At 69.8% G+C, this 57524-nt stretch carries 51 protein-coding genes and 1 pseudogene (2 of these 52 only partly in view); 33 read left to right on the forward strand and 19 right to left on the reverse strand.

Going from position 1 to position 57524, the window contains the following annotated elements:
- Nucleotides 1-359 carry the 3' portion of a thioredoxin gene (gene trxA / locus JOD52_RS06355; protein WP_017823694.1) on the forward strand. The gene continues 13 nt to the left of window position 1, outside the view, so only the last 359 of its 372 coding nucleotides appear in the window; the start codon falls outside the window, past its left edge; it ends in the stop codon at nucleotides 357-359.
- Between the two features lie 95 nt (nucleotides 360-454).
- Here trxA and JOD52_RS06360 read toward each other — a convergent pair whose 3' ends face one another.
- On the reverse strand, nucleotides 455-2416 hold the full coding sequence (locus tag JOD52_RS06360; RefSeq protein WP_204409110.1) for a DEAD/DEAH box helicase: 1962 nt from the start codon (nucleotides 2414-2416) through the stop codon (nucleotides 455-457).
- A 288-nt stretch (nucleotides 2417-2704) separates the two neighbouring features.
- Here JOD52_RS06360 and aspS point away from each other — a divergent pair, with 288 nt between their 5' ends.
- Nucleotides 2705-4543: an aspartate--tRNA ligase gene (gene aspS, locus JOD52_RS06365; RefSeq protein WP_204409111.1), complete on the forward strand. Its 1839-nt coding sequence runs from the start codon at nucleotides 2705-2707 to the stop codon at nucleotides 4541-4543.
- Between the two features lie 122 nt (nucleotides 4544-4665).
- On the opposite strand, the gene JOD52_RS06370 is transcribed toward aspS, so the two are convergent.
- On the reverse strand, nucleotides 4666-5262 hold the full coding sequence (locus JOD52_RS06370; protein ID WP_204409112.1) for a DUF3043 domain-containing protein: 597 nt from the start codon (nucleotides 5260-5262) through the stop codon (nucleotides 4666-4668).
- Between the two features lie 55 nt (nucleotides 5263-5317).
- On the opposite strand from JOD52_RS06370, the gene JOD52_RS06375 reads away from it, so the two are divergent.
- From JOD52_RS06375 to JOD52_RS17460, 10 genes are all read left to right on the forward strand, one after another.
- Entirely contained in the window at nucleotides 5318-6757 is a 1440-nt protein-coding gene (locus JOD52_RS06375) for a dipeptidase (RefSeq protein WP_150108406.1), read from the forward strand.
- A complete protein-coding gene (locus JOD52_RS06380; RefSeq protein WP_017823689.1) occupies nucleotides 6754-7053 on the forward strand; it encodes a hypothetical protein in 300 nt (99 codons plus the stop codon). Before JOD52_RS06375 ends, JOD52_RS06380 begins: the two co-directional genes overlap by 4 nt.
- A gap of 117 nt (nucleotides 7054-7170) precedes the next feature.
- Nucleotides 7171-7527, forward strand: a complete 357-nt coding sequence (gene erpA, locus JOD52_RS06385) for an iron-sulfur cluster insertion protein ErpA (RefSeq protein ID WP_204409113.1) — start codon at nucleotides 7171-7173, stop codon at nucleotides 7525-7527.
- 230 nt (nucleotides 7528-7757) lie between these two features.
- A complete protein-coding gene (gene ctaC, locus JOD52_RS06390; protein WP_204409114.1) occupies nucleotides 7758-8693 on the forward strand; it encodes an aa3-type cytochrome oxidase subunit II in 936 nt (311 codons plus the stop codon).
- Nucleotides 8690-10396: an aa3-type cytochrome oxidase subunit I gene (gene ctaD / locus JOD52_RS06395; RefSeq protein ID WP_204409115.1), complete on the forward strand. Its 1707-nt coding sequence runs from the start codon at nucleotides 8690-8692 to the stop codon at nucleotides 10394-10396. The genes ctaC and ctaD overlap by 4 nt, the downstream gene beginning before the upstream one ends.
- Before the next feature lies 1 nt (nucleotide 10397).
- Entirely contained in the window at nucleotides 10398-10814 is a 417-nt protein-coding gene (ctaF, locus tag JOD52_RS06400) for an aa3-type cytochrome oxidase subunit IV (protein WP_204409116.1), read from the forward strand.
- A 148-nt stretch (nucleotides 10815-10962) separates the two neighbouring features.
- Entirely contained in the window at nucleotides 10963-11091 is a 129-nt protein-coding gene (locus JOD52_RS17455; RefSeq protein ID WP_275579093.1) for a hypothetical protein, read from the forward strand.
- Between the two features lie 133 nt (nucleotides 11092-11224).
- The gene (gene istA, locus JOD52_RS06405; protein ID WP_204408388.1) at nucleotides 11225-12787 is read left to right on the forward strand and encodes an IS21 family transposase; all 1563 of its coding nucleotides are present in this window, start codon (nucleotides 11225-11227) and stop codon (nucleotides 12785-12787) included.
- Complete coding sequence (locus JOD52_RS06410; RefSeq protein WP_338124028.1) at nucleotides 12784-13530, forward strand: ATP-binding protein; 747 nt, start codon at nucleotides 12784-12786, stop codon at nucleotides 13528-13530. Before istA (JOD52_RS06405) ends, JOD52_RS06410 begins: the two co-directional genes overlap by 4 nt.
- Before the next feature lie 4 nt (nucleotides 13531-13534).
- Nucleotides 13535-13663, forward strand: coding sequence for a hypothetical protein (locus JOD52_RS17460; protein WP_275579094.1), 129 nt, complete (start codon nucleotides 13535-13537; stop codon nucleotides 13661-13663).
- A 351-nt stretch (nucleotides 13664-14014) separates the two neighbouring features.
- On the opposite strand, the gene qcrB is transcribed toward JOD52_RS17460, so the two are convergent.
- From qcrB to ctaE, 4 genes are all read right to left on the reverse strand, one after another.
- A complete protein-coding gene (gene qcrB / locus JOD52_RS06415) occupies nucleotides 14015-15685 on the reverse strand; it encodes a cytochrome bc1 complex cytochrome b subunit (RefSeq protein ID WP_204409117.1) in 1671 nt (556 codons plus the stop codon).
- A 4-nt stretch (nucleotides 15686-15689) separates the two neighbouring features.
- Nucleotides 15690-16748: a cytochrome bc1 complex Rieske iron-sulfur subunit gene (qcrA, locus tag JOD52_RS06420; RefSeq protein ID WP_204411552.1), complete on the reverse strand. Its 1059-nt coding sequence runs from the start codon at nucleotides 16746-16748 to the stop codon at nucleotides 15690-15692.
- Between the two features lie 8 nt (nucleotides 16749-16756).
- Nucleotides 16757-17557, reverse strand: a complete 801-nt coding sequence (gene qcrC / locus JOD52_RS06425; RefSeq protein ID WP_204409118.1) for a cytochrome bc1 complex diheme cytochrome c subunit — start codon at nucleotides 17555-17557, stop codon at nucleotides 16757-16759.
- 70 nt (nucleotides 17558-17627) lie between these two features.
- Nucleotides 17628-18356, reverse strand: coding sequence for an aa3-type cytochrome oxidase subunit III (ctaE, locus tag JOD52_RS06430; RefSeq protein WP_259804964.1), 729 nt, complete (start codon nucleotides 18354-18356; stop codon nucleotides 17628-17630).
- Between the two features lie 283 nt (nucleotides 18357-18639).
- On the opposite strand from ctaE, the gene trpD reads away from it, so the two are divergent.
- Nucleotides 18640-19719, forward strand: coding sequence for an anthranilate phosphoribosyltransferase (trpD, locus tag JOD52_RS06435; protein ID WP_204409119.1), 1080 nt, complete (start codon nucleotides 18640-18642; stop codon nucleotides 19717-19719).
- A 61-nt stretch (nucleotides 19720-19780) separates the two neighbouring features.
- Here the strand turns inward: trpD and JOD52_RS06440 are convergent, their stop codons facing one another.
- From JOD52_RS06440 to JOD52_RS06450, 3 genes are all read right to left on the reverse strand, one after another.
- Entirely contained in the window at nucleotides 19781-20062 is a 282-nt protein-coding gene (locus tag JOD52_RS06440; protein WP_017823678.1) for an Lrp/AsnC family transcriptional regulator, read from the reverse strand.
- Between the two features lie 41 nt (nucleotides 20063-20103).
- Entirely contained in the window at nucleotides 20104-21777 is a 1674-nt protein-coding gene (locus JOD52_RS06445; protein ID WP_204409120.1) for a DEDD exonuclease domain-containing protein, read from the reverse strand.
- 98 nt (nucleotides 21778-21875) lie between these two features.
- A complete protein-coding gene (locus JOD52_RS06450) occupies nucleotides 21876-23684 on the reverse strand; it encodes an AMP-dependent synthetase/ligase (protein ID WP_204409121.1) in 1809 nt (602 codons plus the stop codon).
- A 169-nt stretch (nucleotides 23685-23853) separates the two neighbouring features.
- On the opposite strand from JOD52_RS06450, the gene JOD52_RS06455 reads away from it, so the two are divergent.
- Nucleotides 23854-24789: an ROK family protein gene (locus JOD52_RS06455; RefSeq protein WP_204409122.1), complete on the forward strand. Its 936-nt coding sequence runs from the start codon at nucleotides 23854-23856 to the stop codon at nucleotides 24787-24789.
- Nucleotides 24790-24820: 31 nt separating this feature from the next.
- Here JOD52_RS06455 and JOD52_RS06460 read toward each other — a convergent pair whose 3' ends face one another.
- Both JOD52_RS06460 and JOD52_RS06465 read right to left on the reverse strand, forming a co-directional pair.
- A complete protein-coding gene (locus tag JOD52_RS06460) occupies nucleotides 24821-25342 on the reverse strand; it encodes a hypothetical protein (RefSeq protein WP_204409123.1) in 522 nt (173 codons plus the stop codon).
- A gap of 27 nt (nucleotides 25343-25369) precedes the next feature.
- Nucleotides 25370-26146: an alpha/beta hydrolase gene (locus JOD52_RS06465; RefSeq protein ID WP_204409124.1), complete on the reverse strand. Its 777-nt coding sequence runs from the start codon at nucleotides 26144-26146 to the stop codon at nucleotides 25370-25372.
- A gap of 6 nt (nucleotides 26147-26152) precedes the next feature.
- Between JOD52_RS06465 and JOD52_RS06470 the strand changes: the two genes are divergently transcribed.
- The 6 genes and pseudogenes from JOD52_RS06470 to JOD52_RS06495 all read left to right on the forward strand — a co-directional run bounded on the left by JOD52_RS06470 (nucleotide 26153) and on the right by JOD52_RS06495 (nucleotide 33337).
- Nucleotides 26153-26965: a lysophospholipid acyltransferase family protein gene (locus JOD52_RS06470; RefSeq protein WP_204409125.1), complete on the forward strand. Its 813-nt coding sequence runs from the start codon at nucleotides 26153-26155 to the stop codon at nucleotides 26963-26965.
- 133 nt (nucleotides 26966-27098) lie between these two features.
- Entirely contained in the window at nucleotides 27099-28661 is a 1563-nt protein-coding gene (gene istA, locus JOD52_RS06475; RefSeq protein ID WP_204408388.1) for an IS21 family transposase, read from the forward strand.
- Nucleotides 28658-29230: pseudogene (locus JOD52_RS06480) on the forward strand (ATP-binding protein); the annotation flags it as partial. The gene istA (JOD52_RS06475) and the pseudogene JOD52_RS06480, both read left to right, overlap by 4 nt.
- A 162-nt stretch (nucleotides 29231-29392) precedes the next feature.
- Complete coding sequence (gene istA / locus JOD52_RS06485) at nucleotides 29393-30955, forward strand: IS21 family transposase (protein ID WP_204408388.1); 1563 nt, start codon at nucleotides 29393-29395, stop codon at nucleotides 30953-30955.
- Nucleotides 30952-31698, forward strand: a complete 747-nt coding sequence (locus tag JOD52_RS06490) for an ATP-binding protein (RefSeq protein WP_338124028.1) — start codon at nucleotides 30952-30954, stop codon at nucleotides 31696-31698. The genes istA (JOD52_RS06485) and JOD52_RS06490 overlap by 4 nt, the downstream gene beginning before the upstream one ends.
- Nucleotides 31699-31942: 244 nt before the next feature.
- On the forward strand, nucleotides 31943-33337 hold the full coding sequence (locus tag JOD52_RS06495; protein WP_031307143.1) for a class II 3-deoxy-7-phosphoheptulonate synthase: 1395 nt from the start codon (nucleotides 31943-31945) through the stop codon (nucleotides 33335-33337).
- A gap of 4 nt (nucleotides 33338-33341) precedes the next feature.
- On the opposite strand, the gene pknB is transcribed toward JOD52_RS06495, so the two are convergent.
- Entirely contained in the window at nucleotides 33342-35438 is a 2097-nt protein-coding gene (gene pknB, locus JOD52_RS06500; protein ID WP_338124055.1) for a Stk1 family PASTA domain-containing Ser/Thr kinase, read from the reverse strand.
- A gap of 153 nt (nucleotides 35439-35591) precedes the next feature.
- Between pknB and JOD52_RS06505 the strand changes: the two genes are divergently transcribed.
- Nucleotides 35592-35945: an Rv2175c family DNA-binding protein gene (locus tag JOD52_RS06505; protein ID WP_237738703.1), complete on the forward strand. Its 354-nt coding sequence runs from the start codon at nucleotides 35592-35594 to the stop codon at nucleotides 35943-35945.
- Between the two features lie 13 nt (nucleotides 35946-35958).
- Here JOD52_RS06505 and JOD52_RS06510 read toward each other — a convergent pair whose 3' ends face one another.
- Nucleotides 35959-37134, reverse strand: coding sequence for a polyprenyl synthetase family protein (locus tag JOD52_RS06510; protein WP_204409128.1), 1176 nt, complete (start codon nucleotides 37132-37134; stop codon nucleotides 35959-35961).
- Between the two features lie 140 nt (nucleotides 37135-37274).
- Between JOD52_RS06510 and JOD52_RS06515 the strand changes: the two genes are divergently transcribed.
- From JOD52_RS06515 to JOD52_RS06535, 5 genes are all read left to right on the forward strand, one after another.
- Nucleotides 37275-38441 (forward strand): hypothetical protein, encoded by a 1167-nt coding sequence (locus JOD52_RS06515; RefSeq protein ID WP_017823667.1) that lies wholly within the window; start codon nucleotides 37275-37277, stop codon nucleotides 38439-38441.
- Nucleotides 38442-38466: 25 nt separating this feature from the next.
- Nucleotides 38467-39663, forward strand: coding sequence for a homoserine O-acetyltransferase MetX (gene metX, locus JOD52_RS06520; protein WP_204409129.1), 1197 nt, complete (start codon nucleotides 38467-38469; stop codon nucleotides 39661-39663).
- A 57-nt stretch (nucleotides 39664-39720) separates the two neighbouring features.
- Nucleotides 39721-40113 (forward strand): universal stress protein, encoded by a 393-nt coding sequence (locus tag JOD52_RS06525; RefSeq protein WP_017823665.1) that lies wholly within the window; start codon nucleotides 39721-39723, stop codon nucleotides 40111-40113.
- Nucleotides 40114-40316: 203 nt separating this feature from the next.
- Complete coding sequence (locus tag JOD52_RS06530) at nucleotides 40317-41744, forward strand: RNA polymerase sigma factor (protein WP_017823664.1); 1428 nt, start codon at nucleotides 40317-40319, stop codon at nucleotides 41742-41744.
- 71 nt (nucleotides 41745-41815) lie between these two features.
- Nucleotides 41816-42319: a GNAT family N-acetyltransferase gene (locus JOD52_RS06535; RefSeq protein WP_259886308.1), complete on the forward strand. Its 504-nt coding sequence runs from the start codon at nucleotides 41816-41818 to the stop codon at nucleotides 42317-42319.
- Nucleotides 42320-42415: 96 nt separating this feature from the next.
- On the opposite strand, the gene JOD52_RS06540 is transcribed toward JOD52_RS06535, so the two are convergent.
- A complete protein-coding gene (locus JOD52_RS06540) occupies nucleotides 42416-42634 on the reverse strand; it encodes a DUF7455 domain-containing protein (RefSeq protein WP_017823662.1) in 219 nt (72 codons plus the stop codon).
- A 128-nt stretch (nucleotides 42635-42762) separates the two neighbouring features.
- Between JOD52_RS06540 and JOD52_RS06545 the strand changes: the two genes are divergently transcribed.
- The 3 genes from JOD52_RS06545 to JOD52_RS06555 are packed head-to-tail and all read left to right on the forward strand — an operon-like array spanning nucleotide 42763 to nucleotide 46647.
- Complete coding sequence (locus tag JOD52_RS06545) at nucleotides 42763-44892, forward strand: DNA gyrase subunit B (protein WP_204409130.1); 2130 nt, start codon at nucleotides 42763-42765, stop codon at nucleotides 44890-44892.
- Nucleotides 44893-44902: 10 nt separating this feature from the next.
- A complete protein-coding gene (gene hisF / locus JOD52_RS06550; protein ID WP_204409131.1) occupies nucleotides 44903-45688 on the forward strand; it encodes an imidazole glycerol phosphate synthase subunit HisF in 786 nt (261 codons plus the stop codon).
- The gene (locus JOD52_RS06555) at nucleotides 45685-46647 is read left to right on the forward strand and encodes a metallophosphoesterase (RefSeq protein ID WP_204409132.1); all 963 of its coding nucleotides are present in this window, start codon (nucleotides 45685-45687) and stop codon (nucleotides 46645-46647) included. Before hisF ends, JOD52_RS06555 begins: the two co-directional genes overlap by 4 nt.
- 13 nt (nucleotides 46648-46660) lie before the next feature.
- On the opposite strand, the gene JOD52_RS06560 is transcribed toward JOD52_RS06555, so the two are convergent.
- A complete protein-coding gene (locus JOD52_RS06560; RefSeq protein ID WP_239551821.1) occupies nucleotides 46661-47539 on the reverse strand; it encodes a D-hexose-6-phosphate mutarotase in 879 nt (292 codons plus the stop codon).
- Between the two features lie 82 nt (nucleotides 47540-47621).
- Nucleotides 47622-50078 (reverse strand): DNA gyrase/topoisomerase IV subunit A, encoded by a 2457-nt coding sequence (locus JOD52_RS06565; protein WP_204409133.1) that lies wholly within the window; start codon nucleotides 50076-50078, stop codon nucleotides 47622-47624.
- 91 nt (nucleotides 50079-50169) lie between these two features.
- Between JOD52_RS06565 and JOD52_RS06570 the strand changes: the two genes are divergently transcribed.
- Genes JOD52_RS06570 through JOD52_RS06580 form a run of 3 tightly spaced genes read left to right on the forward strand, consistent with a single transcriptional unit; the run spans nucleotide 50170 to nucleotide 54624 of the window.
- Nucleotides 50170-52911, forward strand: a complete 2742-nt coding sequence (locus JOD52_RS06570) for a bifunctional acetate--CoA ligase family protein/GNAT family N-acetyltransferase (RefSeq protein ID WP_204409134.1) — start codon at nucleotides 50170-50172, stop codon at nucleotides 52909-52911.
- Complete coding sequence (locus tag JOD52_RS06575; protein ID WP_204409135.1) at nucleotides 52889-53473, forward strand: DUF5998 family protein; 585 nt, start codon at nucleotides 52889-52891, stop codon at nucleotides 53471-53473. Before JOD52_RS06570 ends, JOD52_RS06575 begins: the two co-directional genes overlap by 23 nt.
- Before the next feature lie 11 nt (nucleotides 53474-53484).
- Nucleotides 53485-54624 (forward strand): alkaline phosphatase family protein, encoded by a 1140-nt coding sequence (locus JOD52_RS06580; RefSeq protein WP_204409136.1) that lies wholly within the window; start codon nucleotides 53485-53487, stop codon nucleotides 54622-54624.
- Nucleotides 54625-54642: 18 nt separating this feature from the next.
- Here JOD52_RS06580 and JOD52_RS06585 read toward each other — a convergent pair whose 3' ends face one another.
- Together JOD52_RS06585 and JOD52_RS06590 are read right to left on the reverse strand one after the other, a co-directional pair.
- Entirely contained in the window at nucleotides 54643-54807 is a 165-nt protein-coding gene (locus JOD52_RS06585; RefSeq protein ID WP_204409137.1) for a hypothetical protein, read from the reverse strand.
- Between the two features lie 102 nt (nucleotides 54808-54909).
- Nucleotides 54910-55212, reverse strand: a complete 303-nt coding sequence (locus JOD52_RS06590; RefSeq protein ID WP_204409138.1) for a TetR/AcrR family transcriptional regulator — start codon at nucleotides 55210-55212, stop codon at nucleotides 54910-54912.
- A 38-nt stretch (nucleotides 55213-55250) separates the two neighbouring features.
- On the opposite strand from JOD52_RS06590, the gene JOD52_RS06595 reads away from it, so the two are divergent.
- Nucleotides 55251-56618: an NAD(P)/FAD-dependent oxidoreductase gene (locus JOD52_RS06595; RefSeq protein WP_259886315.1), complete on the forward strand. Its 1368-nt coding sequence runs from the start codon at nucleotides 55251-55253 to the stop codon at nucleotides 56616-56618.
- A gap of 39 nt (nucleotides 56619-56657) precedes the next feature.
- On the opposite strand, the gene sepH is transcribed toward JOD52_RS06595, so the two are convergent.
- On the reverse strand, nucleotides 56658-57524 hold the 3' portion of the coding sequence (sepH, locus tag JOD52_RS06600) for a septation protein SepH (RefSeq protein ID WP_204409139.1). It continues 411 nt past the right edge of the window; the window shows 867 of its 1278 coding nt (coding positions 412-1278); its start codon lies off the right edge, out of view — the gene reads right to left on this strand; the stop codon is at nucleotides 56658-56660.

Here is a 57524-nt window from a genome sequence, read left to right on the forward strand (position 1 = left end):
CCCTGACCGCTGAGAACCACGACGAGACCGTCGAGGACGGCATCGTCCTGATCGACTTCTGGGCAGGCTGGTGCGTGCCGTGCCAGCGCTTCGCTCCCATCTTCGAGAAGGCCGCGGAGGAGCACCCCGACGTCACCTTCGCGAAGGTCGACACCGAGGACCAGCAGCAGCTGGCCATGCGCTACGGCGTCACCTCCATCCCCACCCTCGTGGCCTACCGCGAGGGCATCCCGGTCTTCTCCCAGGCCGGCGCCCTGCCGCAGTCGGCCCTGGAGGAGCTCATCGGCCAGGTGAAGAACCTGGACATGGACGAGGTCCGCAAGGCCTACGCCGACGCACAGGCACAGCAGCAGAACTGATCCCGCAGCGGCGTCGACCACGACGCCGCAGCACCCAGGACCACGCGAGGCCCGCATCCGGATCGGATGCGGGCCTCGCGCTCGGTCAGGGAGGATCAGCCGTCATGGTCCTCATGGCGCCGGTTGGAGCCGGCGCGCCGCTTGGAGTCGAACCGTGAGCCACCGCCCTCGCGGCGCCACGGCTTCGCACCGTCCCGCTTGAAGCCATGGTCGCCGTCGCGCTTGAAGCCACGGTCGTTGTCGCGGCGGAAGGGACGCTCACCGTCACGACGGAAGGGCCGATCCCCGGAGGGGCGACGGGGCCCGGTGTCCTCGGCGATGCGCAGCTCACGGCCGCCCACGCGGGCGGAACCGATCGCGGAGAGCTGCTCGCCGTTGAGCCCGCCACGGATCTCCACCAGCGAGAAGTTCCCGAAGATCGAGATCTTGCCGACGTCCTTGCCGTTGACGTTGCCCTCACCGGTGATCGCACCGACGATGCCCGGCGGGCGAGCACCGTGGGTGTGGCCCACGCCGATCCGGTATGCGGTGTACCCGGCCTCGGTGCGGGGCGCGGGGCGGGACTCGCCGTCGCGGTGACGGTCGCGCCCGCGGCGGTCACCGCGGTCGTTGTCGCGACCGGTCAGCGTGGCACCGGTGAACTCCTCCTCCTCGGTGACCGTGCCGGGGCCGTCGTCGCCCACGCCCATGGCGGCCAGCGCCACGGCCAGGTCCGTCGGCTCCATCTCCTTCTCGGCCAGGAACTCCGCGATCAGCTCGCGGTACAGGTCCAGTCGTCCGCGCTCCAGGCGCTCCGGCGCCTTGCCCAGGAGGCTGCGCAGACGGTGCTTGGAGACATCACGCGGGGAGGGGACGTGTGCTTCCTCGAGGGTCTGACGGGTGGCCTTCTCGATCGCACGCAGGTTGCGTCGCTCATGGGTTCCGATGAAGGTGATCGCCTGGCCGGTACGACCGGCGCGGCCGGTGCGGCCGATGCGGTGCACGTACGCCTCGGGCTCACGGGGCACATCGAAGTTGACCACCAGGCCGATCTTGTCCACGTCGAGACCGCGAGCGGCGACGTCGGTGGCGACCAGCACCTTCAGGGAGCCGTCGCGGAGACGCTCCACGATCTTCTCGCGCTCCTTCTGGGGCACGTCACCGCTGATGGAGGAGGCGACCAGGCCGCGGGCCACCAGCTCGGAGCCCACCTCCTCGGCGGCGGCGCGGGTGCGCACGAAAACGATCGCGGCCTCCGCGTCGGTGGTGGCCAGCACGCGGGCCAGGGCACCGGTGCGGTGACGGAAGGGCACCACGGCGTAGCTCTGGTGCACGCTCTTGACGGTGGAGGACTGCGGGGACACGCTCACGCGCACCGGGTCGTCCATGTGCTCGGAGGCCACCCGCTGGATGGCCGGCGGCATGGTGGCGGAGAACAGTGCCACCTGCCGGGTGGCGGGGGAGTGGGAGAGGATCTCCTCCACGTCCTCCGCGAAGCCCATGCGCAGCATCTCGTCGGCCTCGTCGAGCACCGCGAAGCGCACGCCGTCCAGCCGCAGGGTGTTGCGACGCATGTGATCCATCACGCGGCCGGGGGTCCCCACGACCACCTGCACACCGCGGCGCAGGGCCTTCTCCTGCGGGCCATAGGGGGAGCCGCCGTACACCGCCACCACGTCCAGGCCGTCGATGGCGGTGGCGAAGGAGGTGATCGCGTCGGCCACCTGCATCGCCAGCTCACGGGTGGGGGTCAGCACGATCGCCTGGACCGACTTCTGCGCCGGGTCCATGGCCGAGAGCAGGGGGAGCCCGAAGGCGGCCGTCTTGCCGGTGCCGGTCTGCGCCACACCGATCACATCGCGGCCGCTGAGCAGGGCCGGGATGGTCTGCACCTGGATCGGGGAGGGGCGCTCGAAGCCGAGGTCGGCCACCGCGCGGCGCAGGGGGGCCGAGAGCCCGAGGTCGTCGAAGCTCGTCTCGGCGGGGGCGCTATCGGCCGGGGCGGCCTCGACGGTCGCATCATCGGCGGGTGCGGATGCGCCGTCGGTCGGCTCGTGGGCAGGGGCAACGTCGGTCATGAAGTCCTTCAGCGGTGGGGGTGGAGCCTTGCGAGTCGCGTAGGGCGGTGCCCGTGATGCGACGGGCGGGATGGACCCGCAGTTCCGCAGGTCGGACGAGGTGACAGTCTACGGGCGGGGGAGTGCTGCCGATAGTGGCGCGCCCGGCGAGATCGCTCACCCTGCGCGGTACGCTGGGCCCGGCGGCCCGTGCCGCCACGCGGATCTGCCTGGTCCTCCCGCGAATCCCGTCGGGACCGCCCAGGACAGTCGGGTCCGTGCCCGCCCCCTAGTGATGAAGGACATCCCGTGCTGCGCACCCACCACGCCGGCGAGCTCCGCCCGGAGCACATCGGACAGCAAGTCACCCTCACCGGTTGGATCGGCCGTCGCCGTGATCACGGCGGCGTGACGTTCCTGGACCTGCGCGACGCCTCGGGCGTGGCACAGGTGGTGGTGCGCGAGGACGAGGCGATGCACCTGCGCAACGAGTACGTGTTGAAGGTGACCGGCACCGTCGACCGCCGCCCTGAGGGCAACGAGAACCCGCAGCTGGCCACCGGCGACATCGAGGTCACCGCGAGCGAGGTGGAGGTGCTGAACGCCGCCGCCCCGCTGCCGTTCCAGCTGGACGAGCACACGGAGGTCGGTGAGGAGACCCGCCTGCGCTACCGCTACCTGGACATGCGCCGGCAGGGACCCGCCAAGATCCTCCGCCTGCGCTCGGACGCCAACCGCGCCGCCCGCGAGACCCTCCTGGACGACGGCTTCGTGGAGGTGGAGACCCCCACCCTGACCCGCTCCACCCCTGAGGGAGCCCGCGACTTCCTAGTGCCCGCTCGCCTGGCCCCCGGCTCCTGGTACGCCCTGCCCCAGTCCCCTCAGCTGTTCAAGCAGTTGCTGATGGTGGGCGGGGTGGAGAAGTACTTCCAGCTGGCCCGCTGCTACCGCGACGAGGACTTCCGCGCCGACCGTCAGCCCGAGTTCACCCAGCTCGACATCGAGATGAGCTTCGTGGACCAGGAGGACGTCATCACGATGGCCGAGGACGTCGTGAAGAACGTGTGGGCGCTGGCCGGCCACGAGATCTCCACCCCGATCCCGCGGATCACCTACGCCGAGGCCATGCGCCGCTACGGCTCCGACAAGCCGGACCTGCGCTTCGACCTCGAGATCACCGAGATGACGGAGTACTTCCAGGACACCCCGTTCCGGGTGTTCCAGTCGCCGTTCGTGGGTGCCATCGTGATGGCCGGCGGCGCCTCCCAGCCCCGTCGCCAGCTCGACGCCTGGCAGGAATGGGCCAAGCAGCGCGGTGCCAAGGGCCTCGCCTATGTGCTGATCCAGGAGGACGGCACGCTCGGCGGCCCCGTCGCCAAGAACCTCTCCGAGCAGGAGAAGGAGGGCCTGGCCGCGAAGGTGGGCGCGAAGCCCGGCGACTGCGTGTTCTTCGCCGCCGGTGAGGCCAAGCCCTCCCGCGCACTACTGGGAGCTGCCCGCAACGAGATCGCCGAGCGGCTGGGCCTGATCGACCACGACGCCTTCGCCTTCGTGTGGGTGGTCGATGCCCCCATGTTCGAACCGGCCGGTGACGCCGTCGCCGCCGGTGACGTGGCGGTGGGCTCCGGTGCCTGGACCGCGGTGCATCACGCCTTCACCGCCCCCAAGCCCGAGTACCTGGACACCTTCGACACCGATCCCGGCAGCGCCCTGACCGATGCCTACGACATCGTCTGCAACGGCAACGAGATCGGCGGCGGCTCTATCCGTATCCACCGTCGCGACGTGCAGGAGCGCGTGTTCGCGGTGATGGGGCTCAGCCCCGAGGAGTCCCAGGAGAAGTTCGGCTTCCTGCTGGACGCCTTCGCCTTCGGCGCCCCTCCCCACGGCGGCATCGCCTTCGGCTGGGACCGGGTGGTGGCACTGCTGGCAGGGGTGGAGTCCATCCGAGAGGTGATCGCCTACCCCAAGTCCGGCGGTGGCTTCGACCCGCTCACCCAGGCGCCCGCCCCGATCACGCCCCAGCAGCGCAAGGAGGCCGGTATCGACGCCAAGCCCGCCCCGGCCAAGAAGCAGGACAAGGACGGCGAGGACCCCGAGCAGCACGACGCCGCGCAGCCCGGTGCCGGCAAGAGCGCATCGGCCTGATGCGCCGGTGACCTGACCGGTCCCTCGGCACGTCCGAGGACGACGAAGCCCGCCCGGTTCGCCGGGCGGGCTTCGTCACGTCTCGATGGCCGTCGTCACTGCTTGGTGGCCGTCGTGGCAGGTCAGCGGCGCGGTGCCTCGCCGTGCTTGATCATCGGCCGCGGCAGGCGCCAGCGGCGGATCTGGATCGAGCGCATGATGCCGTAGCCCACCAGGCCGCGCTCCACCTCGCCGAACTCCTCGGTGATCTCCTTGCGCAGGCGCTTGCGCAGGAACACCGAGTCCACCACACACGCCAGGATGCCGCCCCACAGCACGATGATCATGCCGGTGCTCATCACCATGTACATCTCCGGCGCGAACAGCGGCACCACCAGCGCCACCAGCATGAACACCAGGGCAATGGGGAAGAACAGCTCCGCCAGGTTCCGGCGGGAGTCCACCACGTCGCGAACCAGGCGACGCTCCGGCCCGCGGTGCTGGACCGGCATGTTCTTCTCGTCGCCGGTCATCAGCGCCTGCTGCGCGTTCATCCGCTCGCGCTGGGAGCGTTCGCGGTCCCGGCGGCGGGCCTCCTTGCGGTCGGTCACCACCAGCGGCCGACGGCGGGCCGCCTCGGCCTCCTTGCGGCTGCGGGTGGGGCGGCCCTTGGAGCCGGGCCTGGTGGCCCGCGGCTCCGGCTCGGGCTGGGCGGGGGGCTGGGACTTGCGGAAGATCACCGGGGCAGTCTAGGCGAGGACTGCTGGGATGCGCCCGGACGGTACGGTGGCAGGCATGAGCGGAGTCGACGATCACACCACATCCACCAGTCCTGCCCCTGCCGCGAGCGGTCCCGCCCCCTGGGGGGAGCACGCCGATCCCGAGGCGTTGCAGGCGCGGCTCGACGAGCTGCTACCCCAGGCGATCGCCGATCTCGAGGATCTGGTGCGGATCCCGTCGATCGCCTTCCCCGGGTACGACCGTGAGCCCGTGCGGCGCAGTGCCGAGGCAGTGGCAGGTCTCCTGCGCGAGGCCGGCATGCCGGAGGTCACGATCGAGTCGGTGGGCGAGGGCGCCCCGGCGGTCATCGCCCGCAGGCCCGCCCGCGAGGGCATGCCCACCGTGATGCTGTACGCCCACCATGACGTCCAGCCCACCGGTGACGTCGATTCCTGGACCAGCGCCCCCTTCGAGCCCACCCGGCGCGGGGAGCGGATGTTCGGTCGCGGCGCCGCCGACGACAAGGCCGGGGTGATGGCCCACGTGACCGCCCTGCGACTGGTGGGGGAGCAGCTCGCAGAGCAGGGGATCGGGGTGACCGTGTTCGTCGAGGGCGAGGAGGAGTGCGGCTCGCCCACCTTCCGCCCCTTCATCGAGGCCTTCCGCGACCGCCTGGCCGCCGACCTCATCATCGTCGCCGACTCCGCCAACTGGGACGTGGGCACACCCGCCCTCACCACCAGCCTGCGGGGAGTGGTGGACCTGACCGTCGAGGTGCGGGTGCTGGAGCACGCCGTCCACTCCGGACTGTTCGGTGGCCCCGTGCTGGACGCACTGACTCAGCTCTCGCGCCTGATTGCCACGCTCCACGACAGCAACGGCGAGGTGGCGGTGCCCGGACTGGTGCGCGCAGAGGACCCTGCCGTCGAGATGCCCGAGGAGGACTACCGCCGCGACGCCGGTGTCCCCGAGGGCCTCGAGCTCTCCGGTACCGGCGGTATCGCCGCCCGCCTGTGGACCCGGCCTGCACTGTCCGTGATCGGCATCGACGCCCCCGCCGTGCAGCAGGCGTCCAACACCCTGATCCCCGCGGCCCGCGCCAAGCTCTCCCTGCGCATCCCCCCGGGCCAGGAGCCCGCCGCCGCGATGGACGCGCTGGTGTCCCACCTGGAGCAGAACACCCCGCCCACCGCGCAGGTCACCATCCGTCGCGGGGAGGAGGGCAAGCCCTACCAGGCCCATCAGGACACGCCCGCGACGAGCCTGGCCCGCGCGGCCCTGGGGGCCGCCTGGGGCAACGAGGCGGTGGACACCGGGCTCGGTGGCTCCATCCCCTTCATCGCCGACCTGCTCGAGGTGTTCCCCGAGGCCGAGGTGCTGGTGACCGGGGTGGAGGACCCCCAGTCCCGCGCCCACGGCATCGACGAGTCCCTGCACCTGGGCGAGTTCGCGAAGGTGTGCCTGGCCGAGGCGCTGCTGCTGAGCGGCGCCGGATCCCTGGGCAGGCGCGCATGAGCAGGCCCGATCAGCGCGCCGGGCGCACCCACGGCGACGACCGCAGCAGCGGGAGCAGCAGTCCCACGGTGTCGGTGCTCACCGTCCCGGCCCTGTTCGGCGGTCTGGTGCTCGGTTTCATGGTCGGGTACTGGCTGGTGTGGTGGGGTGCCCTGGTGGTGGTCGTCGTGGCGATGGCCGCCTTCGGCGCAGTGGTCGCCGGGCGTGAGCGCGACGCCGCGACAGCGCTGATCCTGGGCACCGTGCTCGGCTACGGGGGAGTGCTCCTGCTGGCGGCCTTCCGCGGGGCGCTCTGACCCCCGCGGGATCCGCTGACCCCCACGGCCGGGGTGAGCCTCATCGCCCTTGCCCATCGGCCGCGCGACCGTCGCGCGGCGTACGCTTGACCCACGTCTGTATCGAGGAGGACCTCCATGACCACCGCCACAGAGCGCACCACCGCCGCCCACGGCGTGACCCTCACCCCCGTCGCCGTCGCCAAGGTGAACACCCTGCTCGAGCAGGAGGGCCGTGACGACCTGCGCCTGCGGATCGCCGTGCAGCCCGGCGGCTGCTCCGGCCTGATCTACCAGCTGTACTTCGACGAGCGCCTCATGGACGGTGACCTCACCGTCGAGTTCGACGGCGTCGAGGTCGTCGTTGACAAGATGAGCAACCCCTACCTCGCCGGGGCCGTCATCGACTTCGCCGACAGCATCGAGAAGCAGGGCTTCACGATCGACAACCCCAACGCGCAGAGCTCCTGCGCCTGCGGCGACTCCTTCGGCTGAGACGCACCTCACAGGCCCTTCACAGCAGCCTCCGTCCAGCGTGCCTTTGGTCCCGGAACCTCGGAAAACGCGTATGATGACGGGGTGCCGTCACGTGTCGGGGCCGAGTCGAGGTCATAGAACGGCCAGGTCCCGACCCACTCGTCAGAGTGCGGCACCGCGGGCGGCAGCCCACCGAGCACCGGCTCCCCTCCCCAGGGGCCCACGGAACGAGCGGAAGGTCATCCTCAGTGATCCCCCAGGCCACACAGCGTCCGCGGCGTCGACGCCGCGCGACGGCAGCAGGCGCGGCCCTCGCGGCGCTGCTGCTGACCGGTTGCACCGACGAGCAGCTGCGCGGTTACTTGCCCGGCTACAACGACGGCCAGGTCACCAACCAGACCGAGCGCATCACCACCATGTGGGTGGGCTCGTGGTCCGTGCTGGTGATCGTCGGCCTCATCGTGTGGGCCCTGAGCATCTGGTGCGCCATCGCCTACCGCCGCCGCAAGGACGACACCGGCTACCCCATCCAGCTGCGCTACCACGTGCCGCTGGAGCTGATGTTCACCCTGCTGCCCGTGGTCATGGTCATGACCTTCTTCTACTTCACCCAGCGTGACGTGCGCGAGATCGAGCACCACGTGGCCGAGCCCGATCTCACGGTCAACGTGGTGGCCAAGCAGTGGAGCTGGGACTTCAACTACGTCGAGCCCGACGTCCACGAGCCCGCCGGCGTGCAGTCCTTCCAGACCGGCCAGGAGGGCGCGGCAGAGGCCTTGCCCGTGCTGTACCTCCCCGTGGGTCAGACGGTCGAGTTCCAGCTGGACTCCCGCGACGTGGCCCACTCCTTCTGGGTGGTGGACTTCCTGTACAAGAAGGACATGTTCCCGGGCCGCACCACGAGCTTCCAGATCACCCCCACCCGTGAGGGCGTCTACGCCGGCAAGTGCGCCGAGCTGTGCGGCGAGTACCACTCGGACATGCTCTTCAACGTGCACGTGGTCTCCCAGGAGGAGTTCGATGCCCGCATGCAGGAGCTCGCGGACCAGGGCAACACCGGTCAGCTCGGTGTGGACCTGAACCGCAACGAGGAGGACTGGTCGATGCGCGAGCGCTACGACGAGGCACACCCGCGCAACGCCGAGCGCACCACCACCCCGGCCGGCGAGGAGACTGACCAGTGAGCGCCCCCACCACCACGACCCATCAGTCGACCGGTCATGTCCGAGCCGATGGCGAGCACAGGCGTGGCAGCAGGATCTTCCAGCTGCTGACCACCACGGACCACAAGCTCATCGGCCTGATGTACATGGGTATGGCCTTCGCCTTCTTCTGCTTCGGCGGTGTGCTGGCGCTGATGATCCGCGCTGAGCTGTGGGAGCCCGGCCTGCAGGTCGTGGTCTCCAAGGACCAGTACAACCAGCTGTTCACCATGCACGGCACGATCATGCTGCTGATGTTCGGCACCCCGCTGTTCAACGGCTTCGCCAACTACCTGGTGCCCCTGCAGATCGGCGCCGTGGACATGGCGTTCCCGCGCCTGAACATGTTCGCCTTCTGGCTTACCCTGTTCGGCTCCCTGATCGCCGTGGCCGGCTTCCTCACCCCGCAGGGTGCGGCCTCCTTCGGCTGGTTCGCCTACGCCCCGCTGTCGGACACCACGTTCAGCCCCGGCCTGGGCGGTGATCTATGGGTCTTCGGCTTGGCCTTGCAGGGCTTCGGCACGATCCTGGGCTCGGTCAACTTCATCACCACCATCATCTGCATGCGCATGCCCGGCATGACCATGTTCCGCATGCCGATCTTCACCTGGAACATCCTGATCACCGGTGTCCTGGTGCTGATGGCCTTCCCGCCGCTGGCGTCGGCACTGCTGGCCCTGGGAGCGGACCGCCGCTTCGACGCGCAGATCTTCAACCCCGAGAACGGCGGACCGGTGCTGTGGCAGCACCTGTTCTGGTTCTTCGGCCACCCCGAGGTGTACGTGCTGGCGCTGCCGTTCTTCGGCATCGCCTCCGAGATCATCCCGGCCTTCAGCCGCAAGCCGATCTTCGGGTACAAGACCCTGGTGGGCGCCACCATCTCGATCGCGGCCCTGTCGGTCACCGTGTGGGCGCACCACATGTACACCACCGGCGCGATCATGCTGGACTTCTTCGCCTTCATGACAATGCTGATCGCCGTCCCCACCGGCGTGAAGTTCTTCAACTGGATCGGCACCATGTGGCGAGGCTCGATCACGTTCGAGACCCCGATGCTGTTCACCCTGGGCTTCCTCACCACCTTCCTGTTCGGTGGCCTGACCGGCGTGATCCTGTCCAGCCCGGTGCTCGACTTCCATCTCTCCGACACCTACTTCGTGGTGGCCCACTTCCACTACGTGCTCTTCGGGACCGTCACCTTCGAGATGTTCGCCGGCTTCTACTTCTGGTGGCCCAAGATGTTCGGGTTCAAGCTCAGCGAGACGATCGGCAAGATCCACTTCTGGCTGCTGATGATCGGCTTCCATCTGACGTTCCTGGTCCAGCACTGGCTGGGCGTCGCCGGCGCACCCCGCCGCTACGTCAACTACCTGGCCGAGGACGGCTTCGGGTGGATGAACCAGCTCTCCACCGTGGGTGCGTTCATCCTGGGCGCCTCGACCCTGCCGTTCATCCTGAACGTGGTCCTCACCCACATCAAGGGCGAGAAGATCCTGGTGGACGACCCCTGGGGCTACGGTGCCTCGCTCGAGTGGGCAACGTCCTGCCCGCCCCCGCGTCACAACTTCCACTCCCTGCCGCGAATCCGGTCTGAGCGCCCGGCCTTCGACCTGCATCACCCGGAGGTCGCAGCGCAGGACTACATGCTGCAGCAGGAGCCCGCCGTGAACAAGGACACCAACTGACATGAGAGCATCCGCGCGCATCTTCTGGATCCTCGCGATCTTCTTCCTGATCGTCGGGATCGCGTACGGTCTGCTGACCGGCCTGTATGAGCCACTGGGCATCGAGACCGTGGGCTTCCCCGCGATCCTGGCCCTGGCCGGCCTGGCAGCCATGATCGCCCTGTACCTGTCCCTGAACAACCGCAAGTTCGGCACGCGTCCCGAGGACCAGCTGGACGCCGAGGTCGAGGACGAGGCCGGTGTGCAGGGCAGCTTCGCCCCGTACAGCTGGTGGCCGCTGTGGGCCTCGCTCGGTGCCGCGCTGGTGTTCCTGGGCGTCGCGGCCGGCTGGTGGATCTTCGCGCTCGGCTCCATCGTCGCCATCCTTGGCGTGATCGGCTGGGTCATGGAGTTCTCCACCGGTCAGTACGAGCACTGACCCGCAGCAGTCCCTGAGCGGCCCCGCACCGGAATCCCGGTGCGGGGCCGCTCTCTCGTGCGTCCTCATCCGGGGCGGGTCCTGCTACCGTGTGGCCAGCACCGTGCCTGGTCACTCCAGGCACCTGGACACCCTCAGGAGGCCACGGATGATGATCGGTGGAGCGACGAACCCGGTGGGCCGCGCGGAGCAGGAGATCAAGTCCCTCTTCGCCGGCGACGACGTGATCGCCGGGGCGGTGGACTGGGTGAATATTCGCCTCGCTGGGGTCCGCTGATCGAGGGTTCGGGTGCCACGTCGCTGCCGTAGCGGTGGCGTCGTTCGGGACCACCAGTGGTGTCGTTGGGGCCGCTCTGTCTACGCTCCTTCCGCCGTGTGTATAGGGCACGCGGCGGAAGGAGCAATCTGGAATGGTACGGAAGATCAGGGCGAAGCTGGTGCTCCAGCTGCGCGCAGAAGGTCTGTCGGGGCGAGCGATTTCGTCCTCGCAGGGCATGTCCCGCAAGTCCGTGAGGGCGGTGTTCGAGGCCGCTGACGCTGCAGGGATCGGGTGGGGCGATATCGCGGACGTCGCCGATGAGCAGGTGTATGCCCGGTTGTTCCCGGGCCGGGGCGAGCACGAGAGCGTGTTCGCACAGCCGGACTGGGAACAGGTCCATCGAGAGATGGCCAGGGTCGGCGTGACGCTGAAGCTGTTGCACGGCGAGTACTTCGACGCGACCACGGCGGCTGGGGATCCGGCGATGGGGTATGACCGGTTTTGCCGCACCTACCAGCACCACGTCATGGTCACCGGTGCCGCTTCGAGAGTCGGTCACAAGGCCGGCCAGAGCGTGGAGGTCGACTGGTCCGGCCCCACGATGGAGCTGGCCGATCCGGTCACCGGCGAGGTCTCGAAGGTGTTCTTGTTCGTTGCCTGCCTGCCTTTTTCTCGTTACGCGTTCTGCTTCCCGGCGCTGGATATGCGCCAGGAGTCCTGGCTGCGAGCGCACGTAGCGATGTTCGAGGCGCTGGGCGGGACGGTCCCGAGGATCGTTCCGGACAACCTCAAGACCGGTGTGGTGAAGCACCCCCGCGAGGGCGAGATCGTCCTGAACGATGCGTATCGCGAGATGGCAGCGCATTACTCGGCGGCGGTGCTCCCGGGGAGGGTGCGGAAACCGAAAGACAAGGCGAGCGTGGAGAACACCGTCGCGCACGTCGCGACCTGGGTCATCGCCGGGCTGCGGGATCAGCGATTCACGTCCCTGCCCGAACTTGCAGCCGCCATCGGGCAGCGGATGGAGGCCTATAACGCGGAGCCGTTCCAGAAGCGGCCCGGATCCCGCGCCAGCGTGTTCGACGCGGAGGAGCGGCCGCTGCTGACGCCGCTGCCGGCGGTGCCCTACGAGATCTCGACATGGCACTACGGACGACGAGTGGGCAGGAACGGGCACGTCACGTTCGCGCGGAACTTCTACTCCGCGCCGTTCGCGCACATCGGCGCGAAGGTCGATCTGCGCATCACGGCCCGGACGCTGGAGATCTATCAGGGCAGCCAGCGACTGACCAGTCACCTGCTGCTCCCGGAGACCGCGAGCAATGAGTACCGCACCAACGACGCGGACCTACCTGCGGGCGAGCGTTTCCAGGCCTGGGACGCGCAGAGGGTGCGGGCGTGGGCAGATCGGGTCGGGCCGGCCACGGTGATCGTGATCCAGCGGATCTTCGAGTCCGTGCCGATCGTGGAACAGGGCCTGGATCCCGCGTTGGCGGTGCTACGGCTCTCTCGCCGCTTCTCCGTAGATCGGGTCGAGGCGGCCTGCGCACTCGCGCTGACGGGACGGGTCCGTTCACCGCGCTATGCGCATCTGCACCCGATCTTGGCCACCGGGCAGGACAAGGTCGCCGCCCTGCGTCCACCCCGCGAGGAACCCGCGGAAGACGGCGGATACGTCCGTGGCGCCGACTACTACGCCGGAGGTGTCCGGTGAGCGTGATCGATAACGACACGAAGCGGAAGCTGCGCGAGATGGGCGCGACCGCGCTGCTGGACGCGATCGATGCCCAGGATGAGGCTCACGTGCTGGGGATGTCGTTCCAGGAACGGCTCCAGCTGATCGTGGACGAGGCGCATTCCATCTTCAATCATGGAAAGGTCGAGGGTCTGATCCGCCGGGCGGGGCTGCGTTATCCCGGAGCGGACCTGCGGCGGCTGGATCTGGTCGAGGAACGGGGACTGAACCGGAACGTGATCGCGCAACTGGCAACCTGCTCCTTCATCCAGCGGCAACAGAACGTGGTCTTCCAGGGCTTCACCGGCTCAGGGAAGTCCTACCTCGGCTGCGCGCTGGCGAAGCAGGCCTGCCAGCACCGGCTCCGAGCCCACTACATCCGAATGCCCGACCTCGAAGAGGCCTGGGCCCTGGCAAAGGACAAGCCGCAGGGCCAGACGAAGTTCCTGCGGAAGTACTCCACGTTCTCGCTGCTGGTGATCGACGAGTGGCTGCTGGACCATCCTGACGAGGGAATGCGTTCGATGCTGCTGGAACTGCTCGAGCGCCGCTATGACACCGGCTCGACCGTGTTCTGCACCCAGTACCCGAAGAAGGACTGGCACGCCCGGCTCGGTGGAGCAGTCCACGCCGATGCGATCATGGACCGCATCGTGCACAACACAATCTGGATCGACACCGGCGACAGGAACATGCGAGAACACACCGCACTGCCCCAGTGACCCGATGCCGGCGGGAGCCAGTGGTCCCCACCGCGGCGGCTACTGGCCCCCGTCGGCACGATCGGCGGTCCCCAAGAGCAAGATTCGGTGGCTCCCACGACTACGAATACTCACTGGGCACGCGGCGTGCTGATGGAGCGAGGCATCGACCCCTCGGCGCACCCTGTGCGAGCACTCAGGGCTCTGCGGAAGGCCGACCGGCGCCTGAGCCTGGGCTCGGCCCGCTACCTGGCCGATGCCGCCGCGGGGCGCCCCCAGCGGCGCGGACACACCCGCAGTCCCTTCCTGGAGTGACGGGTGCGGCCCCGAGCCGCACAGGCACCCCGGATCGCAGACCGTTCCCAAATGAGTCGGACAGACGAATATATGCGTACTCGGTAGAACAGTCGAAGCGCACAGATCTACAGCGGAAGGGCCCCGCAGCGAACTTCGGGGCCCTTCAGCCTGTGGTGGGGGAGTGCGGACCCCCGCGATCATCAGGCGATCAGTGGGTGGCCTTCTCCGCAGGGGTGCGGTAGTCGCCGCCAGTGAGCTGATCGATCGTGTGCTTCTCGTGGCCGGCGTGCTCCAGGGCCTCCCGCAGCTCGGCGGGGCTGGCCGGAGTAATGCTGTCCTTGAAGAAGAACGATGTCGCCGCAGCGCGGAGCGATGAGACGCCGTTGCCGGCCTTGAGCGGACGGTAGTCATCGTGCTGGACCAGGACCCAGCGGTCGTACTCGTTCAGCGGCTCGTGAATCTCGATCATGTCGCCGGTCTCGGTGCGCACAATGCGGGAGGTCTCCACGCCGTGCAGCGCCTTCTGGTGGGCCTGACGCTGGAGTGACAGGCACAGGCGCTTTGTGATCCAGAACGCGAGCACCGGGGCCACGAAGAACAGGATCCGGTACAGCCACGTGAGGTCGTTGATCGACAGGTCCAACGCGATCGCCAGCAGGTCGTTCGCCGCGGCGAGCACGAGCACGATGTAAACGGTGATCCAGGCGACGCCGAGGCCGGTGCGGACCGGGGTGTTGTACGGCAGGTCCAGCAGGTGGTGCTCCCGGTCATCACCGGTCACCCATGCCTCGATGAACGGGTACAGGGCCAGGAAGCCCAGCATCGCGCCGTAGAACATCATCGGGATCAGCATGTTCCAGGAGAACACGTAGCCGAAGATCGTCGACTCCCAACCCGGGATCAGGCGCAGGCCACCGTCGGTGAACAGCATGTACCAGTCGGGCTGCGAACCGGCTGAGACAGGGGACGGATCGTACGGTCCGTACACCCACACAGCGTTGATGCTGGTGGTGGCGGAGATCAGGGCGATAACGCCGAACACCAGGAAGAAGAAGCCCCCGGCCTTCGCGGTGTACACCGGGAACAGCGGGAAGCCCACCACGTTGCGGTCGGTGCGCCCCGGGCCGGGGTACTGGGTGTGCTTGTGCAGCACCAGCAGCACCAGGTGGATCGCGATCAGTCCCAGGATGGCTGCGGGCACCAGCAGGATGTGGATGGTGAACAGGCGCGGGATGATGTAGGTCCCGGGGAACTCGCCTCCGAACAGCAGGAACGAGATGTAGGTGCCCACCACCGGCATCGACTTCGCCAGGCCGTCCGCGATGCGCAGTCCGTTCCCGGACAAGACGTCATCCGGGAGGGAGTAGCCGGAGAACCCGGCCACCATCCCGAGGATCATCAGGGTAAAGCCGATCAGCCAGTTCAGCTCACGCGGCTTGCGGAAGGCCCCGGTGAAGAACACGCGGAACATGTGCACGTAGATCGCGACCATGAACACCAGGGCCGCCCAGTGGTGCATCTGCCGGAACAGCAGACCACCGGTGACCTCGAAGGAGATCTCCAGCGTGGACTCGAAGGCGCGAGACATGTGCTCGCCCTGCAGCGCCTCGTACGGGCCGTTGTAGATAACCTCCTCCATGGAGGGGTCGAAGAACATGGTCAGGAAGGTGCCGGTGATCAGCAGGATGACGAAGCTGTACAGAGCCACCTCGCCGAACATGAACGACCAGTGGTCGGGGAAGATCTTCCGGGCGAAGAACTTGATGAAACCGCCGCCGGAGACGCGCTGGTCCAGCCAGTCACCGCCGACGGCACCGAGCTTCATCGCGCGCCCCTGCTTCGGGGCCTGCTTCTGGGATGCGGGAGTCGTGGTCGACACGTGATCACTTGTCCTTGTGGATGTCCCAGAAACTGGGACCGATCGGCTCGGGGAAGTCGCCGCGGGCCACCAGGTAGCCCTCGGCATCGACCTCGATCGGGAGCTGGGGGAGCGGTCGGTGGGCCGGGCCGAAGATGACCTTGGCGGCGTCGGTGACGTCGAAGGTGGACTGGTGGCAGGGGCACAGCATGTGGTGCGTCTGCTGCTCGTACAGCGCCACCGGGCATCCCACGTGGGTGCAGATCTTGGAGAAGGCGAGAATGCCCTCGTACCCGTTCGCCAGGCTCTCCTCGTTCTTGCCGAGCTTCGGGTCGATGCGCACGATGACCGTGGCCGCCTTGGCGCGCTCCTCCAGGAAGTGCGGGGTCTCGGAGGTGAGGTCCTCCGGCATCACGTGGAAGATCGAGTTCATCGCGACGTCCGAGGCCTTGATGGGGGTGCCGTCGTGGTCCCGGGCCAAGCGCATCCCCGACTTCCAGAAGGTGTGGTGCAGCTTGTTTCCCGGCATCGGACCCAGGGTGGACAGCGGGGCCAGCACAGCGATCGGCAGGGCCGCCAGCGCCGCCACCATCGAGGTGACGATCAGCGGACGGCGGCCGATACCGGATTCGTCCAGGCCACCCGTGATGATGTCGACCGCGGCCCCGCGGGACTCGTCGGTGCTGCGGATCGGGTGCCGCTCCTCGACCACCTCGTCATCGGGCATCAGGGTCTTGGCCCAGTGCACAGCAGCAGCGCCGATGAAGAACACGGCGATCGCCAGACCAAGGCCGGTCACCAGGTTGGACCACCACAGGGCCTCCCAGGTGCCCGACTCCGCGAAGAGGTTCTTGTGGTGCGGGGTGACCAGGAAGTACGAGGCGATGAAGAGCACGGTGCCCAGCACGGACACCAGGAAGAGCCCGGCGACGATGCGCTCGGCGCGCTTTTCGGCCCTGGGGTCCACGTCCGCGCGACGGTGCTGGTGCGGGGGCAGGCCGGGGTTGGGGAACCCGCCGTCCTCGCGCGGGGCGATGGCGCTGACACCGCGGGCAGGACGGGTTCCGTCGATGTTGTCGTTCACGTGCGTGCTCACTTCGCCTTCGCCCCCAGCCACACGGCACAGCCGGTCAGGAGGGTGAGGATGATGGTCCATGCGTACAGGCCCTCGGTCACCGGACCGAGTGAGCCCAGGGAGATGCCGCCGGGGGAGCCGACCTCCTCGAGCTGATCGAGGTAGGCGATCACGTCGCGCTTGTCCTCGGGGGTGAGGTTGTTGTCGTTGAACACCGGCATGTTCTGCGGGCCGGTCTCCATCGCCTCGTACACGTGCTTGGGCTCCAGGCCCAGCACCGGCGGGGCGTACTTGCCGCGAGTCAGCGCGCCGCCGGCACCGGCAGCGTTGTGGCACATGGCGCAGTTGATGCGGAAGATCTCACCGCCGTTGACGGGGTCACCGGCCTCGGCGTCGAGGTACTCGGCAACAGGCACGGCCGGACCGGGGCCCAGCGAGGCGACGTACGCGGCGAGCTGCCGGGTCTGCTCCTCGTTCATCTGCGGGGGCTTGCGAGCGGCCTGCGCACCGGAGCGCTGCATCGGCATGCGGCCGGTGCCCACCTGGAAGTCCACTGCCGCGGCTCCCACGCCGATCAGGGAGGGGCCGGTGGTCTGGCCGTCCGGGTCCATCTGACCCTCGGCGTTGCGGCCGTGGCAGGAGGCGCAGTTGGCCAGGAACAGTGCCTCGCCTTCGGCGATGTCCTCCTGGGTGTAGGTCTCGGCCTGGGCCACGCGCGGCTGGAAGGCGGCGTACAGCCCGCCTGTGGCGACCAGCGCGAGCAGCAGTATCACGAGCAATGCCATCGGGTGATGGCGACGTGCGGCGAGTGCCTTCACGGTTCGGACCTCGATTCGTGGAGGAGTCGGGCGGGGACGGGGGACGTACCGGGGAGCAGCGGGTGCTGGATCAGAAGATCGACCAGTTGAAGTCGACGGGGATGGCGTTGCCACCGCGCATGGTCATGATCGGATCCAGCAGGTAGACGATCGCGAACAGCACGATCCACACGATGTCCACGAAGTGCCAGTAGTAGGACACGCAGATTGCGGAGACCTGCTCGTGCTGGGTGAACTTGGAGGCCGCGAAGGCGCGGGCCAGCACCATCAGGAAGGCGATCAGACCGCCGATGACGTGGATGCCGTGGAAGCCGGTGGCCAGGTAGAAGATGGACCCGAAGGGGGAGGACGACATCGTTACCCCGTGGTGCACCAGCTCGGCGTACTCGAAGGCCTGCCCGGCCACGAAGATCGCGCCCATGATGTAGGTCAGGGTGAACCACTCGATCATTCCCCAGCCGGCGATGTTGAAGATCGAGCCCTCGCGGCGCTTGCGCGGTTCGAACACGCGGCCGCCGGGGAGGCGCCCCTCGGCCATGTAGACGCCGATCTGGCAGGTGACCGAGCTGGCCACCAGGATCGAGGTGTTCAGCAGCGCGAAGCCCTGCTTGAAGTTGGCCTGGCCGTCGGCGAAGACGTCCGGCACCATCGACCGCAGCGTGAAGTACATCGCGAAAAGGCCACCGAAGAACATCAGCTCGCTGGCGAGCCAGATGAACGTCCCGATCTGGGTCGGGTTGGGGCGGCCCACCGCCGGCGCGGCGGGGGCTGGGCGCTCAGTCAGGGTCGCAGTAGTCACGTCACCATTATGTCGTGTCGTCAGATTCAGCGGGACCAGTTCACGACCTCCGGACCCACCGCGGGGCACGGCGCCCGGGCGAACCATGTCAGCATAGCTCCCCTGACGCCGCGTCACGAACCTGGACACGCACTCGATGTGCAGGTGACGGCCAGGTGTGACCGTCGTGACCGATCCGTGATCCGGTCCGAGCGGCGCCGCGTGATCGTCAGGATGCGTGCTGCCCGATCCGCACTGTGGTCCCATCCGGCTCCCACCGGCGCGGCGGTGGGATGATCGATGCATGAACGAGAGCACCCCGACCTGGTCCCGGATCACCGCCCGCCTGGTGCGCGGCGACGAGCTCACCCATGCAGAGGCGAGCTGGGCGATGGACGAGGTCATGAGCGGCGAGGCCACCCCCGTGCAGCTGGCCGGGTTCCTGGTGGCCCTTCAGGCGAAGGGAGTGACCAGCACCGAGCTGGGCGCCCTCGCCGATGCCATGACCTCCCATGCCCGTCCCGTGGAGGCCCCCTCGCATTCCATCGACATCGTGGGCACCGGTGGGGATCTCGCGCAGACCGTGAACATCTCCACCATGGCCTCGATGGTCATCGCCTCCACCGGCCGCACCGTGGTCAAGCACGGCAACCGTGCCTCCACCTCCCGCTCCGGTTCCGCCGATGTGCTCGAGGCGCTCGGGGTGCGCCTGGACCTCCCCGTCCCCGTGGTCGAGGACCTGGTGGACAGGATCGGGATGACGTTCCTGTTCGCCCAGGTGTTCCATCCCTCCATGAGGTACACCGCCGAGGCTCGCAAGGGGCTGGGCATCCCCACGGTGATGAACATCCTGGGGCCGATCACCAATCCCGCACGGCCCAGGGCCAGTGCGGTGGGTGTGGCCGATGCCACGGTTGCGCCGACGGTGGCCGGGGTGTTCGCCTCTCGGGGCACCAGCGCCCTGGTGTTCCGCGGCCAGGACGGCCTGGACGAGCTCACCGTCACCGCCCCGTCGGACGTGTGGGAGGTGCGCGGCGGTCAGGTGCGCGAGCATGTGCTGGATGCCGAAGAGCTGCTGGGCGTGGGCCGCGCCGGCCACGACGCCCTGCGAGGCGGCACCGCCGAGGAGAACGCCCAGGTGGCCCGGGACCTGTTCGCAGGTTCCCGCGAAGGCCGCATGGGCCCGGTCCGCGACGCCGTTCTGCTGAACGCCGCCGCCGGCGTGCTCGCCTACGACGGGATCGACCAGGCTGCGGCCGACGGCTTCCACGAGCGCTTCGCAGCCTCCTTCGCCGAGGCGCGGGATGCGCTGGACTCCGGGCGCCCGGCCGAGCTCCTGGACCGCTGGGCGCGCGCCTCCCAGGCTGCCTCCGAGGGGCGCTGACCCGAGGACGGCTGGGCGCGTCGCCCCGCCCCTGCGGTGCAGGAGCCCGGGGCGACCGGTCTCAGCCGTCCATGCCGAGGTCGAACGCGGCGTCCAGGTCCTTCTTGGAGTAGGTCTTGAACGCGATGTTGGTGGTGGTGTCCAGGACGCCCTCGACCTTGCTGAGCTGGTCGGCGATGACCTCGGCGAGATCCTCGTGGCGACGCACACGCACCACGGCGATGAGATCCACATCGCCGGTGACGGAGTAGACCTGCTCCACGCCCTCGATGTCCACGATGCTCTGGGCGACTTCGGGGATGCGGTGGGACTCGACGATGATCGAGGCGATGGCGGTGATCATGGATCCTCCAGGGGTATCGGGCGGATGGGTGTGAACCGAGCCTATGCCTCCGCGGCGGCCGCGGTGCGGGAGAAGTGCTCGGTGAGATGTTCCGCCTCGAAGCGTGCCCGTGCCGGCACGGCCCAGGCGCCCTCCACCAGCACGGTGCGCATGCCTTCACCCTCCAGCCAGCTCGCGAGGATCTCCGCCTCCTGGTGGTAGCCCTGGCACAGCGGGGCCGCGAGCTCCGCCTCCCCGGAACCGGTGAGAGCGAGGGAGCGGGCAGCTGCCAGTGGATCTGTCCGGGCCGGTACCAGAGCGGTGCCCGAGAACCTGCCGTGACGCACGGCCAGCAGTTCCCAGCCGCGCCTGCCTATCACCCCCTCGGTAACGGGCCGCGCCGCGATCAGCAGCGGGATCGCGGCCAGGGCCCTCAGCCTGCTCGCCCGGCGCGCTGCCTTCAGGTAGGTGAGCGTGAGCTGCCGGATGCGTTCGGCGTCCTCGTAGTGACCGGCGGTGACGTGGCCGCGCATCCGACCGGCCGCGTGCTCGAGCACCTCGCTCGGATCCTCCAGCAGCGCCCGGCGGATCCGAGACCGATGCCCCTGATCCACCGGCCGGTCACCTCGAGAGCTCGTCTCGAACGCAGCGGCCCTGCCCATCACCGCATCGGTGAGCAGCGCCTTGAGCGGTTCGACGTCGTGCCGGGATCCCAGCGGCCCGATCTGGGCGGAGCCGTCGGACTCGTCCTTGGCCAGGCGCGCGGCCCGCAGCCCCTCACGGCCCGGACCGAGTCGCAGCCACAGGGCCTTCTCCGGGGTGAGCCCGCGGCGGTTCGAGGGCGGCTTGGTCGCCCCGATGATCCGCAGCTCCCGCACTGCGGCCTCGGTGGCGGTGGTGCACTCGATGGTGCGGATCGACTCCGCCCGCGGCAGCATGTCCAGCACCCTGCGGCGGGTCTCGGCGGCGGTGAAGTAGGTGCGCACCCGACTGCGGAGGTTGCGGGAGGTCCCCACGTACAGCACCTGCCCCTGGGCATCGAGGAACTCGTACACCCCCGGCACCGGCGGAACCGTGGCGGCCAGGTGCTTCTTGCGCAGCTGCACCGGGCTGGCGCGACGGTGAGCGGAGGCGAGGTCCTCCAGGGTGGTGGCACCCTGCGGGCCCAGCCGGGCGATCATCGCGTGCAGCACGTCCACCGTGGCCCGTGCATCGGACAGCGCCCGGTGATCCGGCGGGACGCTCGCTCCCACGTGGGCGGCCAGCGTGGACAGGCGATGGTCTCGCACCTCGTCCCTGCGATACACGGTGCGGGCCAGCGCCAGGGTGTCCAGCACCTGCGGTGAGGGCCAGGGGATGTGGTGCCGGGCGGCGTGGGCGGTGAGGAACCCGATGTCGAAGCGGGCGTTGTGCGCCACCAGCGAGGCGTCCCCCACGAAGTCCAGGAACATCGGCAGGACTGTGGCGATGTGGGGGGCGCCGGTCACCATGGCGTCCGAGATGCCGGTGAGGGAGGCGATGTAGGCGGGGATGGGGCGCTGGGGGTCCACGAAGGTGCGGAACTCACCGAGCACCTCTCCGCCGCGCACCTTGACCGCGCCGATCTCCGTGATGGCGTCCTCGGTGGGGTTCGTCCCGGTGGTCTCCAGGTCCACCACCACCAAGGTGGCCTCTGCCAGCGGGGTGCCGAGGTCGTCGAAGCTGAGCTGCTGGCGGGGAAGGCGACGGGCGGGCATGTCCCGCACACTACGACGAGGCCCCGACAGCCGAGAGCGGGTGACGGGGCCTCGTGTCGCTCAGCGGGCCCCCGAGGGAGAGCTCGGAGCGAGAGCTGTCAGGCCGACGGCTTCTGACCCGAGTAGATCGTGTCGATCACATCGGCGAAGTCCTTGACCACCACGTTGCGCTTGAGCTTCATCGAGGGGGTGAGGTACCCGTTCTCCTCGGTGAAGTCGGTGTCGATGATCTCGAAGGTGCGGATCGACTCGGCGCGGGAGACGGACTGGTTGGCCTTGTCCACCACCTGCTGGACCTCGGCACGCACCTTCTCGTTGCGGCCGGCCTCCTCGATGCTCATCTCCGGCAGGCCGTTGTTCTTCAGCCAGGTGGGGAGCATCTCCGGGTCCAGGGTGAGGATCGCGGCGACGAAGGGCTTCTGGTCGCCGATCACCACGCACTGGCTCACCAGCGGGTGGGAGCGCAGCTGGTCCTCCAGCTGGGCGGGGGAGACGTTCTTGCCGCCGGCGGTGACGATGACCTCCTTGGAGCGGCCGGTGATGGTGAGGGCGCCGTCGGAGTCCAGGGAGCCGATGTCCCCGGTGCGGAACCAGCCGTCGCGCATGGCCTCGGCGGTGGCCTCGGGGTTGTTGTGGTACCCCTTGAACACCATCACGCCCTTGACCAGGATCTCGCCGTCGTCGTCGATCGCCACGGTGGAGCCGGGCAGGGGCGGGCCCACGGTGCCGGGCTTGACCGACCACGGCAGGTTCACGCACACCGGGGCAGTGGTCTCGGTCAGGCCGTAGCCCTCCAGCACCGTCACCCCGATGCCGCGGAAGAAGTGCGCCAGGCGCGCCCCCAGCGGGGCACCGCCGGAGACGGCCCAGGAGACGTCCCCACCCATGGCGCCGCGCAGCTTGGCGTACAGCAGCTTGTCGAAGGCGGCGTGCTTGAGCTTGAGGGTCAGTGGGACCTTCCCTGCCGAGAGCGCCTTGGAATAGGCGATCGCGGTGTCGGCTCCGGCGGAGAAGATCTTGCCCTTGCCGCCGGCGATGGCCTTGGCCTCGGCGCTGTTGTAGACCTTCTCGAACACGCGGGGGACCGCGAGCAGGAAGGTGGGCTTGAACTTCGCCAGGTCCTCCATCAGGTTCTTGGTGTCCGGGGTGAAGGCGGTGGTGACCGGCCAGGAGGCGGCCACCACCACGAGCAGGCGAGCGAACACGTGCGCGATCGGCAGGAACATCAGCATTCGTGAACCGGGGGGCAGCACGTGCTCGCCCAGCAGGTTCAGCGCGCTGCGGGTGGTGTCCACGAAGTTCGCGTGGGTGAGCTCGGCGCCCTTGGGGCGACCGGTGGTGCCGGAGGTGTAGATAATGGTGGCGACGTCCGACATCGACCGGGACGTGCGGCGGGTCTCGAGGTCCTCGTCGCTGACGTCCTTGCCGCGCTTCTTGAGGTCCTCGATGATGCCGTCCTCCAGCACACCGATGCGCTCCAGTGCGGGCAGCTCCCCGCGCACGGACTCCATGTCCTCGCAGTGGCGGGTGGCCTCGACCACCGCGAAGCGGGCCCCGGAGTCCGAGGCGATCCACTGAATCTGGCTGGGGGCGGAGGTCTCGTAGATCGGGACGCTGATCCCCCCGGCGAACCACACCGCCCAGTCCATCAGCACCCACTCGTAGCGGGTGCGGGACATGATCGCGACCACGTCACCGGTGCCGACGTCGGAGGCGATCAGACCCTTGGCCACGGCCTTGACCTCGTCGATGAAGTTGCCGACGGACATCGTGCGGTAGGCCCCGGAGCGGTCGGCCAGCTCGAATATGGGAGTTCGGGGATCGGACTTCAGGCGACCGAGGAGGAGGTCGGTGGTGTTCTCGTCATCGCGGCTGGTGTGCTGGGCGGCAGTTCCGAACTGCTTCATCGAATCTCCTTCGATCCGGCTCGGACGCTGCTCCGGCGTGCCGGGCACCCGTCCGGAAACGCTGGTGGGGTCCGGGGAAGTCTACGTCAGGGCACCCTACGATGGACCCCGACAACACGGATCGGTCGGGCCGCATGTTCAGCACGCGGAACGCAGTGGAAGGGGTTTCATGCTCTCCATCGGAGTGGACATCGGCGGCACCAAGATCGCGGCCGGGGTGGTGGACGAGGCCGGCACCATCATCGCCGCCACCACCCGCAGTACCCCCGCCACCGATCCGGAGCTGATCGAGGCCGGAGTGGCCGACGCCGTCGCCGAGCTGCGTGCGGAGCACGACGTGGTCGGGGTGGGCGTGGGAGCCGCCGGCTTCGTCGGTGCCGACCGTCGCACCGTGGTGTTCGCTGCGAACCTCGCCTGGCGGCATCGCGCCCTCGCCGAGGAGATCGAGCGACTGGTGTCCCTTCCGGTGGTGGTGGAGAACGACGCCAACGCGGCCGGCTGGGCGGAGTTCCGCTTCGGTGCCGCCACCGAGGCGGAGCACATGCTGATGGTCACCGTGGGCACGGGCCTGGGCGGTGCGATCGTGCTGAACGGGGAACTGGTGCGCGGCAGCGGAGGCTTCGCGGGGGAGATCGCGCATATGACCGCCGTGCCGAACGGGCAGTGGTGCGGATGCGGCCGTCGCGGCTGCCTGGAGCAGTACACGGCCGGAACCGCGCTGGTGCGCGCTGCCAAGCGCCGCGCCGCCACCGGTGATCCCCTGATGGGTCCGCTGGTGCAGGCCGCCGGTGGCGCGAAGAAGGAGATCGACGGACCGCTGATCACCCGTCTCGCCCAGCAGGGCGACCCCGGCGCCAGGGAGCTGATCGCCGAGATCGGCAGTTGGCTGGGCGAGGGACTGGCATCGATCTCGGCACTGCTGGATCCCGAGGTGATCGTGGTCGGCGGCGGCGTGAGCGCGGCAGGTGACCTGCTGCTGGATCCCGCGCGGGAGGCCTACGCCGCCCATTTGACCGCCCGCATGCACCGGGACATCGCACCCTTCGAGGTGGCTCAGATGGGCAACCGGGCCGGCATCGTGGGAGCCGCCGACCTGGCCAGGTGAACCCGGCCCCGGTCCGCATGCTCGGCCGGTCCTAGACCTCCACGCCGTCGTCTTCGCGGTGTCGTGGCGCACGCATCAGCAGCGACACGATGCCTCCCAGTGCGGCGATGCCGCCGATCCCGCCGACCCACGTGGGCAGGGAGGGGGAGACGGCCACCACCAGCAGCATCAGCACCCCGCCGACGAGAGCGGTCCACGACCACAGGGCCCGCGACGAGGGCTCGGGCAGATCGGGGTCGGGCGGGACGAAATCCCCCATCCACGCGTCCCGGTCGTACAGGTCGTCGTCATCGTCGAGCTCGGCGGGGCTCTTCGCCGGTCGGCCGAGTGCCGGATGGACGGCGCGGGCACGTGCTCGCTGCTCCTCGGTGGGAGGTTCGCCCGGAGAATCAGGGCTGCCCAACCGGTGCCGCTCACCCTTGTCCGTGGCGGCGGGCTCGGACGGGGCCTGTCCCGGGGGCAGCACGACGCCCTCGGCCTCGAGCAGTCGGGCGAACTCCTCGTCCACGTCCCGAGGATCGCCCTCCCGGGGTGCCCCATTGCTCGGAGTCATCGCGTCGTTCCTGCCATGTCTGCCACCTCAGCGCTTCTGCGCCGCAGGGCGCGGCACGTGCTGGTCGAGGAACCGTGAGGAGGTCTCGAAGAGCAGCGGTGCGTCGTGGTCCAGCGTCGCCACGTGGTGACTGCGCAGCAGGGGGAGCCGTTCCACCGGTCCCGCCACCCCGGCGGCGACCTTGCGGCTGTCCTTCGCGGGGACCGTATGGTCCTCGCGGGACGTGGCCAGCAGGACCGGGACCTCCACGGCACCCAGGGACATCCGGGCCTTGCCGAACAGCTTCCTCAGCTCACCGACGGCCCTGACCGGCAACCGGTCGTAGCCCTCCTCGGTGACACCCTCGGCGGCGATGTCCGAGGCGATGCCCGGGAGCGTGGGCACGACCGGTGCGATCAGGCCGGTAAGAGCGGCCACCGGCGGCAGGCTGAGCCCCGGGTTCACCAGTACCAGGGCAGCGATGCGTCCTCGCAGCACGGGATCTGCGGCCAGCAGCAACGACAGCGCACCGCCCATGCTGAGCCCACCCACCGCGATCGGGCCGTGCACGTCGGAGAGTTCCCGCGCGGCGTCGCGGACCTGCGAGTACCACGCCCGCCAGGGAGTGCGTGACAGTTCCTGCCAGGTGGAGGCGTGACCGGGCAGCAGCGGCAGGTCCACGTCCCATCCCTTCTCGGCGTGGTCCTCGGCCCAGGGCCGCATCGACTGCGGGGACCCGGTGAAGCCGTGGCACAGGAGCAGCCCCCCGCGCGGGTTAGAGTGACTCGGCGCGCGCCAGGGGCGGGACAGTTCGCTGAATTCCATGGGTCCATGGTCGCACTCGCGCCGCGCAGCCACATCACCGTCCAGCGCTTCCAGCAGCGCACCCCAGGAGTGCTCGTGTTCTACGCCCTCGCCAAAGTGATCGTCGGGACCCTGGTCAGGCTGATCTGGAACCCCATCATCGTCGGCGAGGAGAGGATTCCCGACCGCGGGCCCGTCATCCTCGCCTCCAACCATGTCTCCTACGCGGACACCGTGGTGATGCCGATCCAGGTGCGCAGGGCAGTGCACTTCCTGGGCAAGTCCGACATCTTCAAGGGTGGTTCCCCGCTGAACCAGGCGTTCGCCCTGGTGCTGCGAGGACTGCACGTGATGCCGGTGGACCGCTCCGGCGGTGCCGCCTCGCGCTCAGCCATCGAGGGCGGCCTGAAGGTGCTGGGTGACGGCGAGGTGCTGGGCATCTATCCCGAGGGGAGCCGCAGCCCCGACGGCCGACTTCACCGCTTCAAGACCGGCACCGCTCGCTTCGCACTGGCCGCCGGTGCGCCCGTGGTACCGGTGGCGATGATCGACACCTTCGAGGCCCACCGGGGCCGGAAGGTCTTCCCTCACCGCAGGCCGCAGATGAAGGTCCTGGTGGGTGAGCCGATCGACGTGGCCGCGCTCGCTGCCGGGTACGAGGGTTACGAGGAGGGTCGGCTGCTTCGCGCCGTCACCGAGGAGATCCGTGCACGCGTGCAGGAACTGTCCGGCCAGGAGTACGTCGACAAGTACGCGTCCGATGTGAAGAAGCGGCTGAAGGCCGAGGGGAAGCAGCGTCCCGGCCGGGCTCTGAATATTCGCCTCGCTGGGGTCCGCTGATCGAGGGTTCGGGTGCCACGTCGCTGCCGTAGCGGTGGCGTCGTTCGGGACCACCAGTGGTGTCGTTGGGGCCGCTCTGTCTACGCTCCTTCCGCCGTGTGTATAGGGCACGCGGCGGAAGGAGCAATCTGGAATGGTACGGAAGATCAGGGCGAAGCTGGTGCTCCAGCTGCGCGCAGAAGGTCTGTCGGGGCGAGCGATTTCGTCCTCGCAGGGCATGTCCCGCAAGTCCGTGAGGGCGGTGTTCGAGGCCGCTGACGCTGCAGGGATCGGGTGGGGCGATATCGCGGACGTCGCCGATGAGCAGGTGTATGCCCGGTTGTTCCCGGGCCGGGGCGAGCACGAGAGCGTGTTCGCACAGCCGGACTGGGAACAGGTCCATCGAGAGATGGCCAGGGTCGGCGTGACGCTGAAGCTGTTGCACGGCGAGTACTTCGACGCGACCACGGCGGCTGGGGATCCGGCGATGGGGTATGACCGGTTTTGCCGCACCTACCAGCACCACGTCATGGTCACCGGTGCCGCTTCGAGAGTCGGTCACAAGGCCGGCCAGAGCGTGGAGGTCGACTGGTCCGGCCCCACGATGGAGCTGGCCGATCCGGTCACCGGCGAGGTCTCGAAGGTGTTCTTGTTCGTTGCCTGCCTGCCTTTTTCTCGTTACGCGTTCTGCTTCCCGGCGCTGGATATGCGCCAGGAGTCCTGGCTGCGAGCGCACGTAGCGATGTTCGAGGCGCTGGGCGGGACGGTCCCGAGGATCGTTCCGGACAACCTCAAGACCGGTGTGGTGAAGCACCCCCGCGAGGGCGAGATCGTCCTGAACGATGCGTATCGCGAGATGGCAGCGCATTACTCGGCGGCGGTGCTCCCGGGGAGGGTGCGGAAACCGAAAGACAAGGCGAGCGTGGAGAACACCGTCGCGCACGTCGCGACCTGGGTCATCGCCGGGCTGCGGGATCAGCGATTCACGTCCCTGCCCGAACTTGCAGCCGCCATCGGGCAGCGGATGGAGGCCTATAACGCGGAGCCGTTCCAGAAGCGGCCCGGATCCCGCGCCAGCGTGTTCGACGCGGAGGAGCGGCCGCTGCTGACGCCGCTGCCGGCGGTGCCCTACGAGATCTCGACATGGCACTACGGACGACGAGTGGGCAGGAACGGGCACGTCACGTTCGCGCGGAACTTCTACTCCGCGCCGTTCGCGCACATCGGCGCGAAGGTCGATCTGCGCATCACGGCCCGGACGCTGGAGATCTATCAGGGCAGCCAGCGACTGACCAGTCACCTGCTGCTCCCGGAGACCGCGAGCAATGAGTACCGCACCAACGACGCGGACCTACCTGCGGGCGAGCGTTTCCAGGCCTGGGACGCGCAGAGGGTGCGGGCGTGGGCAGATCGGGTCGGGCCGGCCACGGTGATCGTGATCCAGCGGATCTTCGAGTCCGTGCCGATCGTGGAACAGGGCCTGGATCCCGCGTTGGCGGTGCTACGGCTCTCTCGCCGCTTCTCCGTAGATCGGGTCGAGGCGGCCTGCGCACTCGCGCTGACGGGACGGGTCCGTTCACCGCGCTATGCGCATCTGCACCCGATCTTGGCCACCGGGCAGGACAAGGTCGCCGCCCTGCGTCCACCCCGCGAGGAACCCGCGGAAGACGGCGGATACGTCCGTGGCGCCGACTACTACGCCGGAGGTGTCCGGTGAGCGTGATCGATAACGACACGAAGCGGAAGCTGCGCGAGATGGGCGCGACCGCGCTGCTGGACGCGATCGATGCCCAGGATGAGGCTCACGTGCTGGGGATGTCGTTCCAGGAACGGCTCCAGCTGATCGTGGACGAGGCGCATTCCATCTTCAATCATGGAAAGGTCGAGGGTCTGATCCGCCGGGCGGGGCTGCGTTATCCCGGAGCGGACCTGCGGCGGCTGGATCTGGTCGAGGAACGGGGACTGAACCGGAACGTGATCGCGCAACTGGCAACCTGCTCCTTCATCCAGCGGCAACAGAACGTGGTCTTCCAGGGCTTCACCGGCTCAGGGAAGTCCTACCTCGGCTGCGCGCTGGCGAAGCAGGCCTGCCAGCACCGGCTCCGAGCCCACTACATCCGAATGCCCGACCTCGAAGAGGCCTGGGCCCTGGCAAAGGACAAGCCGCAGGGCCAGACGAAGTTCCTGCGGAAGTACTCCACGTTCTCGCTGCTGGTGATCGACGAGTGGCTGCTGGACCATCCTGACGAGGGAATGCGTTCGATGCTGCTGGAACTGCTCGAGCGCTGAATATTCGCCTCGCTGGGGTCCGCTGATCGAGGGTTCGGGTGCCACGTCGCTGCCGTAGCGGTGGCGTCGTTCGGGACCACCAGTGGTGTCGTTGGGGCCGCTCTGTCTACGCTCCTTCCGCCGTGTGTATAGGGCACGCGGCGGAAGGAGCAATCTGGAATGGTACGGAAGATCAGGGCGAAGCTGGTGCTCCAGCTGCGCGCAGAAGGTCTGTCGGGGCGAGCGATTTCGTCCTCGCAGGGCATGTCCCGCAAGTCCGTGAGGGCGGTGTTCGAGGCCGCTGACGCTGCAGGGATCGGGTGGGGCGATATCGCGGACGTCGCCGATGAGCAGGTGTATGCCCGGTTGTTCCCGGGCCGGGGCGAGCACGAGAGCGTGTTCGCACAGCCGGACTGGGAACAGGTCCATCGAGAGATGGCCAGGGTCGGCGTGACGCTGAAGCTGTTGCACGGCGAGTACTTCGACGCGACCACGGCGGCTGGGGATCCGGCGATGGGGTATGACCGGTTTTGCCGCACCTACCAGCACCACGTCATGGTCACCGGTGCCGCTTCGAGAGTCGGTCACAAGGCCGGCCAGAGCGTGGAGGTCGACTGGTCCGGCCCCACGATGGAGCTGGCCGATCCGGTCACCGGCGAGGTCTCGAAGGTGTTCTTGTTCGTTGCCTGCCTGCCTTTTTCTCGTTACGCGTTCTGCTTCCCGGCGCTGGATATGCGCCAGGAGTCCTGGCTGCGAGCGCACGTAGCGATGTTCGAGGCGCTGGGCGGGACGGTCCCGAGGATCGTTCCGGACAACCTCAAGACCGGTGTGGTGAAGCACCCCCGCGAGGGCGAGATCGTCCTGAACGATGCGTATCGCGAGATGGCAGCGCATTACTCGGCGGCGGTGCTCCCGGGGAGGGTGCGGAAACCGAAAGACAAGGCGAGCGTGGAGAACACCGTCGCGCACGTCGCGACCTGGGTCATCGCCGGGCTGCGGGATCAGCGATTCACGTCCCTGCCCGAACTTGCAGCCGCCATCGGGCAGCGGATGGAGGCCTATAACGCGGAGCCGTTCCAGAAGCGGCCCGGATCCCGCGCCAGCGTGTTCGACGCGGAGGAGCGGCCGCTGCTGACGCCGCTGCCGGCGGTGCCCTACGAGATCTCGACATGGCACTACGGACGACGAGTGGGCAGGAACGGGCACGTCACGTTCGCGCGGAACTTCTACTCCGCGCCGTTCGCGCACATCGGCGCGAAGGTCGATCTGCGCATCACGGCCCGGACGCTGGAGATCTATCAGGGCAGCCAGCGACTGACCAGTCACCTGCTGCTCCCGGAGACCGCGAGCAATGAGTACCGCACCAACGACGCGGACCTACCTGCGGGCGAGCGTTTCCAGGCCTGGGACGCGCAGAGGGTGCGGGCGTGGGCAGATCGGGTCGGGCCGGCCACGGTGATCGTGATCCAGCGGATCTTCGAGTCCGTGCCGATCGTGGAACAGGGCCTGGATCCCGCGTTGGCGGTGCTACGGCTCTCTCGCCGCTTCTCCGTAGATCGGGTCGAGGCGGCCTGCGCACTCGCGCTGACGGGACGGGTCCGTTCACCGCGCTATGCGCATCTGCACCCGATCTTGGCCACCGGGCAGGACAAGGTCGCCGCCCTGCGTCCACCCCGCGAGGAACCCGCGGAAGACGGCGGATACGTCCGTGGCGCCGACTACTACGCCGGAGGTGTCCGGTGAGCGTGATCGATAACGACACGAAGCGGAAGCTGCGCGAGATGGGCGCGACCGCGCTGCTGGACGCGATCGATGCCCAGGATGAGGCTCACGTGCTGGGGATGTCGTTCCAGGAACGGCTCCAGCTGATCGTGGACGAGGCGCATTCCATCTTCAATCATGGAAAGGTCGAGGGTCTGATCCGCCGGGCGGGGCTGCGTTATCCCGGAGCGGACCTGCGGCGGCTGGATCTGGTCGAGGAACGGGGACTGAACCGGAACGTGATCGCGCAACTGGCAACCTGCTCCTTCATCCAGCGGCAACAGAACGTGGTCTTCCAGGGCTTCACCGGCTCAGGGAAGTCCTACCTCGGCTGCGCGCTGGCGAAGCAGGCCTGCCAGCACCGGCTCCGAGCCCACTACATCCGAATGCCCGACCTCGAAGAGGCCTGGGCCCTGGCAAAGGACAAGCCGCAGGGCCAGACGAAGTTCCTGCGGAAGTACTCCACGTTCTCGCTGCTGGTGATCGACGAGTGGCTGCTGGACCATCCTGACGAGGGAATGCGTTCGATGCTGCTGGAACTGCTCGAGCGCCGCTATGACACCGGCTCGACCGTGTTCTGCACCCAGTACCCGAAGAAGGACTGGCACGCCCGGCTCGGTGGAGCAGTCCACGCCGATGCGATCATGGACCGCATCGTGCACAACACAATCTGGATCGACACCGGCGACAGGAACATGCGAGAACACACCGCACTGCCCCAGTGACCCGATGCCGGCGGGAGCCAGTGGTCCCCACCGCGGCGGCTACTGGCCCCCGTCGGCACGATCGGCGGTCCCCAAGAGCAAGATTCGGTGGCTCCCACGACTACGAATACTCAGGCTCCGAGGACCTGAACCGCCAGACGGTCCCGGCGCTGTCGCATTTGTCGGCCGACGGTGGTGGGCGCGGGGGCGGTCCCGCACCCTGGACGCTTCCGGGACGGTGCCGCGCAGCGCCTATCCTGGGCTGGTGAGACACTTCAGCCCCGACGCACCCGCCCGCGCCCATTCCTTCACCCTGTCCTCCGCCGACAGCGGCCTGGAGACCCTCGGGGCATGGCGCGAGTATCCGCGGGTGCAGCAGCCGGTGTGGCCCGAGGAGGCCGAACGTGCACAGGTCTTCGACGACCTGCGCTCCGCACCCCCACTGGTGTTCGCCGGTGAGGTCGACGTGCTGCGTGACCGCGTCGCCGCAGCAGCGCGCGGTGAGGCGTTCCTGCTGGCCGGAGGGGACTGCGCGGAGACCTTCGCCGAGTCCACGGCCGATCGGATCCGCAACAAGATCCGCACCATCCTGCAGATGTCCGCCGTGCTCACCTACGGCGCCTCGGTCCCAGTGGTGAAGATGGGCCGGATGGCCGGCCAGTTCGCCAAGCCCCGCTCCTCGGACGAGGAGACCCGTGACGGGCTCACCCTGCCCACCTACCGCGGTGACGCGGTCAACGACTACGCCTTCACTCCCGAGGCCAGGCGCCCCGACCCTCGGCGACTTTGGAGGATGTACACCTCCAGCGCGACCACGCTGAACCTTCTGCGGGCCTTCACCGGGGGCGGCTTCGCCGACCTGCGCGAGGTGCACTCCTGGAACCAGGGCTTCGCCTCCGGTCCCGGGTACGACCGCTACGAGCGCCTGGCCGCCCAGATCGACAAGGCCATCCGCTTCATGGCGGCGATCGGAGCGGACTTCGACGCCCTCAAGGTCGTGGAGTTCTACGCCTCCCACGAGGCACTGCTGCTGGACTACGAGGAGGCCCTGGCCCGCATCGACTCGCGGACCGGGGAGATCTACGGCTGCTCCGGTCACTTCCTGTGGATCGGGGAGCGAACCCGAGACCTCGACGGGGCCCACGTGGACTTCATGGCCCGCCTGCGCAACCCGATCGGTGTGAAGCTGGGCCCCACCGCCACGGTGGACGATGCCCTGCGACTGATCGACAAGCTGGATCCCGAGCGCGAACCGGGGCGCCTCACCTTCATCACCCGCATGGGGGCCGGGAAGATCCGCGACCGGCTCCCCGCCCTGGTGGAGGGCGTGCGCGATGCCGGTGCCCAGGTAGCGTGGGTGACCGACCCGATGCACGGCAACACCATCACCTCCTCGAACGGGTACAAGACCCGCCGCTTCGAGGACATCATGGACGAGGTGGTCGGGTTCTTCGAGGTGCACCAGGCCGCGGGCACCGTCCCGGCAGGCCTGCACATGGAGCTCACCGGGGATGACGTCACCGAGGTCCTGGGTGGCACCGGCGAGATCGACGAGGCGGGCCTGGAGCGCCGCTACGAGACGCTGGTGGATCCGCGGCTGAACCACCAGCAGTCCCTCGAGCTGGCGTTCCTGGTCTCGGAAATGCTGGCTCGGCGCTGACCGGTCAGAACACCGTGATGGTAATCGTCGACCCCTTGGCCAGCTCGCTGCCGGCAGCAGCGGACTGCTCGTAGACCAGGCCGAACACCGGCTCGCCGCGGTCGTGCTGCACGGTCACGGTGAAGCCGGCCGCTTCTAGCTCGGACTTGGCCTGGGCCTCGGGCTTGCGGAACACGTCCGGCACGGTCGCCATCTCCGGGCCCAGCGAGGTCACGATCCTCACGGTGTCCCCGCGGAACAGGGTGCCGGAGGCCGGGTCCTGGGAGATCACCGCGCCGCGGGGGACGGAACCGGAGTGGGCCTGGGCGCTGGTCACCTCGAACCCTGCCGCCTTGAGGGCGGCGCGGGCGCTGTCGCCACCCTTGCCCCTCTGGTCGGGGACGGTGATCGGCTCGCGCCCCTGTGAGACGACGACATGCACCTCACCGCCGGCGGGGAGCGCCTCGGCGCTCTGGCTCTGGGAGATCACCTGTCCCTCGGGGACCGTCTCCGAATAGGCGGGGGCGTCCTCGACCAGCACGAGGTTATGCGCCTCGACCTCGGTGCGCGCGGCCTCCAGCTCCATGCCCTCCAGGGCGGGGACGGGGAAGGTCTGCTCGCCCTTGGAGACGACCAGCTGCACGTCGGTGCCACGCTTGACCACGGTGCCGGTAGAGGGGGAGGAGCTGATCACGTGCCCGGCAGGGACGGTGTCGCTGAACTCCTCCTGGGTGCGCGTGGACAGATCGGCCGAGGCGAGTGCTGCTTCGGCATCGGACAGCTGGGTGCCGGCCAGAACCGGCACGGAACGGTCCCCGCCGGGGCCGGCGGTCGTGTACCAGTCCACACCGGCCCAGCCGCCCACGGCGAGCGCCGCGATCAGGGCCAGGGTCGCGAGGAATGCGAGCGGGCGGGATCGACGTCGTGTGCCCTGTGGCAGGTGCCTGCCGCGACGGGTGCGCGGCAGGGGCAGGGCGATGCTGCGCGGGGGGAGCTCGTCACCGTCGCGGCGGCCTGCGGGGTCGTTCCCGGGGTCGGGCTCTGCTGCCGAGGCGCCCTGGTCGGTGTCCCCGTCCTCGGGGGCGTCGGTGCCCTCGCCGTCCGGCACGGAGGGGAGGTCGGCCAGATCGGCGGCTGCACCGGTGCGCAGGTCGCTCGGGAACGACCGTGCTTCAGCACCGATCTGCGCCACGGCATCACCCAGCGGCACCGTGAGGCGCGGGATCTCCCCGGTCGAGTCGAGCTCGCGGGCCTCCGGGCGGGCATCCAGGACGCTGGCAGGCAGGGTGCGCTGGAGCTCCTGCACCGCCCGCAGCAGGTCCTCGGCCGTGGCCGGGCGCTGCTGCACGGTGCGCGCTGCGGCCCAGGTGACCAGCGAGTCCAGTGCTGGCGGGATCGATGTGGACAGCGACGACGGCGCCGGGATGTCCTCGTGGACGTGCTGGAAGGCGATGTGCACTGGCTGCTCACCGCGGAAGGGCTGAAGACCGGTGAGCATCTCGAACACCATGATCCCCAGCGAGTACAGATCGCTGCGCTCGTCGCAGTGACCCCGGGTGACCACTTCGGGGCTGATGTACGCGACCGTCCCCAGCAGTGTGGCGCTGGCGGAGGAGTGTGCGGTCCCCACCGCCCGGGCCAGTCCGAAGTCGGCGACCTTCACTACGCGCTCGGGATCGATCAGCACGTTCTCCGGCTTGATGTCGCGGTGGACGATGCCGGCCTCGTGGGCGGCGGCCAGGGCCTGGAGCACCTGCGCGGTCACGTCGAGGGTCTCCCGCAGCGAGAGGCCCTCGTCCCGGGACAGGCGCGCGCGCAGGGTCTCACCCTCCACCAGCTCCATCGCCAGGTAGATGCGCTCGCCGTCCTCACCCTGGTCGAACACGCCCACCACGTTGCGGTGCGCGAGACGAGCGGCGGCGCGGGCCTCCCGCGCGAAGCGTCGACGGAACTCCTCGTCCATCGCCAGGTGGGGGTGCATGATCTTCAGCGCGACCACGCGGTCCAGTCGCTGGTCGTGCCCGCGATGCACCGTGGCCATCCCGCCGCGCGCGATGAGCTCCTCGACCCGGTAGCGTCCGTCCAGGAGCAGGTCGAGGCCGGGGGAAGTCGGCGCACTCACGTTGTCACTGTAGGTCGGGGCGATGTGGTATTCGCGCAACGACACACGACACACCCGTCACCGGGCTCTGTGCACGCGAGGGAGGACACACCGGCGGTGGCGACGACCATGATCGATCGCGCTCGGCCCGGTGGACGTGGCACCCTGGTGGGCGTGAACGAGCTCGATGACCTGATCCCCTCCTGGCTGACCCTTCCCGACGTGGCCCGCGTCCTGGACGTCGAGGTGTCCCGTGTGCGACGCCTGATCGACGAGGGGGAGCTGGTGGCCGTGCGCCGCGGCGACCCCGTGGTGCGCTCGGTCCCCGCGGACCTGCTGCTCGACGGCGACATCGCCCCTCACCTGGGTGGCACCATCACGGTGCTGCGCGACGGCGGGTTCGAGGACGAGGAGCTGCTGCGCTGGCTGTTCACCGAGGACGAGACGCTCCCTGGCCGTCCCATCGACCACTTGCGCCGCGGTCAGCGCGGCGAGGTACGTCGCCGCGCGCAGGCCCTGGCCTTCTGACCCTGCGCTGATCTCAGGCGGGCAGGGAGGCGGTGTCGGTCGCCTGCACTGCGAGCGCGGACAGACCCGCCCTACCGAGCTTCCCGAGCTCCGTGGCCCCCGCCAGCAGGTCCTGCGCTGCCTGGGCGCGGGCGGCGACGTCGCGTGAGACCGAGGCCACCGCACCGGTGCTGACCATCAGCTCGTGCACGGCGTGGACGTCGGCGAGGTTCGCCGAGGGCACCCCGACGGTGCGCTGCAGAAGGGCGATGCCGGTTTCGTCGGCCTCGGCCACGGTGCGTGCCAGCAGGACGGTGCGCTTGCCCTCGATGATGTCGCCGCCGGTGGGCTTGCCGGTGTGGTCCTCATCGCCCACCACGCTGAGCAGGTCGTCACGCAGCTGGAAGGCGGTGCCCACCTCGATCGCCCAGCGGGACAGCAGGTCCAGCGCGGCGTCGTCCGCGCCCATCAGCGCGGCCCCGATCCGCACCGGACGCAGAACGGTGTAGGGGACTGTCTTCCAGCGGATCACCTGGAGGGCGGCGGCCTCCTCCGGGGTCGTCCCGCTCTCCACAGCGCCTTCGCCGAGGCTGCGTGCGCCGTCCGGTCCCAGGCCACCAGCCTGGTGCAGAATGTCCAGGTACTGCCCGCACATCACCTCGGTGCGCAGGGCATCGAACTCGGCCCGCGAACGGCGGGCCGCGGCCCCTTCCCCCAGCCCCTCGGAGAACAGCTGCTCGGCCCAGCTGAGGGTCAGGTCTCCCAGTACGATCGCGACGGCCACCCCGAAGTCGTCCGAGGAGCCGGACATCCCTCGCTCCCGGTGGTCCGTGGCCTGCTCGACATGGAGGGCGGGGCGGCCGCGTCGGGTGGGGGAGTGGTCGATGACGTCGTCGTGCATGAGGGCGGCGGCCTGTACCAGTTCGATGGCGGCGCCGCATCGGGCGAGGGCGCTGATCTGTGCGTCATCGGGGGCACCGTCCTGTGCTGCCAGTCCGCCGAAGAAGCAGAACCGCGGTCGCAGCAGCTTGCCTCCGTCCAGGTATCGCTCCAGCGAGTCCATGAGCGTCAGAGCCTCGGGTGCGATGCGTCCCAGCTCCACGCGGCGCTCCGCGATCAGCCGTCGATGGACGGACGCCACCTCCTGGACCAGGCGACGGTCCAGCTCCTGCAGGTCGGTGGGGGAGCCGGGGGCGGCATCAACGGGCATGGGAGTCCTTCCTTCGCTGTCCCCCGATCCTGTCATGGGGAGGCTGGACGTCGCGCACGAGGTTCCTCCCCAGTGCAAGGTCATCCCCAGGATCCCGATGGCAATGGCGTCCGGGTGCCGGTGGAACGGAGGCTCGGACCATGACGACCGACACCACCCCTACCCCCGAGGACCAGCGGATCATCCGCGCCGACCAACCTGCCGAGATCCTGGCCGCCGCCCGTGTCGCCTTCGGCACCGTCCCCCGTGACCGCCTGCTGCTGGTGGGCCACAGCGGCCACCACACGCGCCCGGTGCTCACCAGTTCCCCGCTGACCGAACTGGTGGCGGAATCCGGCCGGGAGCATTTGGAGCACCACCTGTCACTGATGCGGGAGAAGGGATGCACCGCGGCGCTGGCCATGGTGGTCCTGCGGGACGGCTCCGAGCACGTCGACCCGATCGAGCTGGAGGACTGGGAGCGCGTGGGTGCGGCCCTGCTCCTGGACACCGCTCACCACTTGCTCCCGGACCCCTTCGACCTGTACCCGCTGTGGGTGCTGGGCGCAGGGACGGCGCGCCAGGTGGTGCTGGAGCACGACGAGGTGGGTGACGGCATGAGCCTGTGGGTCTCACCGGTCCAGCAGCTCGAGCCCTTCGACCACACCCGGGCCGCCATGGACGCGGTGCTCGAAGGGCGCAGTGTGCGCCCCGACCTGCCCGGCAGGGAGGTCCTGGCCGAGGTGGGCCGCAGGCTGAGGCTGGCTCCCGTGGCAGCGAGCCCTGCGGACACCTCCGATCTGCTGACGCGAACACGGGCCGCACTGTCCCGCATTGGTGCCCGCCGCGCGGGTTCCACCGGGAGTGACGAGCAGTTCATGACGGACTGTGAACAGGTCTCCACGATGCTCTCCGCACTCGCCATCGACGCCGTCCACTGGGAGCTGCTGGCCATGTGCGTCGATCACGGATCACCGACGCCGGTGGACAGGGAGATGCTGCTCCAGGAGCTCACCTCCGACCCGACCCGCCGCCCCCACGAGGACGTCTGTGCAGGTGGGGGCATCTATTCGGACCTGCTGCTGCTGAGGGAAGCGGCCGCGGCCGCGATGCACCTGGGGCACCCCGCGGGGGCGGCGTCGGCCGCTTCGGCCTGGCGCGGCCTCACTGCCGTCCTGGCGCTGCTGGCGTGGTGGAACCACCGCTTCTCGGGAGCGGGGGAGATGGTCGACGATCTGCTGCGGCACGATCCGTCCTCCACTCTGGCACCCTTGCTCGAAACCATGATCGACACCCCGATCTTCCCGGCCTGGTGGCCGGAAGCCTGAGCGTCCACGGGAGGAGCTCTCCACGATGACCGCCTCCAGCACCATCCCCGTCGTCGCCGAGCACCGGGCTCCCGCAGGGCCCGGTCCCGGCCCCGATGCGGCACCGATGCCCGTCAGCGGGGCCTGGCGGCCCGAGGACGGGCCGGGCGGCCGGCACTTCGCCTCCCTGGGCGCGCTGCGGCTGGAGAGCGGCGCGGTCATCGAGGACGTGCAGATGGCGTACGAGACCTGGGGGACCCTCGATACCGACGGCGGGAACGCGGTCCTGGTGCTGCACGCCCTGACCGGCGACTCCCATGTGCGGGGCCCCGCCGGGGAAGGCCACGCCAGCGCCGGCTGGTGGGAGCAGATGGTGGGCCCTGGATGCCCGATCGACACCGACCGCTGGTTCGTGATTGCCCCGAACGTCCTGGGGGGATGCCAGGGCACCACCGGGCCCAGCTCCACCGCGCCCGACGGACTGCCCTGGGGCTCCCGGTTCCCCCGGGTGACCGTGCGCGACCAGGTCGCCGCCGAGCGGGCGCTGCGCGAGCAGCTGGGCATCGAAAGGTGGGCACTGGTGATTGGCGGCTCCATGGGAGGGATGCGCGCGGTCGAATGGGCCGCCACCCACCCCGCGGAGGTGCAGCGCCTGGCCGTGATCGCCAGTGCTGCCCGTGCCAGTGCTGATCAGATCGCCTGGAACAGCGCCCAGACAGCCGCAATCGAATCGGATCCCGGCTTCCACGACGGCGACTACTACCACCTGCCCCCCGGGCAGGGTCCGCACCGCGGACTGGGCATCGCGCGGCGCATCGCCCACACCACCTACCGCACAGCCGAGGAGCTCGAGACCAGGTTCGCCAATCGTCCCCAGGGGCACGAGAACCCCCTGGACGGGCACGGACGCCACCAGGTCACCAGCTACCTCGACCACCACGCCACCAAGCTGGCGCGCCGCTTCGACGCGAACTCCTACCTGACCCTGGTGCGATCCATGAACACCCATGACGTGGGCCGGGACCGCGGCGGCCTCGAGGCGGCGCTCGCCGGAGTGCGCGCCCGCACCCTGGTCGTGGCGATCACCTCGGACCGGCTGTTCCCCGAACCCCTGGTGGCCGAGACCGCACAGCACATCCCCGGTGCCGTGCTGCAGCGGGCCACCTCACCGATCGGTCACGACGCGTTCCTTCTGGCACACCCGGGCCTGGACCGGTGGATCGGTGATCTGCTGGCCCGTTAGTCTGGCCCGATACGTCTAAGCCGTGCGTGCGAGCCACCACGGTCGGGAGGGGTCAGCATGACCGTCGTCGTCGGGTACTCACCGTCCGGACAGGGCAGGGCAGCCCTGCACGCCGCCATCAGGCACGCGGTACGGGTGGGCGAGGACGTGGTGGTCGCATCCCACCTGTACAACGATCCCGACTCCGGTCCTGCCGTGGCCTCCGAGCAGGTCGTCCTGAAGGACTGCCGCTCGGTGGAGGGGGCGCTGCCCGAGATCACGGTGCGCAGCTGCGACCAGCGTGATGTGGGGGAGTTCCTGCTGGACCTCGCCGGAGAGCTCGATGCCTCCCTGGTGGTGATCGGGCTGCGCCGCAAGTCGCCGATCGGCAAGCTGAACCTCGGTGCCTCCGCCCGCCGCGTGGTGCTGGGAGCGGCGTGCCCCGTGCTCGCGGTCAAGGACGAATCCTGACGTCCTGCCCACGGTCGGGAATAAGCCCGTTCACAGGGCGTTATACTTCCAAGGCTTGACGGCATCGTGCCTTCGTGCGCCGCGAAACCGGGGAGGGAACCGGGAACGCGGCCCGGGTGCGGCATCCGCAGGCCGCGCCAAGACGACTGTTCGCCCGAGCTGACCGGTGCACCACCTGGTGTGCCATCGGAAGAAGGAACTCTGTGACCTCCTCCAAGACCGCTGATACCTCGATCGACGAGACCGAGAAGAAGACGCAGACGACGCGTACCCGGAAGCCCGCGGCGGCGGCTGGTGGCAGCCCCGCCAAGAAGACGACCACTGCGTCGAAGACCACCACCGCGGCGAAGAAGAAGGCGGCCGAGGCGAAGGCCGCCGCAGCCGATGAGTCGACCTCCGCCGCGTCCGACGACGCGACCGACGTCGAGGAGACCACGGCGACCACGAAGAAGGCCCCCGCGAAGAAGGCTCCGGCCAAGAAGGCTCCCGCGAAGCGCCAGACCGCGGCGCAGAAGAAGGCCGCCGCCGCCAAGGACGAAGCGGACGAGAAGGCCGAGACCGAGGAGTCGGCGGCCGAGGGCGAGACCGAGGAGGCAGAGACCGAGAAGAAGTCCGGCGACGACAAGGCCGTCGAGGAGTCCGGCGGTTTCGTGTTCTCCGCCGCGGACGACGACTCCCCGGCCCAGCAGGTCGTCACTGCCGGGGCCACGGCCGACCCCGTCAAGGACTACCTCAAGCAGATCGGCAAGGTCGCGCTGCTGAACGCCGCGCAGGAGGTCGAGCTGGCCGAGCGCATCGAGGCCGGCCTGTACGCCGAGCAGAAGCTCAAGAACGACGAGTCCCTGCACACCAAGGACGGCAAGCTCTCCAAAGCCGGCCGCGAGATGACGATGATCGCCCAGGACGGGCGCGCCGCCAAGGACCACCTGCTGGAGGCGAACCTGCGCCTGGTGGTGTCCCTGGCCAAGCGCTACACCGGCCGCGGCATGCTGTTCCTGGACCTGATCCAGGAGGGCAACCTGGGCCTGATCCGTGCGGTCGAGAAGTTCGACTACACCAAGGGCTACAAGTTCTCCACCTACGCCACCTGGTGGATCCGCCAGGCCATCACCCGCGCCATGGCCGACCAGGCCCGCACCATCCGCATCCCCGTGCACATGGTCGAGGTCATCAACAAGCTCGCCCGCGTGCAGCGGCAGATGCTGCAGGACCTGGGGCGCGAGCCCACTCCGGAGGAGCTCGCCAAGGAGCTCGACATGACCCCCGAGAAGGTCGTGGAGGTGCAGAAGTACGGGCGTGAGCCGATCTCCCTGCATACCCCGCTCGGTGAGGACGGCGACAGCGAGTTCGGTGACCTGATCGAGGACTCCGAGGCCGTGGTGCCCGCGGACGCCGTGAGCTTCACCCTGCTGCAGGAGCAGCTGCACTCCGTGCTGGACACCCTCTCCGAGCGTGAGGCCGGCGTGGTCTCGATGCGCTTCGGCCTCGAGGACGGCCAGCCCAAGACCCTCGACGAGATCGGCAAGGTCTATGGCGTGACCCGTGAGCGGATCCGCCAGATCGAGTCCAAGACCATGTCGAAGCTGCGCCACCCCTCGCGCTCCCAGGTCCTGCGGGACTACCTCGACTGAGCGCGACCTCACTGGATCTCACCGGCGGCGCCGGGACCCCTGCAACGGGGCCCGGCGCCGCCGGTGTGCGCGTGGTGCGTGTGACGGAGGACGACTGGGAGTCCCACCGCGACCTGCGGCTGGACATGCTGCGCGATGCGCCGCGTGCGTTCTGGGCGAAGCTTGCCGAGGTGGAGGAGCGCACCGAGCAGCAGTGGCGTCAGGAGATCCGCGGCCCCCGCATCCACCTGCAGGCCCGACGCGGGGAGCAGGTGCTGGGAAGTCTCGCCGTGCTGCCGCAGGGGTACACCGACGAGCACGTGATCGGGGAGGACCAGGCCATCCTCGTCTCCCTGTGGGTGCGACCGGAGGCCCGCGGCACCGGTACCTCCCGCGCTCTGTTCCGGGCCGCCGCGCGGGTAGCGCTGGACCTGGGTCGCCCTCACCTGCTGCTGGAGGTCGACGACGCCGGCCACGCCGCACGCCGCCTCTATGCCCGCCTGGGCTTCACCGAGACCGGCACCCGGCATCCTCGCGAGGCCACCGGTGGTGAGTGGATCGAGTACGAGGCCCGCGCCGAGACGCTGTTGGCATAGCGGCACCGACGAGGATCCTCACCACGACGAAGGACCCCGCACCGCCGATGGCGATGCGGGGTCCTGGACGTCAGTGGGTCGAGCCCTGGTGCGGGATCAGTCGACGGACACCTCGGGCTTGGCGTGCAGCCGCTCGGTCTCGTCGATGACCTCGGAGGCCAGCGGACGCAGGGCATCGGAGTGGGCGCGCGCGTGGTGGGCGCAGAACATCAGCTCACCGCCGGCCTGCAGGACCACCTTCACGTAGGCCTGGGCTCCACAGCGGTCGCAACGATCGTGCGCGGTGAGCCGGGGGGCTTCGAGAGTCAGGTTCATGCCTCATTTCTAGCACCTGGCGCCCACGAAGCCGAGGGCTGACCACCTCGGTTCGCTGGTGGCGCAACCTGCTGTGAGGGGCGCCGCAATACCCGGTCCGGAGGCCCCCGCCCCGTAAGATCCACAGGGTGTCCACCTCCAGCAGCACCCCCAGGCCCAGCTCGAAGACCGCGTACGACGCCCGCCATCTCCAGGTCCTCGAAGGACTCGAGGCCGTGCGCAAGCGCCCGGGCATGTACATCGGCTCCACCGACTCCCGCGGCCTCATGCACTGCCTGTGGGAGATCCTCGACAACGCGGTCGACGAGGCCCTCGGTGGCTTCGGCGAGTCGATCAGCGTGATCCTGCACCCTGACGCCTCCGTCGAGGTGCGCGACACCGGCCGCGGCGTGCCCGTGGACACCGAGCCCCGCACCGGCCTGACCGGCGTCGAGGTGGTCTACACCAAGCTCCATGCGGGTGGGAAGTTCGGCGGTGGCTCCTACGCTGCCGCGGGCGGCCTGCACGGCGTCGGCGCCAGCGTGGTCAACGCGCTCTCCGGCCGGCTCGACGTGGAGGTGGACCGTGCCGGCACCACCTACGCCATGAGCTTCCAGCGAGGCCGAGCCGGAGTGTTCGCCGACGACGGCGAGCCCCGTCCCGACGCCCCCTTCACTCCCGCCGAGGGCCCGGCCGAGCTGCGGAAGGTCGGCAAGGTCAAGCGCGGCGTGACCGGCACCCGAGTGCGCTACTGGGCTGATCCGCAGATCTTCGTCAAGGGGTCCCACTTCTCCCTGGACGACCTGACCCGTCGCGCCCGCCAGACGGCGTTCCTGGTCCCGGGCCTGGAGCTGTCGGTCACCGACCACCGGCCCGAGGCGTCCCCGGACCAGCCGGCCACCCGCACCTTCCGCTACGACGGCGGCATCTCGGAGTTCGTGGAGTTCCTGGCGCAGGACGAGAGGATCACCGACGTGATTCGCCTGCAGGGCTCCGGCGAGTACACCGAGACCATCCCCGTGCTGGATAAGAACGGTCACATGGTCTCCACCGACGTGGACCGAACCTGCGAGGTGGACATCGCCCTGCGCTGGGGCTCGGACTACGAGACCACCCTGCGCTCCTTCGTCAACATCGTGGCCACGCCCAAGGGAGGCACCCACGTCACCGGCTTCGAGCAGGCGATGGTCAAGACCCTGCGCAAGCAGATCGAGAACCAGGCCCGCCGCGTCAAGTTCAACGCCAAGAACGAGAAGATCGAGAAGGACGACACCCTGGCCGGCCTCACCGCCGTGATCAGCGTGCGCATCGACGAACCGCAGTTCGAGGGGCAGACCAAGGAGGTGCTGGGCACCCCCGCGATCCGCGCGATCGTCGCCAAGGTGGTGGAGCAGCAGCTCACCGCCTTCCTCACCTCCACCAAGAAGGGGGAGAAGGAACAGTCCGCCCTGGTCATCGACAAGGTGGTCTCCGAGATGCGGGCCCGCATCGCCGCCCGCATGCACAAGGAGGTCTCCCGCCGCAAGAACGCCCTGGAGTCCTCCACCATGCCCACCAAGCTGGCCGACTGCCGCACCACCGACGTGGACCGCTCCGAGCTGTTCATCGTCGAGGGCGACAGCGCACTGGGCACGGCGAAGAACGCCCGCACCTCCGAGTTTCAGGCGCTGCTGCCGATCCGCGGCAAGATCCTCAACGTCCAGAAGGCGCCCATCACGGACATGCTCAAGAACGCCGAGTGCGCCGCGATCATCCAGGTGATCGGCGCCGGCTCCGGCCGCACCTTCGACCTGGAGGCCGCCCGCTACGGCAAGATCATCATGATGACCGACGCCGACGTGGACGGCGCCCACATCCGCACCCTGCTGCTGACCCTGTTCCACCGCTACATGCGGCCCCTGGTCGAGGCCGGACGGGTGTACGCGGCGGTGCCTCCCCTGCACCGGGTGGAGATCGTGCACGGCGGCGCGAAGAAGAACGAGTTCGTGTACACCTACTCCGAGGCCGAGCTGAACAAACTGCTGAAGTCGCTCGAGCGCCGCAACAAGCGCTACAAGGAGCCGATCCAGCGGTACAAGGGCCTGGGGGAGATGGACGCCGACCAGCTGGCCGACACCACCATGGACCCCGGCCACCGCACCCTGCGCCGCGTGCGCATCGAAGACGCCGAGGCCGCCAGCGCCATGTTCGAGCTGCTGATGGGGTCCGAGGTGGCCCCCCGCAAGCAGTTCATCATCGAGGGTGCCGAGGAGCTGGACCGCGAGAGGATCGACGCATGAGGTACCTGTCATGACCCTGGCCGTCCGTGTGATCCCCTGCCTCGATGTCGACGCCGGCAGAGTGGTCAAGGGCGTCAACTTCCGCGACCTGCGCGATGCCGGCGACCCGGTGGAGCTCGCCGCCCGCTACGGCGCCGACGGGGCCGATGAGCTCACGTTCCTGGACGTCACCGCCTCCTCCGGTGGCCGGGACACCATGATCGACGTGGTCCGCGCCGCGGCCGAGCAGATCTTCATCCCTCTCACCGTCGGCGGTGGGGTCCGCACCCCGGAGGACGTGGATCAGCTGCTGCGCGCCGGGGCCGACAAGTGCGGAGTGAACACCGCTGCCATCGCCCGGCCCGAGGTGATCCCCGAGATCGCCCGCCGGTTCGGCAACCAGGTGCTGGTGCTCTCGATCGACGCCCGCCGCGTCACCGAGGACACTCCCGAGGGCACGGCTCGCGCCGGCTCCGGCTTCGAGGTCACCACCCATGGTGGCCGCCGCGGCACCGGTATCGATGCGATCGCCTGGATCCGGGAGGTCACCGACCGCGGGGCGGGGGAGATCCTGCTGAACTCCATGGATGCCGACGGCACCAAGGACGGCTTCGACCTGGAGCTGATCGGCTTGGCCCGCGAGGCCACGAACCTGCCGCTGATCGCCTCCGGCGGTGCCGGCGCACCTGAGCACTTCGCCCCTGCTGTGCGTGCGGGCGCCGACGCGGTGCTGGCCGCGAGCGTGTTCCACTTCGGGCAGATGACGATCACCGAGGTGAAGCAGGCGCTGGCCGCGGAGGGCATCACCGTCCGGTGAGTGCCCCGCTGTCGGTCAGCACGGACCGCGTCCCGGGCCGTGATGAGCGCGGCCGCACCGCCCGGCGTCTGGTCAGGGCGGCGGTGGCTACGTTCCTGGTGCTCGCGCTGCTGGGTGCCTGGCTGGTGTGGGACAACCGCCGGCTGGACGTGACCACCTACCGGGTCCCGCTCACCAGCGCCGCGGCTCCCTCGACGGGTTCAGCCACCGACCCGGCCGGCACCGTGCGGATCGCCCAGATCTCCGACCTCCACGCCGCCGACTTCGGCACCTTCACCGATCGCCTGCTGGACGCCACCCGGGACGCGCAGCCGGACCTGATCGCCCTGACCGGCGACATGGTCGATGTGCGCAGCCGCGACCTGAGCGGGGTGCTGGATCTGGCCACCGACCTCACGGCCATCGCGCCGACGTACTTCGTGCTCGGCAACCACGAGGCCGACTCACCGCTGCGCGAGGAGCTCCTGGCCGGCCTCGAGGACGCCGGGGTCACAGTGCTGCGCAATCAGGCGGAGATCACCACGGTGGGCGGCACAGCACTGGTCGTGGCGGGCATCGATGATCCGCGCGTGGACCGCGCCGAGGGCCGCATCGCATCGTCGGCGAAGTCGGATGTGGCGCTCGCCCTGCACGGGCTGGAGGCCGGGGAGGCGGGAGTCGCCGTCGAGGATTTCCCGGTGATCCTCCTGGCCCACCGCCCAGAGCTGCTGGACGCCTACGCGCGCACCCCGGCCGATCTGGTGCTGTCCGGGCACGCCCATGGGGGGCAGGTACGGCTGCCGCTGGTCGGCGCCCTCTTCGCGCCGCACCAGGGCTGGCTTCCCGCGCTCACCGAGGGCGTGCACACCCGTGGGGGCACCACCATGGTGATCAGCAGGGGGCTCGGCAACTCGATCGCCGGGGTGCGCGTGAACGATCCGCGCGAGCTGGTGCTGATCGACCTGGACCTGCCCGCGTGATGGTGCCCGGGTCTCAGCGCTCCACGCGGTAGGTGACACCGATCGTGAGCGCACCACCGCTTCTCAGGACCTGGGCGCTCTCCTTCGCCACGGCGGGCTCCACGCACACGAAGCTCGTCCAGGCATCGTCGGGCATGCCGGCCATGCCGGCGGCGAGCTCCGGCCACGGGTTCCACACCACGGTCTTGGCTGTGCCGCGGGGGCAGGAGACGATGCTGCGGCCACCGGCCACGTCCTCGATGCGCACCTCGGAGTTCACGCTGTAGATGCGGTCGGTGGGGCCGGTCAGCTCCAGTGCCGTGTCCTCCTGGCGGTCCTCCGCCAGGCCCTGGGTGTTGTCCAGGTAGTCGGCTCCCTGCAGGCCGTGGATCCGCAGCTCACGCACGTCGGCCACGGCGAGGTAGGTGTGCAGGGCGGCCTCGACCTCGACCTCCTGGGCCCCGGCGGTGAGGGTGAGGTCCACCGACAGCTCCGCACCGATCCGGAAGCGGGCATCGGCCCGTAGGCCCCCGCCGCTGGGGTCGGCGTCGACCAGTGCCAGCTCCAGCACCACGTCCTTACCGTCGAAGGATGCCTCGGTGAGCTCCCAGGGATGGTTGCGGATCCAGCCGTGCTTGACGGGCTTGTCTCCGGAGCGTCCGGGCCCGAACCACGGCCCCACCAGCGGGATCCCACCACGGATCGCGGCTCCGTCGCCGTACTCCGACAGCTCGCTGAGCCACAGCACGTCCTGCTCACCGGCCGGGGTCCAGCTGGTCAGGTGTGCGCCGTCCAGGTGCAGAACCGCTCGTGCTGCGGGGGTGTCGATCACCAGCGCTTCAGTGCCGTTGACCTGTTCGAGGCTCACGCCGGAGGGGAGGGGGACAGGGGTGCGCTCGGTCACAGGACTCATGGAGCGATCCTATGCCTCCCCTTGCGGGGACCTCCCGGCTTCCCGGTGGTTGCCGCCGGCCCCGGGACGGGGTGGATCGGCGTCAGCCCACCGCGGCGATCGGCACCGCCACCGGGGTGCCGGAGCCGTCGCGGCGGCCCGTCGGCTCGGGCAGCTCGATCGGCTGGCCGGCCTCGGAGCTGGCCCGTGCGGGATGCGGTACCACCCAGGCGCCGATCAGCACGTCCTCCCCTCGCAGGAACCGGTGGCAGCGCACGCCGCCGGTGGCGCGTCCCTTCGCGGGGTACTCGGTGAAGGCGGAGACCTTCAGCGATCCCGTTTGCAGCACCGGCAGGGTGCCCGAGGAGCCCGCGACGGTGACCACGTCCGCCTGGCGGGTCACGTCGATCACGCCGAAGGAGACCACGTGGGCCCCGGCGGTGAGCTTGATGCCGGCCACCCCGCCGGCCCCGCGGCCCTGCGGTCGCACCCCGGAGGAGGGGAAGTGCAGCAGCTGCGCATCGGAGGTGACGAACACCAGGTCCAGGTCGGCATCCTCCTCGAGGTCCACCGCGCCCACCACCCGGTCGCCGTCCTTCAGGGCGATGATCTCGAAGCCGTCGGTGCGGGGGAAGTCCAGCTGCACGCGCTTGACCACGCCCTGGCGGGTGCCCAGGGCGATCGCTCCGCCGCGAGCCACGTCCGCCTCGGCCAGGCGGATCAACGCCAGGGGCTTCTCGTCCTTGCCCAGGTCGATCAGGTCCGACAGCCGCGTGCCCCCGGCCAACGACGGTGCCCCCGCGGTGGGCGCCAGTGACGGCAGGTCCACCACGTTCAGCCGCAGCACGCGTCCCAGGTCCGTCACCACCCCTACCTCGGAGCGGGTGGTGGTGGCCACGTCGGAGACCACCACGTCGTGGGAGCCGCGCGGGCCCTCCCGCAGCAGCGGCCCCTCCCCGGCCACCCGGGCGATCAGGCCGGTGCCGGTCAGCAGCACCCCGCAGGGCTCGTCGGCCACCTCGAGGGAACCACCGGCGGCAGCCACAGGCTGCTCGGCGGCCTCCAGCAGGACGGTGCGGCGCGGGGTACCGTGCTCGGCGGCCACGGCCGCGAGCTCATCGGAGACCAGGCGGCGCAGTACCTCGTCGCTGCCCAGGATCTCCTGCAGCCGCTCGATCTCGGCGCGCAGCTCATCGCGCTCGCCCTCCAGCTCGATCTGGGAGAACTTCGTCAGGCGCCGCAGGCGCAGCTCGAGGATGTACTCGGCCTGGACGTGGGTGAGGTCGAAGACCCCCATCAGTCGGGTGCGGGCGCTCTCGGCGTCGTCACTGGAGCGGACGATCTGGATCACCTCGTCGATGTCCACGATCGCCAGCAGCAGGCCCTCCACCAGGTGCAGGCGGTCCAGCCGCTTGCGCAGGCGGTACTCGGTGCGGCGCCGTACCACCGTGATGCGGTGGTCCACGAACACCTCGAGCAGCTGCTTCAGGCCGAGGGTGCGGGGCTGCCCCTCCACCAGTGCCACGTTGTTGATCCCGAAGGACTCCTCCAGCGGAGTGTGGCGGTACAGCTGCTGCAGCACCGCCTCGGGGTCGTAGCCGGACTTCACGGTGAGGACCAGGCGCAGGCCGTGGTGGCGGTCGGTGAGGTCCTGGTAGTCGGTGATGCCCTGGACCTTCTTGGCCTGCACCGCGTCGCGCAGCTTCTCGGCGACCTTCTCCGGCCCCACCTGGTACGGCAGCTCCGTCACCACGATGCCCTTGCGGCGGCTGGTGACGTTCTCGATACGGGTGGTGGCGCGCATCTTGAAGGACCCGCGGCCGGTGCGGTAGGCGTCCCGCACGCCCTCCAGCCCGATGATCCGACCGCCGCTGGGCAGGTCCGGTCCGGGCACGAACCGCATCAGCTCCTCGAGCTCCGCGTCGGGGTGGTCGATCAGGTGACGGGCGGCGGCGATGGTCTCGACCAGGTTGTGGGGCGCCATGTTGGTGGCCATGCCCACGGCGATCCCGGCAGCCCCGTTGACCAGCAGGTTCGGGTACTGGGCGGGCAGCACCTCGGGCTGGGTCAGCTGGTTGTCGTAGTTGGGCACCGTGTCCACGACGTCCTCGTCCAGCGAGTCCGTCATCAGCAGGGCGGCCTTGGCCAGGCGCGCCTCGGTGTACCGGGGGGCAGCGGGGCCGTTGTCCAGGGAGCCGAAGTTGCCGTGCCCATCGATCAGCGGCAGGCGCATGGAGAACGGCTGCGCCATGCGCACCAGGGCGTCGTAGATGGCGGTGTCGCCGTGGGGGTGGAGCTTGCCCATCACCTCGCCCACCACGCGCTGGCTCTTGACGTGACCGCGGTCGGGCCTCAGGCCCATCTCCGCCATCATGTAGAGGATGCGCCGCTGCACGGGCTTGAGGCCGTCCCGGGCGTCAGGCAGCGCCCGCGAGTAGATCACGGAATAGGCGTACTCCAGGAAGGACGCCTCCATCTCGCTGGTGACGTCGATGTCGAGGATGGTCTCCTCGATCGGCTCGCTGCCGGCCTCGGGCTTGGTGCTGCGTGATCTGGCCATGGGGGACATCATGGCAGGTGGAGCGGTCGGATCCCCGCAGGCGGGAGTGTGGATCGCGTCTACCCGGGCCCCGGCCGGGTAGGATCCGGACATGGCAGCCCGGCGCGAAGGACCCCGCCCCCCACGACGCCGCCCGGTCGTGCAGGAGCCTGCCGCGACGCCGTACCCGGCGCACTGGGAGGCCGACATCGCCCTGCGGGACGGATCCGCCGCCCACCTGCGGCCCATCCTCCCCAGCGACGCCGACGCCCTCCAGCGCTTCCACGAGAGGCAGTCCGAGCAGTCCCGGTACCTGCGGTTCTTCGCCTCCATGCCACGGCTGTCCCCCCGCGACCTCGAACGGTTCACGGTGGTGGACCACCACGACCGCGTCGCCTTCGTGGTGCTGGTGGGGCAGGAGATCATCGCGGTGGGCCGCTACGACCGCATCGAGCCGGACGAGGCCGAGGTCGCCTTCAACGTCTCGGACTCCCGTCAGGGCACGGGTCTGGCCTCGGTGCTGCTGGAGCACCTGGCCGCCGCGGCCCGCGAACGCGGCATCAGCACCTTCACCGCCGAGGTGCTCCCGCAGAACACCCGCATGTTCAACGTGTTCTCCGACGCCGGCTTCGACGTGGCGCGCGCCTACGACGACGGCGTGGTCCAGGTGTCCTTCCGCATCGACCCCACCTCCCGCTCCCTCGCGGTGATGGCCGAGCGCGAGCACCGCGCCGAGTCCCAGGCGATGGAGCGCCTGCTGCATCCCTCCTCGGTACTGCTGGTGGGGGTCTCCACGCGCGCCGACTCCCCGGGCGGGCGCTTCCTCGCCGCCCTGGAGGCCTCGGGCTTCGACGGTGCCATCCACGTGATCGCCCGCGACGCCTTCGAGATCCGGGGCCACCGTGCCCACGCCCGTATCGCTGATGTCCCCGGTCCCGTAGACCTCGCGGTGATCGCTCTGCGCCCGGAGGCGTGCCTGGAGGCGATCGAGGAGTGCGCCGGGATCGGCGTGCGCTCCGTGGTGATCCCCACCGAGGGCTTCAGCGACACCGCCGACGGGCGCCGCCTGCAGCGCGAACTGGTGGCCCGGGCCCGCCTGCACGGCATGCGCCTGCTGGGCCCGGGTGCTTTCGGCTTCCTGCGCACCGGGGAGGATGAACCGATCTCGGTGTCCCTGTCCCCGGCGCTCCCGCCGTCGGGCAGGGTCGCCCTGGCGGCGCAGTCCAGTGCGCTCACCGCCATGCTGCTGGCCGGGGTGGATGCCCGCGGGGTGGGCGTGCACGAGTTCGTGGGGGTGGGCAACCGTGCGGACGTGTCCCTGAACGACTGCCTGCAGCACTGGGAGGACGACCAGCAGGTCGAGGTGATCGGCCTGGCCCTGGAGTCGATGGGCAATCCCCGCAAGTTCAGCAGGATCGCCCGCCGGCTCACCCGCAGTACCCCGCTGATCGTGCTGCGCCCACCGGCCGCCGACACGTCCGTGCCGCCGGGGCATGACGTGCGCCGATCCACCCTGCCCCGCCGCGCTCTGGACCAGGTGCTGCAGGCTGCAGGCGTGGTGCAGACCGGATCGGTGGAGCACCTGATGGACGTGGTGGACGCCGTGGGCAGGCAGGGCCGGCCCCACGGCCCCCGCGTGGGACTGCTGTCCAACACCCCCGCCCTCGGTGCGGCCCTGCGCGGAGCGGCCGACGAGTCGGGGATGCAGGTGGTGGTCGACAACCGCAGCGTTCCCCTGGCCGCGGACCAGCGCCTGGTCCAGCGAGCCTTCACCTCGATGGCGGCCCTCGGGCACGCCGACGTGGTGATCGCGGGCGTCCTGGACCCCCTCACCGGGGACCCGGTGGAGGTGATCCGGCAGATGGCACTGGTGGCCCGCCACAGCGAGGTGGTGCTGCTGGTGTGCCTGATCACCAGCCAGGACCGCTTCGAGAAGGTGCGCCGCGCAGTCCGGGCCGATCCAACCCTGCCGCCCGTGCACGCCACCCCCTACAACGCCGTGCGCGCCGGTGCGGGGATGCTGGCCACCATCCGCCGCCCCTCCCTGGAGAATGAGGAGCCTGCCCAGCGGGACGACGTGGACCGCGCCGCCGCCCGAGACCTGGTGGACGAGGCCCTCGCCCAGGGCGGAGGGCGCTCGATCGCCCTGGACGCCGACGGCACGGCTGCCCTGCTGGGCGCCTACGGCATCCCCGTCCTGAGGTCGATCCGGGTGGCTGATTCCGATGCCGCCGTCGAGGCAGCCGCGGAGCTCGGCTACCCCGTGGCGCTCAAGAGCACCGACCCGGTGCTGCGTCACAGGGCCGATCTCGGCGGGGTGCGGCTGGCCCTGCCCGATGCCACCCAGCTCAGGCACGCCTACCAGGAGATGCGCCGCGAGCTGTCCTTCTCCACCGCCCCGCTGGAGGTCCAGTCGATGGCCGCTGCCGGTGTGCCGGTGGTGGTGCGCAGCACGGAGGACCCCTCGCTCGGACCGGTGGTGTCACTGTCCGTCGCGGGGGATGCCACCGATCTGCTGGACGACATCGCCTACGCCATCCCTCCGCTGTCGGAGCGGGCCGCCGCCGCGCTGGTCGATGCTCCCGCGACCGCGGTGAAGCTGCGCGGGGTACGGGGGCTGCCGGCGGCCGACAGGGCCGCCCTGGCCGACATCGTGGTGCGGGTGGGCCTGCTGGCCGAGGACCTCCCCGAGGTGGCCCAGCTGGAGCTGTACCCGGTGGTGGTGGCGCACACGGGAGCGGTGGTGGTCGGCGCCCGTGTGGAGCTCGGCCAGGCTCCCAACCGCACCGACGGGGCACGCCGGGTGCTCGGCAGCGTGGGAGACTGGACCGATGACGAGAGCACTGCCTGCTGAGCTCCTGGCCGATCTCGAGACCGCCGGGTACTTCCCCCAGACCGCTGCCGCGAGCATGCTCGCCTCCCTGCGCGGAGCGCGGCCCCTGGGCTACCTGGTGCGACCGGAGACCACCTTCGACGGCCCCGAGGTGCGCCGCCACCTCACGGTGCTGGTGCTGACCGCCGCCCATCTGCTGATCACGCACCTGGACGACGACCCGGCCGACGCCCTGAACCCCAGCCAGGTGGTGGCCACCACGGAGCGGGTACGGCTGCAGAGGGTCACCGGCACCGGCCTGTCCCAGGTGTTCGACACCGACGGACAGCGCGTGCCCCAGCAGGAGGCCGAGGTGACCATCGGCATCACCTGGAACGGCACGCGCCGCATGGACCTCGAGCGGGCCGTGTGCGACGACCCCTCCTGCGAGGTGGACCACGGCTTCACCGGCACCCTGGCGCCGGCCGATCTGGCCCTGCGCATCAGCGCCCTGGCGGACGGCCCCCGCGCGGTGAGCGACGCGCTCCACTTCCACGGCCTGCTGGTCGACGCGATCGACGCCCTCGACGACGCTCGCAGCTGAGGGCCTTCGCCGTGCCTGACAGCGCCGCTGTGCCCGAAGAGCTGGCCCCCGACCTGCTGCCGCCCCCGTTCTCCGGCGGCGCGCGCCCCGGCCTGCTCGACGTCCTGGCGCCCCTGGCCGCCGAGACGCGCACCGGCCGCGACCTGGTGGTGCTGGTGGACGGGCTGGGGTGGGGTCTGCTGAAGCAGCACCGCGCTCTCACCCCGACCCTGCGCGCACTGGCGGGGGAGACCACGAAGGTGCGCACCGTGTTCCCCTCCACCACCGCCACGGCGATGGTGTCGCTGCACACGGGGCTCGCGCCCCTGCGGCACGGCGTGCTGGGGCTGATGACGCGCGACCCGGCCACCGGGCGAGCCGTCCACGAGCTCACCGGCCACCCGGGTGTGGACCCGGGGGCCTGGATGCCGGAGCCCACCGTGGTGCAGTCAGGCGGTCGTCGCGCGGTGCAGGTGGGGCCGCGCAGGCACGCCGGCAGTCACCTCAGCGGCATGGCTTACCGGGGCTGGGAGTTCCAGGGCCATGGCCGGGACGACCGGATCGCCGTGACGCTGCGTGCCCTCCGGCGTGCGGGGCCGGACGGGCTGGTGCACCTGCACCTGGACGACGTGGACCATGCCGGCCACCACCACGGGATCGACTCGGACCAGTGGCGCGAGGCCCTGATCGAGGTGGACTCCGTGCTCGGGACCCTGCTGCGCAGGCTCCCGGCCGGCACCCGGGTCCACGTGACCGCTGATCACGGCATGGTCGACACCGATCCGTCGCATGTCGTCGAGCTCGGCGACCATCCTGCGCTGGAGCGTCTGATCGCCTCGGTGGCGGGGGAGCCCCGCGCCCTGGCGCTGACCGCGGTGCCCGGCGACGACGCCGCCGGCGAGCTCGCGGCAGGTCTGCGCGAGCTGCTGGGGGAGCGGGCCGTGGTGCTGGAGCGCCCCGCGCTGCTCGCCTCGGGCCTGCTGGGCCCCGTCGGCGCCGAGGTGCCCGCGCGGGTGGCGGGCAGGCTGCCCGAGGTGATGGTGATCGCGAGGGGCCGCTGGACGGTGGATCTGCTGTCGCGCAGGCCCGAGGGCACCAAGCGGCTCATCGGCGTGCACGGCTCCCTCACCGACGCCGAGTCCTGGGTGCCCGTGGTGCGCACCACCACCTGAGGAGGGGAGCTCGCGTCCTCACCTGAGGACCGACGCCCGCGCCGCCTGATGCGCAACGATTGCGAACCCCGCATCGCCGGTGGCAGCGGCGGTCGCGATCGCCCTTTCGACCAGCAGCAGCAGCGTCCTGCCGCTGTCCTCCTCGCCGGCCACCTCCACGTAGAGCTGCTCGAGCTGGCTCACGTGCTCCCGGACCACCTCGCGGGAGCGCTCGCCGATGGCCTGGCCCCGGGTGTTGGCGATCCCGCAGCCGGCGAAGTCGGGGGCGGCGAACCAGGCCTCGAGTCAGCTGAAGATCGCTGCGATCCGCTCCTGGCGATGCGAGGGGCCCCCGCTGGGAGCGGCGGCGTCGATCGCCGCGCGCAGCTCCCGCATCCACACCTCATGGGTGCGCTGCAGGTAGGCGGCCACCAGCTCCTCCTTCGAGGGGTACGTCGCGTACATGCTCTTCAAGCTCACCCCGGCGCGGGAGCGGATGTCCTGCACCGAGACGGCGGCGATGCCCCGCGCGTAGAACAGCTCCGCAGCGGCCCGCAGCACGGGGTCCTCCGAGCGGACGGCGTGCACGGCGGTGGCGGCTGCGGTCATGGACTGAGACCTCAGCCCCTCGACGCCTCGAGGTGGACGTGCTGGTGATCGGGTGGGGCAAGGGCGGCAAGACCTTCGCCGGCGCCATGGCCGGGGCCGGCCGTTCGGTGGCCAGCGTGGAGCAGTCCTCCGCCATGTACGGCGGCACCTGCATCAACATCGGCTGCGTCCCCACCAAGACCCTCATCCACGATGCGGCTCAGCGTCGCGACGGCGACGATGCCGCCGAGTTCTTCCGCAAGGCCGTGGACCGCCGCGACACGCTCATCGCCAAGCTCAACGACGTCAATCTGCACATGCTGGCCGACCGCGACACCGTCACGGTGGTGGATGGTCGCGCCCGTATCGTCGGCCCCCACGAGGTGGAGGTGACCCCGAGCGCCGGCGGGTCCGGTCTCGCCGAGCACCTGCTCATCAGCGCGGACACGGTCGTCATCAACACCGGTGCCGTCCCCGTGCTGCCCCCGCTGCCCGGCGTGGACGGTCCGCGCATCCACACCTCCACCAGCATCCAGCACGTGGATCCCTTCCCGCGCCGCCTCGCGGTGGTCGGCGCCGGCCCCATCGGCCTGGAGTTCGCCTCCATGTTCCGCGACTTCGGCAGCGAGGTGACCGTGCTGGCCCGCGGGGAGCGGATCCTCCCCGACGAGGACCAGGACGTCGCCTCCGGCGTGCACGAGCTGCTCACCGAGGCGGGCATCGACCTGCGCACCCAGGTGGACGTGACCTCCCTCGAGGACGGGACCGACGCCGTCACGGTGCACATGGACACCCCGGAGGGGCCGTGGCAGCTGCAGGCCGACGCCGTGCTGATGGCCACCGGCCGCCGCCCTGCCACCGAGGACCTGGGCCTGGAGCAGGCCGGGATCGAGACGGACGAGCGCGGCACCGTGGTGGTGGACGCCCAGCTGCGCACCAGTGCCGAGGGCGTCTTCGCCATGGGTGACGTGCACGGCGGACAGCAGCAGACCTACCTCTCCCTGGACGACCACCGCGTGGTGCTGGACGCCCTGACGGGGAGCGGGACCAGGCGGACCGATGACCGGGTGGCCGTTCCCGCCACGACGTTCCTGGACCCGCCGATGTCGAGCGTGGGAATCGGGGCGGAGCAGGCCCGCAGCGAGGGCCTCGACGTGAGGACCGTGATGGTCCCCGTGGCCGGCATCAAGGCGATGCCGCGTCCCAAGGCGGTGGGCGACCCCCGCGGGTTCATCAAGATCGTGGTGGACTCGTCCACCGATCAGCTGCTCGGGGCGCGCCTGCTCCACGTGGACTCCCAGGAGGTCATCAACCTGCTGGCCCTCGCGATGCGCGCCGGCGTCACCGCGTCCGAGCTGCGGGACGGCATCTGGACCCACCCCAGCTCCACCGAGGCGCTGAACGAGGTGCTCGCACAGCTGTCCTGAGCCGGGCCGGGCGGGCGTCCTGGACCGAGCGGTAGGAGATCAGTCGTGTTTCGAGCCGAAGACGATCTCGTCCCAGCTGGGCATCGACGCCCGCTTGCTCCGTGACTTCCCGGCCTTCTTCGGGGCCGGCTTCGGGGAGTCCTCGGCCGGGCTGTTGTCCTCCGAGGCCGCCTCGAAGCCGGGCAGGGGAGTGAGGTCCACCGTGTCCTGGTACTCGATGGGGGCCTGCTCCGCTTCGGGGGCCTCGACGTCAGGGTCCTGCAGCTCGTCCTGCTCGACCTGCTCCCGATCCTCCGTGCCGTCGGTCCCCTCGGCGGGCTCCTCGAGATCCTCCGTGTCCTCGGCGGTGCCGCCCATGTCGGCCTGCTCGTCCGGTACCTCACGGGTGTGCTCGATCCAGGCCTCCTGGTCGGGATCGTCCTGGTCCGCGTCCGCGGAGTCGTCCGTGCGGTGCTCGCCTTCCTCGGGGGCGTCGTCCTCGAGGCTGGACCACACGCCCATGCTCTCGGGATCGGCCCCGGCAGGGTCGCGATCGTCGTGATCGGCGCTGTCCGTGCCCGGCTGCGGTACGGAGCGCAGGCCACGCCGGGCGTTGAGCGCGTCCAGCTCGGACTCGTCGATCGCGGCCGGGTGCTCGCTGCTCATGGGGGTGCGCCGACGCGGACGCCCGGCGCCCTCGTCGAAGGAGCCGTCGGCCTCCAGGTCGTACACCGAGCTCTTCACCGAGACCAGGCGGGCCCGGCCGCGAGTGGGCTCGGGATCGGCGTCCTCGTCACTGATCCAGCGGGCCTCGTCGTCCTTGGCGGTGACGGTGCGGTTGTCCAGGTCCACCACCCAGTGCGCCTGGCGGGTGCGACCCGCAGCGGAGAAGGTGAGCTCGAGGGCCCAGGTGCCGTCGCTGCGACG

Origin of the sequence: Brachybacterium muris (assembly GCF_016907455.1) — a bacterium.
GTDB lineage: Bacteria > Actinomycetota > Actinomycetes > Actinomycetales > Dermabacteraceae > Brachybacterium > Brachybacterium muris.

What these genes read in the sequence shown, in the direction of transcription:
- JOD52_RS06360 (WP_204409110.1), bottom strand. Translation starts at nt 2,416, where the DNA reads ATGACCGACGTTGCCCCTGCCCACGAGCCGACCGACGGCGCATCCGCA.
- JOD52_RS06375 (WP_150108406.1), top strand. Translation starts at nt 5,318, where the DNA reads ATGAGCGGAGTCGACGATCACACCACATCCACCAGTCCTGCCCCTGCC.
- JOD52_RS06380 (WP_017823689.1), top strand. Translation starts at nt 6,754, where the DNA reads ATGAGCAGGCCCGATCAGCGCGCCGGGCGCACCCACGGCGACGACCGC.
- erpA (WP_204409113.1), top strand. Translation starts at nt 7,171, where the DNA reads ATGACCACCGCCACAGAGCGCACCACCGCCGCCCACGGCGTGACCCTC.
- ctaF (WP_204409116.1), top strand. Translation starts at nt 10,398, where the DNA reads ATGAGAGCATCCGCGCGCATCTTCTGGATCCTCGCGATCTTCTTCCTG.
- JOD52_RS17455 (WP_275579093.1), top strand. Translation starts at nt 10,963, where the DNA reads ATGATGATCGGTGGAGCGACGAACCCGGTGGGCCGCGCGGAGCAGGAG.
- istA (WP_204408388.1), top strand. Translation starts at nt 11,225, where the DNA reads ATGGTACGGAAGATCAGGGCGAAGCTGGTGCTCCAGCTGCGCGCAGAA.
- JOD52_RS17460 (WP_275579094.1), top strand. Translation starts at nt 13,535, where the DNA reads ATGCCGGCGGGAGCCAGTGGTCCCCACCGCGGCGGCTACTGGCCCCCG.
- trpD (WP_204409119.1), top strand. Translation starts at nt 18,640, where the DNA reads ATGAACGAGAGCACCCCGACCTGGTCCCGGATCACCGCCCGCCTGGTG.
- JOD52_RS06440 (WP_017823678.1), bottom strand. Translation starts at nt 20,062, where the DNA reads ATGATCACCGCCATCGCCTCGATCATCGTCGAGTCCCACCGCATCCCC.
- JOD52_RS06445 (WP_204409120.1), bottom strand. Translation starts at nt 21,777, where the DNA reads ATGCCCGCCCGTCGCCTTCCCCGCCAGCAGCTCAGCTTCGACGACCTC.
- JOD52_RS06450 (WP_204409121.1), bottom strand. Translation starts at nt 23,684, where the DNA reads ATGAAGCAGTTCGGAACTGCCGCCCAGCACACCAGCCGCGATGACGAG.
- JOD52_RS06455 (WP_204409122.1), top strand. Translation starts at nt 23,854, where the DNA reads ATGCTCTCCATCGGAGTGGACATCGGCGGCACCAAGATCGCGGCCGGG.
- JOD52_RS06460 (WP_204409123.1), bottom strand. Translation starts at nt 25,342, where the DNA reads ATGACTCCGAGCAATGGGGCACCCCGGGAGGGCGATCCTCGGGACGTG.
- JOD52_RS06465 (WP_204409124.1), bottom strand. Translation starts at nt 26,146, where the DNA reads ATGGAATTCAGCGAACTGTCCCGCCCCTGGCGCGCGCCGAGTCACTCT.
- JOD52_RS06470 (WP_204409125.1), top strand. Translation starts at nt 26,153, where the DNA reads ATGGTCGCACTCGCGCCGCGCAGCCACATCACCGTCCAGCGCTTCCAG.
- istA (WP_204408388.1), top strand. Translation starts at nt 27,099, where the DNA reads ATGGTACGGAAGATCAGGGCGAAGCTGGTGCTCCAGCTGCGCGCAGAA.
- istA (WP_204408388.1), top strand. Translation starts at nt 29,393, where the DNA reads ATGGTACGGAAGATCAGGGCGAAGCTGGTGCTCCAGCTGCGCGCAGAA.
- JOD52_RS06510 (WP_204409128.1), bottom strand. Translation starts at nt 37,134, where the DNA reads ATGCCCGTTGATGCCGCCCCCGGCTCCCCCACCGACCTGCAGGAGCTG.
- JOD52_RS06515 (WP_017823667.1), top strand. Translation starts at nt 37,275, where the DNA reads ATGACGACCGACACCACCCCTACCCCCGAGGACCAGCGGATCATCCGC.
- metX (WP_204409129.1), top strand. Translation starts at nt 38,467, where the DNA reads ATGACCGCCTCCAGCACCATCCCCGTCGTCGCCGAGCACCGGGCTCCC.
- JOD52_RS06525 (WP_017823665.1), top strand. Translation starts at nt 39,721, where the DNA reads ATGACCGTCGTCGTCGGGTACTCACCGTCCGGACAGGGCAGGGCAGCC.
- JOD52_RS06540 (WP_017823662.1), bottom strand. Translation starts at nt 42,634, where the DNA reads ATGAACCTGACTCTCGAAGCCCCCCGGCTCACCGCGCACGATCGTTGC.
- hisF (WP_204409131.1), top strand. Translation starts at nt 44,903, where the DNA reads ATGACCCTGGCCGTCCGTGTGATCCCCTGCCTCGATGTCGACGCCGGC.
- JOD52_RS06560 (WP_239551821.1), bottom strand. Translation starts at nt 47,539, where the DNA reads ATGAGTCCTGTGACCGAGCGCACCCCTGTCCCCCTCCCCTCCGGCGTG.
- JOD52_RS06565 (WP_204409133.1), bottom strand. Translation starts at nt 50,078, where the DNA reads ATGGCCAGATCACGCAGCACCAAGCCCGAGGCCGGCAGCGAGCCGATC.
- JOD52_RS06570 (WP_204409134.1), top strand. Translation starts at nt 50,170, where the DNA reads ATGGCAGCCCGGCGCGAAGGACCCCGCCCCCCACGACGCCGCCCGGTC.
- JOD52_RS06575 (WP_204409135.1), top strand. Translation starts at nt 52,889, where the DNA reads ATGACGAGAGCACTGCCTGCTGAGCTCCTGGCCGATCTCGAGACCGCC.
- JOD52_RS06590 (WP_204409138.1), bottom strand. Translation starts at nt 55,212, where the DNA reads ATGACCGCAGCCGCCACCGCCGTGCACGCCGTCCGCTCGGAGGACCCC.